The organism is Streptomyces chengmaiensis, from assembly GCF_029846775.1.
GTDB lineage: Bacteria > Actinomycetota > Actinomycetes > Streptomycetales > Streptomycetaceae > Streptomyces > Streptomyces chengmaiensis.
Genome location: NZ_JARWBG010000042.1, coordinates 1 through 57,671 on the forward strand (window position 1 = coordinate 1; position 57,671 = coordinate 57,671).

The window sequence follows — 57,671 nt, forward strand, 5'->3', positions numbered from 1 at the left end:
CGCGCACCGCCGCGAGCAGCTCCGCCGGGGCCGGCAGCGGGCCGTCGGCACGCCGCTGGGCGGGGACGCCGGAGCGGGCGGCGTCCCCCCGGGCGGGCCGGGGCGCGGGCAGCCGGTCGCTCCAGCAGCCGGTGAGCAGCGCGCGCAGCAAGGGCCGGGCGCGCGCCATGTCCACCGTCCACTCGGCGACCGAGGCCAGCGTGTCGGCCGACCCCCGGCACGCCGCCTCGGCGCCGCCGCCGCTGCCGCTTTCACTTACGCCGCCGCTGCCGCTGCCGCTGCCCGCAGTGAGCACGCGGTCGACACCGTGCAGAAACACGTCCGCCTCCTTGCGGACGAGCGCGCGGGCAAGCCCCTCCTTGCTGCCGAACTCGTTGTAGAGGGTCTGCCGTGACACTCCCGCGGCGGAGGCGACGTCGACCATGCGGACGGCGGACCAGGGCAGCTCGGACAGCGCCCGGAAGGCGGCGTTCAGCAGGGACTCTCGCGCCGTGGGCATCGTCGCCTCCCCGGGCCGGAGCGGGTCGCCGTCCGCACCCGCCTGTGCGTCGCCGACGGTTCTCGGCTCAGCGTTGACGCGCCGCCACGCGCTGTCAAGACTGCCGTCACCGGTCAGGGGCCGTGTCGATAGAGTGACGGCCATGCCCGACTACCACGATGATCTGCGTTTCGCCCATGTTCTCGCGGATGCCGCCGACGCCGCCACGATGGAGCGGTTCAAGGCGCTGGACCTCAAGGTCGAGACCAAGCCGGACATGACTCCGGTGAGCGAGGCCGACAAGGCGGCGGAGGAGCTGATCCGCGGACAGCTCCAGCGGGCACGGCCGCGCGACGCGATCCTCGGCGAGGAGTACGGCATCGAGGGCACGGGGCCGCGCCGCTGGGTGATCGACCCGATCGACGGCACCAAGAACTACGTCCGGGGCGTCCCGGTGTGGGCGACGCTGATCTCCCTGATGGTGGAGGACGAGGAGGACTACCAGCCCGTGGTGGGCGTGGTCTCCGCCCCCGCGCTGGGCCGCCGCTGGTGGGCGGTGGCCGGGGGCGGGGCGTACACGGGGCGCAGCCTGACGTCGGCGACGCGGATGCACGTGTCGCGGGTGCAGAGCATCTCGGACGCCTCCTTCGCGTACTCCTCGCTCAGCGGCTGGGAGGAGCGGGGCCGGCTGGACGGGTTCCTGGATCTGACCCGCGCCTGCTGGCGCACCCGGGGGTACGGCGACTTCTGGCCGTACATGATGGTCGCTGAGGGGTCGGTGGACATCTGCGCGGAGCCGGAGCTGTCGCTGTGGGACATGGCGGCGAACGCGATCGTCGTACAGGAGGCGGGCGGCGCCTTCACCGGCCTGGACGGCCGCCGCGGCCCGCACAGCGGCAACGCGGCCGCGTCGAACGGGCTGCTCCACGACGAACTGCTGGGCTATCTCAACCAGCGGTCCTGACTTCCGCGTTCCGTCGCGGCCGGCACGCCGCCGCGCGCCGGAGATCGGCGTCGCGCGCCCCCTTGCCGCCGCCCCGCAGGACTGCGACTCTGAGAGTCCCCCCACTTGTGAACTTGTGAATCGGTTCTCGAAGCGATCGAATCGGCCGATCCACCGAGGAGGTGGCTCCATCCATGCTCGTCCGTGACGCCATGAGCACGGTGGTCCTCACCATCGGACCCACACACACTCTCCGCCAGTCAGCCCGCCTGATGGCCGCACGCCGGGTCGGCGCGGCCGTCGTCCTCGACTCGGACGCGGGCGGGCTCGGCATTCTGACCGAGCGCGACATTCTCAACGCGGTGGGCTCCGGCCTGGACCCGGACCTGGAGACAGCAGGCGCCCACACCACGCCCGACGTCGTCTTCGCCGCGCCTTCCTGGACCCTGGAGGAGGCCGCCGAGGCCATGGCGCACGGCGGGTTCCGCCATCTGATCGTGCTGGACGGGGCAGGTCCCGTCGGCATCGTCTCCGTACGCGACATCATCCGCTGCTGGGCCCCGGCCCGCCGCCATCCGGCGCCGCTGGCGGACCAGATCCCGGCCTGACCCCCCGACCCCGGGCACGGCACTGCGCCGCACGGCACGGCAACGGGCCGGACCCCCTGGACAGGGGTCCGGCCCGCGCCCTTCCACGGCAAGCGCCCTCAGCCGCGCAGGGCCTGGACCGCGGCCTCGAGCCGCTTGCCGAAGTCTCCGTCCGCCCGGCGGAAGTTGTCTACCGCGCGCTCGGCGATGTCGTCGCGCGACACCTTGGCGATGAACCCGGACAGGTTCTCGACCAGACGGGTCTTCTCGTCCTCGGACATCAGCCGGTAGAGGTTGCCCGCCTGCACGAAGTCGTCGTCCTCGGCATGCGACGGGGCCGCCTGGTCACCGGTGGCGCCGGTGACGGCGACCGGCTGCCACAGCGGCCTGTCCGTCTGGAACGGGCCGCCGAAGCTGTTCGGCTCGTAGTTCTTCGCCCGGCCGTGGCGGCCGTCGTACATCACGCCGTCCCGGCCGTGGGTCCGCGCCTCGGTGGCGTGCGGGCGGTTCACCGGCAGATGGTCGGCGTTGATTCCGACCCGGTAGCGGTGTGCGTCGCCGTAGGCGAAGAGACGGCCCTGGAGCATCTTGTCCGGCGACGGTCCGATGCCCGGCACGAAGTGGGCGGGCGAGAAGACGGACTGCTCGACCTCGGCGAAGATGTTCTCCGGGTTGCGGTTGAGCTCCAGCTTGCCGATCTCGATCGGCGGGTAGTCCTCGTGCGGCCACACCTTGGTGAGGTCGAACGGGTTGAAGCGGTACTCCGCCGCGTCGGCCGCGGGCATGATCTGCACCTGCACGGTCCAGGTCGGGAACTCACCGCGCTCGATGGCCTCGCGCAGGTCGCGCTGGTGCGAGTCGGGGTCCTTGCCGGCGAGCACGTCGGCCTCGGCCTGGGTGAGGTTCTCGATGCCCTGGTCGGTCTTGAAGTGGTACTTGACCCAGAAGACCTCGCCTGCCTCGTTGTTCCACTGGAAGGTGTGCGAGCCGTAGCCGTTCATGTGGCGGTACGAGGCGGGGATGCCGCGGTCGCCGAACAGCCAGGTCACCTGGTGGGTGCTCTCCGGGCTGAGCCCCCAGAAGTCCCAGACGTTGTCCGCCTCCTGGCTGCCCGTGTACGGGTCGCGCTTCTGGGTGTGGATGAAGTCCGGGAACTTGACGGCGTCCTTGATGAAGAACACCGGGGTGTTGTTGCCGACGAGGTCGTAGTTGCCCTCCTCGGTGTAGAACTTCAGCGCGAAGCCGCGCGGGTCGCGCACCGCGTCCGCGGCGCCCAGATTGCCCGCGACCGTGGAGAAGCGCAGGAAGACCTCGGTCTGCTTGCCGATCTCGGAGAGGAACGCGGCGCGTGTGTAGGGCGTGACGTCCGCGGTCACGGTGAACGTGCCGTATGCGCCGGCGCCGCGCGCGTGCACGATGCGCTCCGGGATGCGCTCGCGGTTGAAGTGCGCGAGCTTCTCCAGCAGCAACTGGTCCTGGACCAGAACAGGACCGCCGACGCCCGCCGTCTCGCTGTTCTGGTTGTCGGCGACCGGCGCGCCGGCCTCCGTGGTGAGCGGTCCCTGCGTCACGTACGCCTCCTGGGTGTCCTGTCCCTCGCTTGTGCTGCACTCGATCCTACAATGGACTTAGTCCAAGTCAAATGAACATCCAAAGTCATATCCGTTCGGGACCTGACCCAGGTCCCGCCGCTGTTAGGCTGGTCCCTATGAGTGACCTGTTGGAACGACTTCGCGGACGCGGCTGGCGCATGACCGCCCAGCGGCGTGTCGTGGCCGAGGTCCTCGACGGCGACCATGTCCATCTGACGGCCGACGAGGTGCACGCGCGGGCCGTGGAGCGACTGCCCGAGATCTCCCGCGCGACGGTCTACAACACGCTCGGTGAGCTGGTCAGCCTGGGCGAGGTCCTGGAGGTTTCCACGGACCGCCGCGCCAAGCGGTACGACCCGAACGCCCACCGCCCCCACCACCACCTCGTGTGCGGCCAGTGCGGCGCGATCCGGGATGTGCACCCCCTGGGCAACCCGCTGGCCGACCTCCCGGACGCGGAGCGCTTCGGCTTCACGGTCTCCGATGTCGAGGTGACCTACCGGGGCACATGCCCGAACTGCGCATCGGCCTGACGCTCCGACGCCGGGCCTCGACTAGGCGCCAAGGCCCCGGCCCCTGAAGCGGATTCAGGGGCCGGGGCCTTCGGCTGCGGACACAAGCGGCGTGCCAGGTGCGCGGGGCTGCGGGCTGCGGGCTGCGGGCTGCGGGCTGCGGGCTGCGAGGGCTGCCTGCCCGGACGCAGACATCGGGCACGCCTGCACACAGATGTCCCGCACGCAGATATACGGACAAGCGAATAAGCAGAAATGACGAAGGCCCGGATCCTTGAGGATCCGGGCCTTCGATTCAGTAGCGGGGACAGGATTTGAACCTGCGACCTCTGGGTTATGAGCCCAGCGAGCTACCGAGCTGCTCCACCCCGCGTCGGTGAACACAACACTACGTGACCACGACGACCAGAGCAAATCCATTCCCGNAACACAACACTACGTGACCACGACGACCAGAGCAAATCCATTCCCGGCGGACCGCCACGGCAGGGGTGTCCGGGGGCACATCCGCCCTGCACCCCTTACGCCGTGAGCTCCTGGAGCAGCGCCTCCCGCAGCCGGGCCGCTCGCTCGGCGACCTCCGCCGGGCCCAGCTCGACGGCGCGGGCGCACCAGCGCTGGCCGTCCTTGAGTTCGCCGCGGCGGGCGGCGAGGAGCGCCAGTCGCAGGGCGGCGCGGCCGTGGCCGGCGCGGGCGGCGCGCGTCCACCACAGGGCGGCCTCGCGTTCGCCGCCCTCGCGGGCGAGCAGCAGCCCGAGGTTGAACGCGCCGCTGCGGCTGCCCGCCTCCGCGGCCTCCCGGTACCAGCGGGCCGCCTCGGAGGCGTCGCCGCGGGCGGCGGCGAGCATGCCGACGCGGACCTGCGCGCGCCGGTGCCCCTGCTCCGCCGCGCGCTCGTACCACTCCTCGCACTCGCTCTTCTCGGCCACCGGCTCACCCAGCGCGGGCGGGCCGGGCGGCGGCTGCCGGGCATCGAGCAGGGCTGCCAGCCGGAAGGCGGCCTCGGCGCTGCCGCTGCCCGCCGCCAGCCGCAGATGGCCCTCGGCGGACTGCTCGTCTCCGTCTCTGAGCTGGGCGATGCCGACCTGCAGCGCGGCCTCGGTGTGCCCGGCGGCCGCGGCCCGCTCGTACCAGCGCAGCGCGGTCCTGTCGTCGTCCCGGCCGACGTACAGGATGCCCAGGTTGAAGGCGGCGTCGACGCTGCCGGCTTCGGCCGCCTTGGAGAACCACGGCTCGGCTCCGACCGCGTCCCCGGCCTGGAGCAGCAGGACGGCCAGGGCGTTGGCGGCCTCGCGGTGCCCCGCGTAGGCGGCCCGCCGGTACCACTGCTCGGCCTGCGACAGCCGGTCCTGGGCGGCGCAGAGCAGGCCCAGGTTGTAGGCGCCGTTGACGTCGCCCGCGTCCATCGCGGCGCGGTACCAGCGCTCGGCGGTCTGCTGCTCGCCGCGGGCGGCGTGCAGGGCCCCGAGGGCGTTGGCGGCGTTGCCGTCCCCGTCCTGGGCGGCGCGCAGCCACCAGACGGCGGCGCTCTCCTCGTCTCCGGCGTCCTTCAGCAGGAAGCCGAGGGCGCACGCGGCGCGGGCCTCGCCGTCCTTGGCCGCGCTGAGGTACCACTGGCCGGCCTCCTTGAGCTCGCCGCGCCGCTCGAGGATCGCCCCGAGGTGCAGCGCCGCCCGCCGGTGCCCGCGCGCGGCGGCCTGCCGGTACCACTGCTCGGCCTCGGCCAGCTCGCTCGGCCGCTCGCCGTCGGCGCTCTCCTCCGCCCGGGGCGCCCGTACCGCCCGGCCCGTCTGATCGGTCCGGTCCGCCCGGGCGGCCGTGCGGTCCGCCCGGTCCTGCCGGCCGCCGGCGTCACCCCGCCGGGCGCGGGGCACGCTTACGGCCCGGCTCTCCGTGCCGTACGGAACGCGGGGCTCGCGGCCGGATGCGCCCGTCTCCCGCCGGGCGGCCCGGCCGGGCTCCCCCGCCGCGTCCGGCGGGGATCCCGCACCGGCGCGCGGGCCTTTGTCCCGGGATGCGGCGGCCTCCGGCCGCGCCCCCTGGGCGGGCAGGCGGGCGCCCGTGGCAGGCTCGCCGCGGAGCAGGCCGGCGTCGCCGCTGCGGCGGATCTCGTCCGCCGCCCGGCGCTCCAGGGCGCGGGCCAGCCGGTAGGCGGCCTCCCGGTGCCCCTGTTCCGCGGCCGCTCGAAGCCAGCGCTCCGCGCCGACGTCGCTGCGGTGCTCCAGCAGGTCGGCGAGGGCGTACGCACCGAGCGCGTGCCCCTGCTCCGCGGACTGCCGCAGCCAGTACTCTGCGGCGGGCTCGTCGCCGCGCTCCCGGTAGTGCCGCCCCAGGGCGTGCGCCGCCGCAGCCGATCCGGCGACCGCCGCAATGCGCCACCAGCCGGCGGCCTCGTCCGGATAGCCGCGCTGGTGCAGCAGTACGCCCAGGTTGTTGGCGGCGGCCCGGTCCCCCTCCGCGGTGGCCGCGCGCAGATGGGGCTCCGCGCCGTCGAGGTCTCCGCGGCGCAGCAGCAGTGCGCCGAGCACGCTCATCGACGCGGCGTCCCCGGCCTCCGCGGCGCGCCGGTGCCGGGCCTCAAACCCCGCCTTCTCCACTGCTTCCGCGGCGTCGATGCTTTCCGTGCCCTCGGTGTCCGGCTCGCCCCCCTCGCACACGGACGACGGGAAGGCGGCCGCTGCGGCCAGTCCCGCGGTCAGCTCGGGGATGTCGGAGACGCCTGAGACGTCCGAGGCTTCAGCAGTTACGGCTGTGACGGCAGCGTCAACGTTGTCATCCATGCGGTCGGGCACGTCGACTGTGATCACCGCGTCCACGGCGTTCACGGCGCTCCCGGCATGCGGCTGTGCAAACCGCTCCGTCTCCAACAGAGTTGCCCTGTCCCCCATAAATTCCATCGTCGCACCACCTGCAACCTGCGTACACCCGGTATACCGCAGCCAGTGAGGTCACTTCAGCGTTTTGTCGACATGCCCACAGAGAGATAAGTCAAACACGTCCGGCTCCAACTCGCCTCCATCGCCACGCAGTTCTCAGCGCGCAGTACACATGCGCGAACACACAGGCACGAAGAGGGCCCGGATCCTGAAGGATCCGGGCCCTCTTCTTCGAGTAGCGGGGACAGGATTTGAACCTGCGACCTCTGGGTTATGAGCCCAGCGAGCTACCGAGCTGCTCCACCCCGCGCCGTTGTGCAGCAACCGTATCACGGCGGTGCGGTTCCCCCTGCCACGACCTGGGCCGCGGCGGGGGGAACCGCCGGCGCGCTACTCCTGCTGCCGTCCCTGGGCCTCCGCGGCCCGGCGCAGCGCGGCCTCCAGATCCGCCTGCGCCTTGCCGTAGGCCTGCCAGTCCGTCGGGTCCTTCTCCAGCGCCGCCTGCGCCTCGTCGTACGCCTTCTGCGCATCCGCGATGGCGGCCTTCAGCGCGGCGTCACCGGTGGCCGGCGGCTGCTCGGGCTGCTCCTCGCCCGGCGGCTGCTCGGTGCTCGGCGGCGTCTCCTCGCTGTCCTCCACGCCGAACACCGCGTTCAGCGCCTCGGACAGGCTCTGCTTGAAGACGATCTTCTCGCCGTAGGATGCGCCCACCATGCGCAGCAGCGGCAGCTTCTGCGTACCGCCTCGCGCATAGACCGGCTCGACATAGAGGAAGCCCTTGCCGAGCGGCACCGTCAGCAGGTTTCCGTACTCGATGTCGGAGTCGGTGCCCCGCAGGTTGCGGACGAACTCCGCGACCTCCGGCAGACCGTTGAGCTCACTCTGCACCTGCTGCGGACCCTTGACGGTCTCGCTGACCTTCAACAGCCTTATCGACCCGTAGGTCTCGCTGTCGGCGTCGGCGTCCACGGCCATGAACGCGCCGAGGTTGGGGCGTCCATTGGGTGTGAACGTGGTGGTCAGCGAGAACTTCTGCGCGTCGTCGCCCGGCATCCGCAGGCTCAGGTAGTACGGCGGGACCGACTCCTTGTCCTTGGTCGTCGGGTCGTCCGGCACCTGCCAGGCGTCACTGCCGCTGTAGAACTGGGCGGGGTCGGTGACGTGGTACCGGGTCAGCAGCTCCCGCTGGACCTTGAACATGTCCTGCGGATAGCGCAGATGGGCCTTCAGGCTCGGCTTGATCTCGCTCTTCGGCTCGACCGTGCCCGGGAACGCCTTCATCCACGTCTTGAGCACCGGGTCCTCGGTGTCCCACTCGTACAGCTTCACCGTGCCGTCGTAGGCGTCGACGGTGGCCTTGACCGAGTTCCGGATGTAGTTGACCTGGTTCTGCTGGGCGACCACCGCGCGCTGGGTGTCGGTCAGCGAGTCGGCCGTGGTGTCCCCCAGCGTCGTACGGGAGGCGTAGGGGTAGCCGTTGGTCGTGGTGTACGCGTCGATGATCCACTGGACCCGGCCGTCGATGACGGCCGGGTAGGCGTCGCCGTCGATGGTCAGCCAGGGCGCGACGGCCTCCACCCGCTCCTTGGGCGTGCGGTTGTACAGGATCCGCGAGCCGTCGCCGATGGCTCCGGAGTAGAGGATCTGCGGCTCGCTGAAGGAGACCGCGTACGCGGCGCGGTTCAGCGGGTTGTCCAGCGCGACGCCGCTGTCGCCCTCGTAGCTGGTGGTGCGCTCGCCGTCCTCCTCGTAGTCCAGCTCCTTCTGGGGGCCGCCCACGATCGAGTACTGCGTGGTCTTCTCGCCGTAGTAGATCCGCTGCTCGTACTCGCCGAACTGACCGCTGGACGGCAGCCCGGACTCGGTGAACAGCGGCGAGCCGGCCGGCTCCTTGCCGGTGCCCGTGCCGTCCGCGGCGATCGCGCCGTAGCCGTGCGTGTAGGTGAAGTGGTCGTTGATCCAGTTCCGCTTGGGGATGCCCGTGATGTCGAGCTCACGCAGACCGACGACCGTGTCCTGCGTCTTGCCGTCTTCCGTCTTGTAGCGGTCGACGTCCAGCGTCGCGGGGAACGTGTAGTAGTTGCGGCGCTGCTGGAGCTGCTGGAAGGCGGGCGAGACCACATTGGGGTCCATCATGCGGTAGCTGGCCGCGGCGTTGGCGTCCTTGCGGAGCTTCGCGCCGTCCTCGGCCTCGGCGTCGCCCTTGCCCCCGTAGTCGGTGATCTTGGCGCCTTCGATGCCGTACGCCTCGCGCGTGGCGGCGATGTTCTTGCGGATGTACTCCGCTTCCTTGGCCTGCTCGTTCGGCTGGACCTGGAACTTCTGCACGATCGCCGGGTAGAGCCCGCCGATGAGGATCGCGGAGAGCACCATCAGGCCGAAGCCGATCACCGGAAGCTGCCAGGTGCGCCGCCACAGCGTGGCGAAGAACAGCAGCGCGCAGATCACGGCGATGCAGAAGAGGATCGTCTTCGCCGGCAGATAGGCGTTGGCGTCCACATAGCGCAGACCGGTCCAGTTGCCCGTCGCCTTGAAGTCGCTGGACTTCACCGCGAGACCGTACCGGTCGAGCCAGTAGGCGACGGCCTTGAGCGAGACGAAGACGCCGAGCAGCACCGACAGATGGCCGGTGGCCGCGGCCGTCGCCCGCGCACCGGGGCTGGTGATGCGCAGCCCCCCGTACAGGTAGTGCGTCAGAGCGGCGGCGAGCAGCGACAGCACGGTGGCCGCGAAGCCGAAGCCCAGCAGGAAGCGGTACCAGGGCAGCTCAAAGGCGTAGAAGGAGACGTCCAGCTGGAACTGCGGGTCCTTCGTGCCGAAGGGCACGCCGTTGATCCACATCATCCAGGTGCGCCACTGGCCGGTGGCGGACGCTCCGGCGATCAGCCCGACCAGGGCGGTGACCCCGATCAGCACCCACTTCTTGTACGGGGCGATGCTCATCCGGTAGCGGTCCAGGCTCTGCTGCTCCAGCGACATCGCGCTCAGCGGCGGGCGCAGCCGGTGGGCGAGCCAGATGTTCAGCCCGACCGCCGCCGCCATCAGCAGCCCGAAGACGGCGAACAGGCCGATCTTGGTCCACAGAGTCGTGGTGAAGACGGAGGAGTACTTGACAGAGCGGTACCACAGCCAGTCGGTCCAGAACCCGGCGAACATGACGAACGCCATGGCCAGCACGGCCAGGACGCCCAGTGTCATGAGCAGGGTGCGGACACGCCGGGAGGGACGGCCCACTCTCATCCGTGGCCCGGTCGGGCCTCCGCCGCGGTCCGGCATCTGGAAAGCCAACGTGCGCACCTCGAAGTTCGCGGTCGTGTGAATCGGGCCCCGCGATCGTAGAGCCCACTGATGCAACTTACTAAGGCTTTACCTAGTTCCCGACCCCGGGCCCGAACCAGGCAGGATATTGACCATGTCCAACGTTTCCTCCTCAGGCCCCCCGATGGCCGCGAGCCCCCTCACCCGCGCCGTGCTCGAGATCGACGAGTACGCATCCGGGCTCGGCTGGGACCAGCCGGCCCGGCTCTTCGCCCTGGTCGACACCGCGCAGCTGCGCGCCCAGGAACCGTCGCTGGCCGCCCAGCTCGGCCTCGACGACGATGCGGAGGCGGCCCCGCTGACCCCGATCGAGCAGGACGAGATCCCGCCCGGCAAGCCGCTGGACGAATTCCTCGCCACCATCGCCTGGCCCGACGCGGTGGCCGGCTGCGCGCTGACCGTGGAGCGGCTGATGCTCCCGCCGTCCGCGGAGACCTCCGTGCCCGAGGGCCTCGACGAGGAGGCCCTCGCCCGCTGGGTCGCCGAGCATCCAGACCGCAAGGAGGTCCGGATGACAGTGGCGGTCCTGCGGGACGGCACCCGCGAGTCCGCGCTCCGTCTGCGCGAGAAGGACACCTCGACGGAGGTCCTCACCGGCGCGGACCTGGTCCCGGGCCTGGCGGAGGCCCTGGCGGCGACCTTCGAGGCGTAGCGCCGAACCGTTCCCGGGGCTCCGCCCCGGACCCCGCGCCTCAAACGCCGGACGGGCTGGAGAACCCGGACGGGCTGGAGAACACAGCCCGTCCGGGGCCCTGCTGGGGCGCCTCCCAGCGGCGGCTGGGGGGAGAAGTCCGGGGGGTCGAGGGCACGGCCGAAGGCCGTGCGGGGTCCGGCGATGCGAAGCCTGCCGCCCGCCGGGACCCGGTGCGGCAGGCCCGAGGCCCGCTCCGAAGGAGTTCCGGGGACTTTCCTCCCGGTCGGGAAGCGGGGCGGGGGCAGGTCCACCCCCGCAGAAACGGTTCGCCGCCCCGTCGCGACGCCGTCAGCCCACCTCGCAGCTCGGCAGCTCCTCGATGTCCCCCTCACGGATCTTCTCCAGGGACTTCGTCGCGTCCGCGATGGTGTCGACCTTGACCAGGGTCAGCCCGTCCGGGGTGTCGGACGCCGCCGACGCGCAGTTGTCGGCGGGGGTCAGGAAGTACTCCGCGCCCGCGTTCCGCGCGCCGACGAGCTTCATCTCGATGCCGCCGATCGGCCCGACCTTCCCGTCGTCGTCGATGGTCCCGGTGCCAGCCACGAACGTGCCGCCGGTCATGGCGCCCGGGGTGAGCTTGTCGATGATCCCGAGGGCGAACATCAGCCCCGCGCTCGGCCCGCCCACGTCGGCGAGATTGATGTCGACGGTGAACGGGAAGGTGTGGTCGGTCCCGGCGTGGATCCCGACGATCGCCCGGTCGTCCTCCCGGGCCTTCACCGTGGGGACCGTGACCTTCCGGGTGACCGTGGGTTCGCGGCCCGCCTTCTCCGCGGCCGCCGCCTCGTCGGCCGGGACGATCGTGAAGACGACGTCTTCGCCCGGCTGGTGCTTCACGACGAGGTTCGCGACATCGCCGGGCTCCTTCACCGCCGTGCCGTCCACCTCGCGGATCACATCACCGGCGTGCAGCCGCTTCTCCGCGGGAGAGTCCTTGAGGACGGAGGAGACCACCACGCGCGAGGCCACCGGAATGTTCAGCTGCTCCAGCGCCGCCACCTTGGCGCTCTCCTGCGACTGGGTGAACTCCTCGGCGTTCTCCTGCGTGGACTCTTCCTCCGTCTGCCCGTCGGGGTAGAGCGTGTCGTGCGGCACCACGACGTTGTCGTGGGCCAGCCAGCCGTAGATCGCCTCGACGAGGTTCATGCGGTAGTCGGCGCCGGTGACCCGGACGGTCGTCATGTTGAGATTGCCGCTTGTCGGATAGGTCTCGCGGCCGGAGATCTCGAGCACCTGCTCGCCGTCCGTCGAGCCGAGGGTGTTCACGGTGGGGCCGGGCGACATCTCGGAGTACGGCACAGGCAGAAACACGCCGACACAGAGCAGCGCGATGAAAGCGAGTGTGGAGGCGAGCATCGTCGCTGTGCGGCGTGGCATGGAACGACAGTACGGGACAGACCTGTCGGCGCACCGCCCGGATCAGTCCGTCCGGGCTCCGGAACCGGACTGCGGAGCGGACCATGCGCCGGTTCACGGGCGTGCGCCCCGCGCCCGTGCGCGCCTCGGCCCGCGGCCCGGCTCACACGACGTCGGTCTGTGAGCCTGATTTGTCCATTGCATCGCGGAACCGGGCATACCCGGCGAGCTCCGCCACATCACCGGACGTACGGTCCCGCGCGGCCCAGCTTCCCCATATGCCGGCGCAGACGACGGCGAACAGCGGAATCAACAACCAGGCGAGCACACCCATCGCAACCTCCCTCACCACGCTAGTGAAAGCAACCGAGTGATCAGCAGATTAGTCGTCTGCCAGTTCAACGCTCGTCGCGGGTGTGCGGTTACGCAAATCGGGGCGGATACGGTCGAAAGCTTTCAGCCTCATGTCCCCCGGGACCCCTTGCTCAGCAGGCCCCGACCCACTCCTCCGTGCCGTCCGAGAACGTCTGGTGCTTCCAGATCGGCACTTGGTGCTTGAGGTCGTCGATCAGCTTGCGGCAGGCCTCGAACGCCTCCCCCCGGTGCGGGCAGGACACGGCCACGACGACGGCCAGGTCCCCCACGGCGAGGTCGCCCACCCGGTGGACGGCGGCGAGCGCCCGCACCGGGAACCGGGCGGCGACCTCCTCCGCGATCCGCCGCATCTCGGCTTCGGCCGTGGGATGGCAGGAGTAGCCCAGCTTGTCCACGTCCGCGCCGCCGTCATGGCTGCGCACCGTGCCGACGAAGAGCGCCGTCCCGCCCGCCGCGTCGTCGCCGACGGCCGTGAAGACCTCGTCGACGGAGAGCGGGGTGTCGCGGATCGCGACCAGCCTGATCGGGTCCTGCGCCGCCTGTTCTCCGGGGTGATCGTTCCTGCGTGCCATATGACCATCGTGCCGTACGCCGCCGACAGCGCGGAATACCCGTTTCCACCGGCCGGCCGAGGCCCCGGTTGGAGCCTCCTACAGCGCCGTGCCGGCGTGTCGGGCGCGCCGCGTCACAGCCTGCGGCGCGCCTTGCGGGCCCTGCGCACCAGGGCGGCGGTGCCGAGCAGGGCCACGGTCGCACCGGCGGCGCCCGCCGCGGTGGCGTCCTTGCGGCCGAGCCTGCGGCCCGCGACGGTGTGCCGTCCCGCCGCCTCCTCCAGCAGCGCGGCCAGGACCTCCTCGTTCGTCCACTGCGGACGCCAGCCCGCGTCGTGCAGCCGGCTGACGCTGACGACCCAGGGATGCATGGTGTACGCGAGATCCCCGGCGGGGGACGGGGTGAGCCCGATCCGGTGCAGCCGGGTGGCGGCCCCCAGGGCGACGGCGGACGGCAGCTCCATGCGGCGGATGCCGCTGAGCTCCTCCACCTCCTCCTGCTCCAGCCAGCCGTCGCAGCCGACCGCGAGTTCCCCTTCCACCTTCTCCAGAGCGGCGTACTCGAGCGCGCTGACCAGGTCCTCGATATGGCAGAACTGCCAGGTGGGACGGGAGCCGGCCACCACCAGGAGGCGCGGCGACTCAAAGTAGCGGGTCAGTGCCGTGTCCGTGCCGCCCACCAGGACGGCGGGGCGGACCACGGTGACGTTCAGCCCCGGGTGGGCGCGCGGCGCACGCCGGGCGAGCCGCTCGATCTCCAGGAGATCGCCGACGCCGGTGGCCTCGGCGGTGGCGCGCAGCTCCGCGTCCTCGGAGAGCGGGATGTCGTTGTCGGGCAGCGCCCCGTAGACCATCGCCGACGTGCACAGGACGACCCGGTGCACTCCGGCGGCCGCCGCGGCGGTCAGCACGGTCTGCGTGCCGCGTACGTTGTACGCGGTACGGGCGGCCGGATCGGTCTCCAGGTCCAGGTCGAGGGCCAGGTGGACCACGACGTCGGCCCCGCGCAGCTTCTCGGCGATGGCCGGGTCACGGACGTCGAGGATGTGCCACTGCGCCTCCGTGACCTCGCCGCGACGCTCGTCGATGGCGATGACCTGCTTGATCTCGTCACAGTCGGCAAGCCGCCGCACCAGCAGGTCACCGACGCCGGACGAGGCGCCGGTGACCGCGACGACGGGGCCGCGGCCTGCGGGACTGCGGCCGTCGGCCGGGGTTGAGCGGTTTCGCGCTGCGCGAACCTGCGGATCTGGGGAACTCACCAGGCGTCTCCAGCGGTTGTCTTCAGTACCGAAGTACCGACGCGCACGGCGCGTGCGTACCGGGTGCGTCCATCCTGCCGCAGGCCGGCAGTCGGTGGAGCACCGAGCCCGGATGCGGCCCGGATGTCTACGCTGGGTGGTGTTGTCGGGCATTCGCCGCCGGCAGGAAGTCGGCGGCCCTACGAGCCGAGGAAACCCGTGAGTGACACCCCATTCGGATTCGGCCTTCCGCCGGAGGAGCCGGAGAACGGCGACGAGGGCAAGAAGAAGGACCCCGCCGGAGGTGGGCAGGGTTCCGGCGGCCAGAGCGGCGGTCCGGGCAACCCCTTCGGCTTCGGCATGCCGGGCGGCGCGGGCGGTGACAATCCGTTCGCCGCGATGTTCGGCTCCATGGGCCCCCAGGATCTGGGCGCCGCCTTCCAGCAGCTCGGCCAGATGCTGAGCTACGAGGGCGGACCCGTGAACTGGGACATGGCCAAGCAGATCGCCCGCCAGACGGTCTCCCAGGGCACGCCGGACGGCACGAAGGACGTCAGCGTCGGCCCCGCCGACCGGGCGGCCGTCGAGGAGGCGCTGCGCCTTGCGGACGTGTGGCTGGACGGTGTGACGTCCCTGCCCTCCGGGGCGAGCACGGCCGTGGCGTGGAGCCGCGCGGAGTGGGTCGAGGCAACACTCCCCGCCTGGCAGCAGCTGGTCGACCCGGTCGCCGAGCGGGTCGGCGTCGCCATGGGCGATGTGCTGCCGGAGGAGATGAAGGCCATGGCCGGCCCGCTGATCGGCATGATGCGGTCGATGGGCGGCGCGATGTTCGGGCAGCAGATCGGCCAGGCGGTCGGCGTCCTGGCGGGCGAGGTGGTCGGCTCGACCGACGTCGGACTCCCCCTGGGCCCGGCCGGCCAGGCCGCGCTGCTGCCGCTGAACGTGGACGCGCTGGGCAAGGACCTGGGTGTGCCGCGGGAGGAGGTGCGGCTGTATCTCGCCCTGCGCGAGGCCGCCCACCAGCGCCTCTTCGCCCATGTGCCCTGGCTGCGGTCGCATCTGTTCGGCGCCGTCGAGGGCTATGCGCGCGGGATCAAGGTCGACACCGGCAAGCTGGAGGACGTGGTCGGCCAGTTCGACCCGACGCACCCGGAGCAGCTGCAGGAGGCGCTGCAGCAGGGCATGTTCCAGCCGGAGGACACCCCGGAGCAGAAGGCCGCCCTGGCCCGCCTGGAGACCGCGCTGGCCCTGGTGGAAGGCTGGGTGGACGCGGTGGTGCACGAGGCCGCCGCATCCCGGCTGACCGCGGCGAACGCCCTGCGCGAGACACTGCGCCGCCGCCGTGCCAGCGGGGGGCCCGCGGAGCAGACCTTCGCCACGCTGATCGGTCTGACGCTGCGGCCGCGCCGTCTGCGGGACGCATCGAGGCTGTGGGCCTCGCTCACCGACGCGCGCGGGGTCGACGGCCGGGACGGGCTGTGGGAGCACCCGGACATGCTGCCCACGGCGACGGACCTGGACGACCCGGACGGCTTTGTGCACCGCGAGCAGATCGACTTCTCCGAGCTGGACAAGATGCTCGGCGAGGCGGCGAGCGGGCCCCGCCCGAAGGACGAGGACCGGCGCGAGGAGAACCGGGGCGAGAAGAATCCGGGCGAGGAGAACCGGGGCGAGGACGAGACCGACAAGTGAGCCTGCACGATGACGCCGTCCTCGTACTGAAGGCGTATGAGGACCAGCAGGAGCTGCGCCGGCTGTATCTGGACCATCTCGCGGAGCACCCGGACGGCATGTGGAAGGCCTGCGGGGCGGGCCACATCACGGCGAGCGCCCTGGTCGTCGACCCTGCGCGGGAACGGGTGCTGCTGACGCTCCACGGGAAGATCAGGAAATGGCTGCAGATGGGCGGCCACTGCGAGCCGGACGACGCGACCCTCGCGGCGGCAGCGCTGCGGGAGGGCGTGGAGGAGTCCGGCATCGAGGGGCTCGCTCTGCTGCCGGGCGGGCCGGTCCGACTCGACCGCCATCAGACGCCGTGCGCCTGGCATCTGGACGTCCAGTACGCGGCGCTGGCTCCGGCAGGGGCGGTGGAGGCCATCAGCGACGAGTCGCTGGATCTGCGCTGGTTCGGCTATGCCGAGGTGGCGGACGTGGCCGACGAGTCGGTGGTGCGTCTGATGCAGCGCACCCGCGAACGACTCCGGCCAGAAGACGACGAGAGGCGTGGGTAAGGGGCGGTCGCCCGGGCGGCCGGCCCTTACCCATGCGCCCCTGGCTCAGCGGGTCCGGCAGAGTCCGGTGCAGCTCGGCAGCCCCCGAAGGAGCGCGGAGCCGTATCGATATGCGGCTGTGCCGCGTGGGCGCGGCCGACCGCGACGGACCGCACACCCTCGACGGCCCATCGCGGCACTTCCATGCGGAACGCTCAGCCCCAGACGTTGTTCTGGTTCTGCGCATGGGCGCCGTGCTGGCCCACGCCGTACTGGGCGCGCAGCCCCTGCCCGATCGCGGCGTTCTGCGGGGGCATCACCTCGCTGGGCTGCACGAGGGCGAAGCCCTGGCCCAGGAAGCTGAGCTCCCAGCCCTCCCCCGTGTTGCCGCGCCGCCGCAGCACACCGGAGGAGTGCGTCTGGGCCTGCATCTGCACCCGCAGCCCGGAGGACCAGGCGACGATGGCGTCCGCGTCGACGCTGACGTACTTCTCGGGCGTGACCTGCATCATCAGCGGCTGGCCCGAGGTCATCAGCGCGACCTTGCCGCGCCCGGAGACATTGAGCTGGTACTTGCCGGACCCGGAGATTCCGTACTGGCTGTCCACCGCGATGACCTCGGTGTTCAGCGTGGAGTCAAGCGCCAGCACATAGGCGCTGTCGACGGTCAGCCCCTCGTGGTCGACGTCCACGACATGGATGTGCTGCGCGAGGTTGGCGAAGTAGACGGTGCCCTGCCCGGAGCAGCGCATCAGATCCAGGCCCTCGCCGGTGTGGGCGCGGGCGCGGCGCTGGCTGCTCGACTGGTACTCGCCGTCGAAGTCGACGAGCCCCTGGTAGGCCACCATCGATCCCTTGCGGGCGAGGATGTCGTCATGGCCGGTGAGCGCAACCCGCAGCAGCTGCGGGTTCTGCACGGTGTACCGCTCCTGGGACTGCTGCTCGGCATGGTTGAAAAGCGGACTCTGCATGGTGTGTGGCTCCCCCTCAGTGCCGGATCCGCAGGCGGTCGGTGCTGTCCTCGCTGGGCTGTACGACGACGATGCCCTGGCCCGAGAAGGCCATCTGGTAGGCCTCTCCGCTGCCCCGCCCGATGAGCGAGGACGCCTTGAAGCTGCGCTTGCCCTTCACCTTCAGGTTCGGGGACCAGGCGACGAGCGCGTCGGGGTCGACATACGTCTCGTCGTCGCCGCGGCCGCAGTCGACCACGATGGGAGTGCCCCGGGAGGTCAGGGCGACCCAGCCGGTGCCGCCGATCTGCACGTTCCACAGGCCCTGTCCGGCGAACTTGGCCAGACCCTTGACCTTTTCGACGCCCCACTGGAGGTGTGCGTCGAAGGCGAGCACATTGGAGCCGTTGACGGAGATGGAGTCGTTGGCGAGGTTGACGACGACGATGTCCGCGCCGTAGTCGGCGAGGTAGAGGAGCCCGTCCCCCGAGCACTTCATGATCGGCGCGCCTTCGCCCGTCACCCACTGGGCGGCGATCTGGCGGACGGCGGGCGGGTTGGGCTCGTACTGGACGAAGCCCTCGTAGGACACCATCGACCCGGTGCGGGCGTACAGGTCCTGGCCGGAAGCCATGGCGACCTTGAGCATGGTGCTGCCGTGGTTCTCCATACGGGCCGTGACGGGGGCGGGGGCGAAGCCCGCGAGCTGCTGGTTCATATCTTCGGGCTCCCTCAGACCTCGTACGGCTGAACGACGATGAAGTTCCCGGGAGCGCCCCGGAACTGGAGGTTGACGGTCTCCCCGCTGTGCCCGGGGTAGGCGTTGCGGCGCAGTCTGACCTGACTGGAGAGGATCACCTGGGAGGCCGCGGACCAGGCGACGACGGCGTTGGCGTCGGCGAAGGTCGTCGGTGTGACGGGCAGCACCACCGGGACGCCCTGGGTCTTCACGACGACCGTGCCCGTCCCCTGGAACATCATGGTGAACAGCGCACCGCCCGGGATGCCGTGGCCCTCGATCCGGCGGACCTCATGGTGCAGCGACTCGTCAAAGGCGAGGACGTTCTCCGCGGAGACGCAGATGCCGTCGCCCTGGAGCTCGATGGGGTGCAGTTGCGCGCCGTTCTCGGCGAGGAAGACCTGGCCGCGGCCGGTGCAGCGCATCAGCTGCATCTCCTGGCCGGTGGCGTTGCCCACGATGCGGCCGGTGAAGCCCGCGCCCTTGTAGCTGAAGTCGACCTTGCCCTGGTACATCACCATGCTGCCCTGGCGAGCGAGGACGGGCATGCCGCCCATGGTGAGGTCGACCCGCATGAGCTGCTGGTTCTGCGGGGTCCAGCGCTGCCCCGTGGGCTTCTCCCGGTACGGCTGGAGAGCCGCCTCCAGACCCGCGCCGGCCTGCGGGACGGCCGGCGTCTGCGGGGTCCCGGGAACGGGCGGCCCGCCGTACGGGGCAGGAGGCTGCTGGCCGTACGGCGCCGGAGCCGGGACCGGCTGGCCCTGGCCCGGAATCTGGCCGTAGGGGGCGGGCGCGGGTGCGGTCGGCGGGGCCATCGGGGCGGCCATCGGGGCCGCGACCGTCGGTGCGGAGTGCGTCTGCGGGGCGGCGGGCGGGGCGGGAGGCTGTGCGGCCGGCGCACCGAAAGCCGGTGCCGGCTGGGGCGCTTGAGGTGCCGGGGGCGCCTGGTACGGCTGCGGAGCAGGGGGCGGCGGTGCGGCCGTCTGGGGTTGCGGCGTCTGGGGTTGTGCCGTGTGCGGCTGGGGCGCAGACGGCGGGGCGAACGGCGGCGGGGCGGCGGGCTCCGCGGGCGGGGCGAAGGCGGGCGGCGCACCGGTCTGCGGCTGCGCGGCCGTCGGCTCCTCCTCGGCGACCTCGCCGCCGAAGTTCTTCAGCAGAGCCTCCAGGCCGCCGTCGAAGCCCTGCCCGACGGCGGCGAACCGCCACACGTCCTTCAGGTAGAAGTCGCCCAGCATCACCGCGCGTTCGGTGGAGAACTCCGAGCCGTCGAACGCGTACCGAGCGATCTCCTCGCCGCCCGCGACGACGCGGAGATACCCGGGGCCGATCTGGGACATCTGCCCCGCCCCGTCGATCGTCGCGGTGAACGACAGCCTCTGGACCGAAGCCGGAACGCGGTCCAGCGTGACCCGGAACGACTCCGTGTCACCGGCCTGCGGGCCCAGCAGCTGAATGGACTCCTCAGGCGATTTCGGCTGGTTGAAGAAGATGAAGTAACGGTCGTCGGAGAGCCGCTCGTCCGCGTCGAGACCGAAGCAGCTGATGTCGAAGGTCAGCCCGGGAGCGGCGATCTGCACACCCACGTACAGATCCGTTCCCGACGTGAGATCACTGATCTTGGCCTTGTGGCCGCGTTGGAATTCCCTGGCCATGCGTAACGACCGTCCCCCATCCCAGAATGTGAATGCGTCGCGACAGGCTAACGGCTGTGGACGACATCGAGCCAAGCCGGTACACATTCGGTACAGGACTGTTGACGATCACTCTCCGCGTGCGGACGGCACATGCGGCAACCGCTCCGCGGCGACGACTCCCTCCAGGTAGCCGCGGGCGCGCTCGGTACGCGGATAGGCCTCCAGCAGCCGCCAGAAACGCGGGCCGTGCCCGGGCACCAGCAGATGCGCCAGCTCATGGACGAGCACATAGTCGATGACGTACTCGGGCATCCCCTGGAGCCGGTGCGACAGCCTGATGCTGCCTTCCGCGGGGGTGCAGGAACCCCAGCGGGTGTTCTGGTTTGTCACCCACCGCACGGACGCGGGCCGGGCGCGGCCGTCGAAGTACTGCTCCGACAACCGTTCCGCACGCTCGGCCAGTTCGGCGTCGCCCAGGATGTTCTTGCTCTCCTGGGCTGCCAGCTTGTCCAGCATCACACCGACCCAGCGCTGCTCTTCGGCCTCGGACATCCGCGCCGGGATGAGCACGATGGTGCGGTCGCCCTCGCGATAGGCGGAGACCGTTCTGCTGCGCCGGGTACTCCTGCGGACCTCGACCGCACTCGTCCCCGATCCGCGGGACGGGCGGTTCGTCGGACTGCGCTGCTGGCTCTCGGCGCTGTGCAGGGGGTCGGCGGGCACGCCTTGACGTTACCCGCTGCCAGCGGCGGAAGTCCCGTCTACGGAACGGTTCGCGCTTGATCCACTCCATGTGCGCACCATTTGAACGACTAATACCCCTCGCCTGTGGATAACTTTTCACACGCCCTGCCGCGGACGGGCATTCTGCCGACACACGCCGCAGCGGCGGGAAGCAAGACGATCAAGACGGGGGACGGATATATGCATCCGTTGGTCAAGCCTGCATTGCGACGGGCGTGGCGGGAGCGGCAGTCCGTGCAGTTCGGGGTCACACCCGCACATGCCGTGACGCTCGGTCCGGTGGACACCGCGACCGGCGCGTTTCTGGAACTGCTCGACGGGACACGGGGGCTGCCGCTGCTGCGGGAGGAGGCACGGGCGATGGGCCTGCCCGACGGGCAGGCGGACGCCCTGCTGGTCCGGCTGGCCGCCGCCGGCCTGCTCGACGACACCATGGCCGGGGGCCGGCGCGGGGCGGCAGGGCGGCGTCTGGAGGAGGGCGCGCTGGAGCGGCTGCGGCCCGATCTGGCGTCGCTCACCGTGGTCCACCCCGAGCCGGGCGCGGGGATACGGCGGCTGACCGCCCGCCGGGCCATGCGCGTTCAGGTGCGGGGTGCGGGCAGGGTCGGCGCCACGGTGGCGTCGGTGCTGTCGGCCGCCGGGGTGGGGCGGGTCGAGGTGCTGGACGGCGGCTGCGCCGAGCCGTCGGACGTCGCACCCGGAGGGCTGCCCGAGGAGGCGGTGGGCCAGCGCCGGGACGTCTCGGCGCGTCGGCTCGTGGGGCGCTGCGCGCCCGGCCGTCGTCCCCGCACCGCAGGCCCTGGCGCTTCGGGGGATTGTCCGGGCGCCGCCGCGGGCGAACCGGGCCTCGGACTGATCGTCGTCGCGCCCCGCGACGGACTGGCGGCCTACGTCCCGGAGCCCGCCACGGCGGAGCCGTGGGTGGCCGCCGGCACGCCGCATCTGTACGCGGGGGTGGTGGAGGCCACGGGCGTGGTGGGCCCGCTGGTGCTGCCGGGCGGGACCGCCTGCGCCGGGTGTCTGGAACTCGGCAGGGGGCAGGGCGACCCAGGACGACCGAGGCTGCTGGCGCAGTGGCGTTCGGGACGCCGCAGGGTTGCGCAGTCCTGCGATGTGGCGCTGGCCACGGCGGTCGCGGGCCTGGCCGCCGCTCATGCCCTGGCATTTCTTGACGGGGAGTCACCGGCCAGCATCGGCACGCGGTGGGAGACATCGTTGCCGCTGCTGCAATGGCGAGCCGAGCGGATCGCTCCTCGACTCGACTGCGGCTGCAGTGCCGGAGGCGACAGTGAGGGAGCACACCTCGGGCGGGAGGCCGCAGCACGACACAATGTCCGGGTAACCGCCGTCAACGGAGCAACCCCGTAGGGCATATGCGGCACGGGCTGTCTGGGATTTGGAGGGGCGCATGTCTGATCTTCCCCGGAAGGCGGTCACCCGGACCGCCAAGCTGGCCGCGCTGCCCCTGGGTTTCGCCGGGCGGGCGACCTGGGGGCTGGGCAGGCGGATCGGAGGCAAGTCGGCGGAGATCGTCGCACGTGAGCTGCAACAGCGCACGGCCGAGCAGCTGTTCAAGGTCCTCGGCGAACTGAAGGGGGGCGCGATGAAGTTCGGCCAGGCCATGTCGGTGTTCGAGTCGGCCCTCCCGGAGGAGCTGGCGGGCCCTTACCGTGCCGCGCTGACGAAGCTTCAGGACGCCGCGCCCCCGATGCCGACACGCACCGTGCACACGGTGCTCGAGGAGCGGCTCGGCGAACGGTGGCGGGAGCTGTTCCTCAGTTTCGAGGACAAGCCCGCGGCAGCCGCGTCCATAGGCCAGGTCCACCGCGCCGTCTGGCACGACGGGCGGGAGGTCGCGGTGAAGGTGCAGTATCCCGGAGCGGGTGAGGCCCTGCTGTCAGATCTGAGCCAGCTCGGCCGCTTCGCCCGGCTGCTGGGACCGCTGATCCCGGGCATGGACATCAAGCCGCTGATCGCCGAGCTCCGTGACCGGGTGACCGAGGAACTCGACTATGAACTGGAGGCACAGGCTCAGCGGGAGCATGCCGCGACCTTCGCCGACGATCCGGACGTCCTGGTCCCCGATGTGGTGCACCAGTCCGACCAGGTGCTGGTCACGGAGTGGATCGACGGCATACCGCTGGCCGAGGTGATCGCCGACGGAGCCCCGGACCAGCGGGACCGTGCGGGCCAGCTCCTCGCCCGCTTCCTCTTCTCGGGCCCGGCCCGCACGCGCCTGCTGCACGCGGACCCCCACCCCGGGAACTTCCGCCTTCTGCCCCCGGAGGACGGCGGCGAGGGATGGCGGCTGGGAGTGCTCGACTTCGGCACCGTCGACCGGCTGCCCGGGGGCCTGCCCCAGACGATCGGCGACTGCCTGCGCATGACCCTGGAGGGCAAGGCGGAGGAGGTCTATGCCCTGCTGTGCGAGGAGGGTTTCGTCAAGGAGTCCATCGACCTCGACCCGGATGCGGTTCTGGACTATCTGCTGCCGATCATCGAGCCCGCGCAGGTGGAGGAGTTCACCTTCACCCGCGCCTGGATGCGCTCCCAGGCAGCCCGGATAGCCGATGTCCGCTCCCCCGCGCATCAGCTCGGCAAGCAGCTCAATCTGCCCCCGTCGTACCTGCTGATACACCGGGTGACCCTGAGCACGATCGGGGTGCTCTGCCAGCTGAACGCGACGGTCCGCCTCAGGGACGAACTGGAGTCCTGGGTCCCGGGATTCCTCCCGTCCGCGGCGGCCGGGGCCCCTGCCGCTCCGGCGGCCGAGGCCCAGGCCTGACAGCGTGGCGGCGGGGCTCCGGCGGCTCACCACCATGCAGAGTCGAGACGTCCTTCGATGGATCTGATGTTGGCGCGGGCGCAGTCGTCGCAGAAATAGCGGCGGACGCCGTTCTCCACGGAACAGGTCCAGGTCAAAGGCGCGGCAGCGGCGCGCTTGCCGCAGCGGGAGCAGATGACGGGCTCGGAGTCGGGTCTTGCGGCCTCTGGTCTTGCGGAGTCGGGGGGCTGGTGCTGGTCCACCACGTGACGATAACTCTGCGGACGACCGGGTGCAGGGACAACGCACCGCGGGGGCCGGTCCGTTCGACCGGCCCCCGCTAGGGTTCCTCAGACGTACAGCCGCCGGCGGTCAGTTCATGATCGCCAGGGCCAGCGCACGGCGGGCGCGCATGGAGACACGCTCGGCGCGGCGCTGCATCCGGCGCGCGGCGGCCAGGCGTACGGCCAGGCGGTCGCGGTCGGCCTCCCGCAGGCGGTCGTGCATATGCGCACGGGCCAGGGCTTCTGGGATGAGTTGCATTTCGCGGGTCCTGTTCTGGCGCGAGGTGTTCGCACCGATGGTGTTGAAGTTCTGGGTCGCGGAGCGCGCGGGCTCGCTGGTGGAAGAGGTCATGAGGGCCTGCTTCTGGGGGTTGTGCGTGAGGGGGCGATCGATCGTTCCGGTGGCGTTCATGCCGTGACCGGGTTCTTGCGCGGGCGGCCACGCGGCCGCTTGCGGGCGACGACCACACCCTGGACGAAGAGCTCTCCGCCCCAGACGCCCCACGGCTCACGCCGCTCCTTGGCGCCTGCGAGGCAGGCCTCCATCAGCGGGCAGGTGCGGCAGAGGGACTTGGCGTACTCGACGTCTGCCGGAGACTCGGCGAAGAAGACCTCCGGGTCGTAGGAGCGGCAGGGCACGGACTCGCCGAGGTTCTCGATGGCGTCGTCGAGAGCGGTGAGCGTGGTGAGCGGGGACAAGGTGGAGTCCTCCGTGGGGACGGGCGGGGGGACGGTCTTGGCGGTCGGTACGGACGGGGCGTGCGCTTCGAGTTGCACGGTGGTGTCGTTCCTCGTCTGGTCGGCCCGGCCGGTCGGCCGGGGGGAGGCTGGTACCGGGTGTTTCTTGTCCCGAGGCCCCTTCAACTCCGCTCTCCCCGTTCGGGGAAAACAGAAGGGCCGCGGATCCCGGGTGGGGTTCCGCGGCCCTGAAGGCGCCGGCCTGAGTCTCAGTCAGGCTGGATCACTCCAGGGTTCGAGCCCACGGAAGGCCCACTTCGTGTGGTGCTGCGTCTGGTCCATCTCGGCACTGGCCGCCGCAAAGGCATAGGCCCGGGCCTGCGCCGCTGCTGCTCCTGCTTCCAGTGCCTTGGTCGGTCGCTCATTGCGCTCCCGGACGGGGAGGCCGCCCAGGCCGGACACGGGAGGCACGGCGCAGCCGCCGGACATACGGGTGCCGGAGAACGAGAAGGAGAGGCCGAGCAAGCACGCGGAGACGACCGAGCGATCGGTCATTTTGGCGGTGCTGACGGTGCTGGTCTTGATGCTGATCACTTCAATCGCCTCCTCTCGGCGTCTCGGGGACCGGCCGGGGCCGGTCGCGCGTATTCGGATAAGTACAACACGGAGGCAGCGCTTCAGAGAAGTCGCTGTTTCCGTGGTTAAGAACCTATGGGGACGGCTGGGGCGTGCGCAAACTATTTTTTCGACGAGTTTGCATCAGCCCTCCCCGTCGCCTCCCCCAACGTCCTGGCCTGCGCAGATGGCAAGCACATCGGCGCCGAAGCGTTCCAGCTTGCGGCCGCCGACTCCGGAGATGGCGGCGAGCTCCCCCTCGCTGCCCGGAGTGGCCTCGGCGATCGCCATCAGCGTCTTGTCGGTGAAGACGCAGTAGGCGGGCTGGCCCAGCTCCCTGGCCTGGTCCGAGCGCCACTCGCGAAGCCGCTCGTACAGCGCCTCGTCCATGTCGGAGGGGCAGTCCTCGCAGCGCATCAGCTTCATCTCACCCGCGTCGGTGAGCGTCTTGCCGCAGACGCGGCACAGCACCGGGCCCCGGCGCCTGCGACGGCCGCCGCTGCCGCGCTCGACGCCTCCCGCGCCCCCGGCGCTCCGTGCGCCGAAGGCCGTGGAGCCGGGCCGCAGCCCGTTCATGAACCGGGTGGGGCGACGGCTCGCGCGTCCGCCCGGCGAGCGGGACAGCGCCCAGGACAGGGACAGATGCAGCCGGGCGCGGGTGACGCCGACGTACATCAGCCGCCGCTCCTCCTCCACCTGTTCGTCCGTCTTGGCGTAGGTGATCGGCATCATGCCCTCGGTGAGGCCGACAAGGAACACCGCGTCCCACTCCAGGCCCTTCGCAGAGTGGAGTGAGGCGAGGGTGACGCCCTGGACCGTGGGCGCGTGCTGGGCGGCGGCACGCTCGTCCAGCTCGGCCACCAGATCCGCGAGTGACGCCTCCGGCCTGGCCCGGGCGAAGTCCTCGGCGAGGCGGACGAGCGCGGCCAGCGATTCCCAGCGGTCGCGCACGGCCCCGGAACCCGCGGGCGGCTCGGCGGTCCAGCCCTTGGCAGAGAGCACCGCACGGACCTGGGCGGGCAGGTCCTCCGCATCGTCGAGCAAGGAGTCGTTGCTCCCTGCACGGGCGGCCCCCCGCAGGGCGACGCCGGCCTCGCGCACCTCCTGCCGTTCGAAGAAGCGCTCGGCCCCGCGCAGCTGGTAGGGCACGCCCGCGTCGGCGAGGGCCTGCTCATAGACCTCCGACTGCGCGTTGACCCGGTACAGCACGGCGATCTCTCCGGCCGGGACGCCCGCCTCGATCAGCTCGCGGATGCGGCGGGCGGTGCCCTCGGCCTCGGCGGGCTCGTCCGCGTACTCGCTGTAGACGGGCTCCGGGCCGGGGTCGCGCTGGGAGATCAGCTCCAGACGGTGCTCTGCGGCGCGGCCGCGGGCCTGGTCGAGCAGCCCGTTGGCGAGATGGACCACCTGAGGTGTGGAGCGGTAGTCACGGACCAGTTTGACGACCGTGGCGTCGGGATGACGGGTGCGGAAGTTCAGCAGATGGTCGGGGGTGGCCCCGGTGAAGGAGTAGATCGTCTGGCTGGCGTCGCCGACGACGCAGAGGCTGTCGCGATCGCCGAGCCACAGCTCGAGCAGTCGCTGCTGGAGGGGGCTGACGTCCTGGTACTCGTCCACCACGAAGTGCTGGTACTGGCGGCGGACCTGGTCGGCGATGTCGTGCCGGTCCTGGAGGACGCCCACGGTGAGCAGCAGCACATCCTCGAAGTCGATCACCGAGCGGTCGCGCTTCAGCTGTTCGTAGGCGCCGTAGAGCTGGCTGATTTCCGCCGTGTCGCGCGGGGCGTCGCGGTGGGACTTGGCGACTGCGGCGGGATAGTCGGCGGGCACGGTCTGGGTGACCTTCGCCCATTCGATCTCGCCGGTGACGTCCCGCAGCTCGTTGCGGTCCAGCCGGACTCGGCAGCGGGCGGCGGACTCGGCGACAAGCTGGATCTTGCGCTCCAGCAGCCGGGGCAGCTCGCCTCCGACCGCTTTCGGCCAGAAGTACTGGAGCTGGCGCAGTGCGGCCGAGTGGAAGGTGCGGGCCTGGACGCCCCCCGCGCCGAGCAGCCGCAGCCGGCCCCGCATCTCGCCCGCGGCCCGATTGGTGAAGGTGACGGCGAGGACGCTGGCGGGCGGGAGTATCCCGGCGCGCACCCCGTAGGCGATGCGGTGGGTGATGGCGCGCGTCTTGCCCGTGCCGGCGCCTGCCAGCACGCACACCGGGCCGTGCAGCGCCGTCGCGACCTCGCGCTGCTCGGGGTCGAGCCCCTCGAGCACCGCGTCGGCCGACTCGGGGACCTGCGGGAAATGGGAGAGGTGCGTTGCTGCTGTCACCCCGCCATGCTGCCAGGTCCGCATCGGGCGGGTGGGACGGTCGTCCACAGCCGTGGGGACGCAGTCGTACGAATACGGGAATGGCGGCCGGGTCCCGTACGTTCTACGCGGGGAAACGAGCCCCCGGAATACCCCCGTGGGGTGTTGGCCGAGCCGGGTCCTACGTCCCGGACCGTGACGAGAGCGAGAGACGATGCTGGGGACCGTGACGATGTACAGCACCACGTGGTGCGGCTACTGCCGCCGGCTGAAGAGCCAGATGGACCGCGAGGGCATCGCGTACACCGAGATCAACATCGAGCAGGACCCGGCGTCGGCGGCCTTCGTCGAGAAGGCCAACGGAGGCAATCAGACCGTGCCGACGGTTCTGGTAGTTCCCCCCAACGGCGGCGACGACATCGTGATGACGAATCCGAGCCTTGCCCAGGTGAAGCAGGCGCTCGCGGTCTGAGCCGCGCCCTACATAGAGGACGCCCCCGCTACGGCGGGGGCTCTCTCGTGTCCGGGCGCAACCGCCAGCCGGTACGCCCCCTCGCTGGCCGTCAGGCATAAGTCTCACAAGGACAGGGCGCGCGACGGCACGGCGATCTGGCTGCACGCGGCGGGAGCGAGACGCCCTGACCACCTGTTTATGCAACAACGCGCATAGTCGCGTGCATGCATAGACACGATGTGTCACCCCCTCTACCGTCGTGGTCGGTCGGCCCCAACAGGGCCAGAGCGAGGGGGTTTGGCATGTCTGAACGTGCGGCGCTCACCCGTCTCACCGGCACGGGCACTGGGGAATGCGGAGAGAAGGACTGCCCGAATGTCTACCGTGACGAGAGGGACGGCGGAATCGTCGTTCAGGGCGATCAGTGCGCCGCGTTCCAGCCTCCGGCCGGTGAGGCGCTGGTGAAGATTCCCGAGGACGTTCTGAGGGAGGCCGTCCGTGCTCTTGGATGGTGACGCGTGGAATGACTGCTTCGACTCCATGGAGCGCGAGGCGTGGCGACTGGAGACGCTGCCCGTCTACACCATGCCCCAGGAAGCGGAGAAGTTGAAGCGCTTTCTCGCCGGGGAAAAGTCGCCGGACGATTACACCTCGGGCTGGATGGGCGAGGTTCGGCAGTGGGCCTCGGAAGGCAAGAGCGTCGGCAGGGTGCACATCGTGACCCGCCCGCTCTCGGACTACGTTCGGTTCGAGTTCGAGTATTACTACCGGCACCATGTAAAGGTGGGTGAGGATATCCGCATCCTCGATCTCACCGGCCGGGAGAACCCAGGTCTGCCGGATCAGGATTTCTGGATGTTCGACGAGTCCAAGGTGGTCCTGATGAACTATCGGCCGGACGGAACGCAGATCAATCGGGAACTGTACGAGGGTGATCCTGAGCCGTATCGGCAGTGGAAGCGGATCGCCATTGCTGAATCCGTCCCGTTCCTGGAGTACGTGAGCGGGTGACGATCGATCCTGAACAGTTGGGGCAGCCGAAACGGGAACTGGCGGCCCTGCTGAAAGAACTGCGCAAGCGAGCCGGCCTCACTGGGGACCGGCTCGCTCGGCGTTGCAACATGTCCCAATCGAAGATCAGTCGGATCGAGAATGGGAAAGTCCAGCCGAGCCTGCTCGACCTGGAGAGAATCCTTCGAGCTGTTATCGCTCCGCCCGAGGTCATCGAGGATGTCATTGCCCTCGCGAGGCTGGCCAATACCGAGTGGCAAGACCTGCGCTCGCTGCGCCGGAGGGGCCTGGAGAAGAAGCAGACCGAACTTGCCGCGCTGGAATCCTCGTCTACGGAGTTCCGTTTCTTTCTGTTGTCGATGATTACCGGGCTCCTGTCCACGCCTGAGTACATTCGAGCCAGCCTTGCCCACTCTCCAGCCGATGTCACAAAGACGATCGTGAGGAAGCTGGAGCGGCAGGAGGTTCTTTACGACACGACGAAGCGGTTCACTTTCATTCTCACTGAGCAGGCTGTGCGGTGGCCGCTCCTGCCACCGGCTGCGATGGCGTTGCAGATTGACCGGCTGGCTTCGCTGACCCACATGGCGAATGTAAAGCTCGGCGTCATCCCGATAGCGGGATACAAGCCGATGGCTCCGATGGACACGTTTACCGTCTATGACAACACCCTGGCCACCGTTGAGAACACCACCGGTGTCGTGATCCTGAGAGATCCCAGAGACATCGAAATGCATCTCGATTTGTTCTCCACACTGGAGGGCTATGCGCTTTTCGATGAGGAAGCCAGAGCCCTATTGGTGTCATGGTCAGCTGCCTGCCGTTCATGATGTTTAATCCATGACGGGAAAGAACTACACAGCCGCCGCTTTCCAGGTCAATCATTTCCCCCATGACAGCGACCGAGCGAAACGAGAAGTGGGTCCGCGACGGTCTTGGCCCGTTGCTGGAGTACCGGCGGACGTTCGGCACTGACGGTGGTCTGTGCTCATGACCGGGCGCATGACTCTCCGGGTGTCATACGACGGCGGCCGGACGTACGGCCCGGTCCGCATGGTGACGGTGAACCCGCGCAACGCAGTGATCTTGGGTTCGCCGACCAAGTACCCGCCGTGCGGGTGCCCTCGGTGCACGGGCGCCTGTCGCCACCGAGGTCGGCGTCCGCAGCGCTCGCCGCTGTCCCTTTGCTTCCTGCCGGAATCCCGGTGGGAGTCCCCGAAGAGAGAGGTAAGTCCGATGGTGGAGGAGAACACCACTTCGGTCGCCCCCGAGGGGGGTGGCCTGCTCGTCGCGAAGCGGAAGATCGTAGCCGCGCGCACCCGCGCCGAGCAGGAGTCGGACGTCAGCAGTGGCCGTTCCGACGGCAACGACTGACGGGAGCGCCCACGTTGCTTGATGCAGCCTCGTGGGCGGGGCGTCTGGGCGGGGACACGTTCCTCTCCCAGACGTACCACCGCTCATACGCCCACTTCCCCGGGGCCGCCGACATGGCGGGCTTGTTCTCCTGGGACGACCTGAACCGGATCACCGCTACGCAGCGGCTGGAACCGTCCCGGCTACGCCTGTCGGTCGACGGCGAGATGGTTCCACTGCACCGCTACGCGATCCCGACCACGAACCGCCGTGCGGTCACCTGGTCCCGTATCCAGCCGTCCGACTTCCACGCCCAGCTCAGGGGCGGGGCGTCGCTGGTCCTCGATGCGGTGGAGAAGATCCACCCCACGGTGGGCGTGGCCGCTGAGGGGCTTGAGCGCTTCCTCGGGACTTCAGTGCAGGCCAACGTGTACGCGTCGTGGACCGAGCGGGAGGGATTCGGCCTCCACTGGGACGACCATGACGTTGTCGTGGTCTAGTTGCACGGCTCGAAGCGGTGGCCCTTGTACGGGATGACCCGTGAGGCCCCCACGTTCCGGGACGTGGAGTCGCCGGAGGAGCCGGAGGGCCAGCCGGTGGCGGACCTCGTTCTGTCCCCGGGTGATGTGCTCTATCTGCCGCGCGGCTGGTGGCACTCGGTCACCGCTGACCAGGGGACTGAACGGCCCGGGAACTCACGAAGGTGATGGATGAACTCGCCTCTGAATGAGGAAGTACAGGCCTTGATGGAGGCCGCCCACGACCGGGTGGCCAAGGCTCTGGGGTTGACGTGCACGGGTCCGCTGGCGTGGGGCTTCCTCGGTGTCACCCTCGGACGCCGGGCCGGAGACCGATGGCTACGGGTCAGCCGGACGGCGAAGCGCAATGTGGGCAGGAAGCAGGGGGAGGGCATCGTCGGGGCCTCCCTGCTCGTGCCCGACGCTGTCCCGCGCCCGCGCCTGTACGAGGTGCACGATTGGACTGACGGCGAGTGGGCCTTCGAGGCAGAAGTCCTCGACCACGTCACGCAACCCATCGTGTCCCCGGACCGAGCCGACATCGACCACGACCCTGGGTTGCCTGACGAGTGGTGGGCGGACCTTCGCCGATCCCTTGCCGTGCTCACTGAAGCGGAGGGGGTGAAGGTCACCGTGCGCGACGGCTGGATCGAACGGGCCTTCCCCCAGTTCCTCGGCGTCCCGGCCCCCGCCAAGGTGGAGCGGGTGACCGGACACGGTGACCTCCACTGGGGCAATCTCACCGCCACGCCCCTGTGCCTGTTGGACTGGGAGCGGTGGGGCTTGGTGCCCTTCGGCTATGACGCCGGGCTCCTCCATGCCAACAGCCTGCTCGTGCCCGACGTAGCCGCCCGCATCCGCAAGGAGTTTGCGCCGATCCTCGACACCCCCGCCGGCCGAATCGGGGAACTCGCGGCCCTGGCCGAGATGCTGCAAGCCGTAGCCCGTGGCTGGTACCCCGACCTTGCACCCCGCCTGGTTGCCCGCGCGGAAGCCCTCACCGGAGTGCGCCCGCCCGTCCCGGTGCACTCCGAGGTGAGTGCCTGACTGCGCCCCTGTCTCAGGCCTCTCACCGATGTGCCGGCACGAGGTAGCCCCGGAGATGCGCCTTGACCCAAGGCCCGTCTTCGAGGACGGTTCGACGCTGACCAACCCCTCGCTGGCCCAGGTCAAGCAGAAGATCGGCGTCTGAGCGGCGCCGATCCCGGGTCAGAGGCCGTCAGGGGTCAGGTGAGCTCTCCCGGCTTGGGGAGCGGCTTGCCGTACCAGAGCTCGAGCAGGCGGGCCGCGATCGAGATGCCGTAGGGGGGCAGGACCTCCCCGGACTCGAACGCGGCCCGCAGCTCTTCCCGCGAGAACCAGCGCGCCTCGTGGATCTCCTCGCCGTCGACGTCGATCTCGGCGGAGGTGGCGCGGGCCATGAAGCCGAGCATCAGGCTGGAGGGGAAGGGCCAGGGCTGGCTGGCGATGTACTCGACGTCCCCGACCGTGACGCCCGCCTCCTCGAACACCTCTCGGCGCACTGACTGCTCGATGGACTCCCCGGGCTCGACGAAACCGGCCAGGGTGGAGAAGCGGCCCTCGGGCCAGTGGACCTGCCGCCCCAGGAGCGCGCGGTCCTCGTCGTCGGTGACGAGCATGATGACGGCCGGGTCGGTGCGGGGGTAGTGCTCGGCGCCGCAGGCCGGGCAGCGTCGGATGTGCCCGGCCGCGGCGATGACGGTGCGTTCGCCGCAGCGGGAGCAGAAGCGGTGCATCCGCTGCCAGTTCTCCAGGGCGACGGCGTGGACGAGGAGTCCGGCGTCGCGCGGGGAGAGCAGCAGCCCGGCCTCACGCAGGCCCGCGGGGCGCGCGGACTGGTCCATACGGCCCGGAAGGGCGTCCTTCTGGAGGGCGAAGTAGCGCACCCCGTCGGCGTCGGTGCCCAGGAAGTAGCGGTGGGTCTCGGTGACGGGGGCCTCGAACGAGGGGGTCATGACCAGTTCGGTGCGGCCGTCGGGGGTGTCGTCGATCAGCGCCTGTCCGCCGGAGACCACGAAGACCCGGGTCGTGGGGTGGCTCCACGCCGCCGCCAGCCAGGCCTCGTCGAGGCGGTGGTGCGCCTCGCGGTCGATGCCGCTGGGGGCGGTGAGGCTGATCGGGGCGGCGAGGTCCGCCGCGCGGCTCGCGGTGGCGTAGCTGTCGGTGCTCACGGTACTTCCAACTCCCCCTGGTGGTTTGGGTGTCAGCTCAGCGAAGGGCGTTCGGCAGGTCAGCCCACAGATGGGCGGCGCTCTCCGCTCCTTTGAGAAGCAGGTCCAGTTCGACCTTTTCGTTGGGGGCGTGCCAGCCGTCGGAGGGGACGGAGACGCCGAGGAAGAGGACGGGCGCGCCGAGGACGTCCTGCAGGTCGGCGGCCGGCCCGGAGCCGCCCTCGCGGGTGAAGCGGACCTTCTGGCCGTCGAAGGCACGGGACATGGCGCGGGCTGCCGACTGCAGGGCGGGGTGGTCGAGCGGGGTCAGGCAGGGGCGGGTCGGGGCGCCGAACTCGATCTCGTGGCGGATGCCCCGGGGAAGCTGCGCGGCGACCCAGTCGCGCACCGCCAGTTCGATCTTCTCGGGGTCCTGGCCCGCCACAAGGCGGAAGGACAGCTTGATCCGGGCGGAGGCCGGCACGATCGTCTTCCCGCCGGGGCCCTGATAGCCGCCGCCGATGCCGTTGACCTCGGCGGTGGGGCGGGCCCAGACGCGCTCCAGGGTGGAGTAGCCGGCTTCGCCGAGCGTGCCGTGGGACTTGGCGGTGCGCAGCCAGGACGCCTCGTCGAAGGGGAGCTCGGCGAAGAGCTCTCGTTCGGCGTCGGTGAGCGGGGTGACGCCGTCGTAGAAGCCGGGAACGGCGACGCGCTCCTCGGCGTCGTGCAGGGCTGCGACGAGGCGGGCGGCGGCGGTGGCCGGGTTGGGGACCGCGCCGCCGAAGGAGCCGGAGTGGATGTCCTGGTCGGGGCCGTACAGGGCGATCTCGCAGTCGGCGACGCCGCGCATGCCGGTGCACACGGTGGGGGTCGTCTCGGACCACATGCCGGTGTCCGAGACGATCACCGCGTCGGCGGTGAGGCGGGCGGCGTTGGCTTCGACGAGGGTGCGGAAGTTCGGGGAGCCGGACTCCTCCTCGCCCTCGATCAGCAGCTTGAGGTTGACGGCCGGCGCGGTGCGGCCGGTGGCGGCGAGATGGGCGCGGAGCCCCAGGGTGTGGAAGAAGACCTGCCCCTTGTCGTCGGCCGCGCCGCGGCCGTACATCCGCCCGTCGGCGGTCTGCGGCTCGAAGGGGTCGGTGCGCCAGCCGTCCTCGCGGGCGGCGGGCTGTACGTCGTGGTGGCCGTAGACGAGGACCGTCGGCGCGTCCGGGTCGTCGGACGGCCAGGAGGCGAAGACGGCGGGAGCGGCGGGCGCGGCAGGGGCGGCGTCCCCGGAGCCGTCCGGGGTCCAGACCTCGGTGATCGGGAAGCCGGTCTCCTTGAGCTTCTCCGCGAGCCAGTCGGCGCTGCGCCGTACGTCCGCCGCGTGCTCGGGCTGTGCCGACACGGACGGGATGCGCAGCCAGTCGGCGAGGTCGTCGAGGAAGGCTGTGCGGTGCTGCCGGACGTACTGTCGGACGGCGCTGTCCGGGGTAGGGCTCATGCTCTTGAGCCTAACGGGCCCGGGGGGCCGTCTCGTCCGCCGTCTCGCCCAGCAGGATGCGCTCCAGCTCGGCCCGGCCGGGCAGGGCGTCGGGGCGGACCACCTCGCCGCTGCGGACGTAGACGAAGGCGGCGGTCACGGCCTGCAGGGGGATGCCGTGCTGCTCGGCCCAGGCGAGGCGGTAGACGGCGAGCTGGAGCGGGTCGGCGGTGTGGCGGCGGTTGGTCTTCCAGTCGACGATCTCGTACTGCGGTGCGCCGGGTCCGGCGGCCGCGTCGGCCGCGGGGGGCGCATCGGTGCGGTAGACGGCGTCTATCCGTCCGCGCACGACCCGGCCCGCGAGCGTGATCTGGAAGGGGGCCTCGACGCGGTAGGGGGTGCGGTGGGCGTACGGGGTGCGTTCGAAGGCCTCCTTGAGGGCGGCGAGGTCGCGCTCGTCGGCGATCTCCGGGTCGTCCTCGTCGCCGCCGGGCAGTTCGTCGGGGCCGAGCATCGGCAGCGGCAGCGCCTCGAAGCGTGACTCGACCCAGGCGTGGAAGCGGGTGCCGCGGCGGGCCGCGGGCTGCGGGGGCCGGGGCATGGGGCGGGCCAGCTCCTCGGCGAAGCCGTCGGGATCGGCGGCGAGACGCAGCAGCTGGGAGGCGGACAGGGAGGGCGGTACGAGGACGTCGTGCACGGCGGCGCGACTGCGGCGCAGTTCCCCGGCGAGTGCGTCGAGGTCGCGGTCCCAGGAGGCGATGGTGCGGGCGTCCTCGGGGGTGAGGTTCGGAAGAGAAGTGTCGGTGGGAGGGGCGTGGCGGGGTGCCGGCAGGGCGACGGGCGCATGGTCCTCACCGGTCCCGCGACCGTCCTCCGGGGCCTCGGGGTCCCATGGAGCGCCGGCTTCCCATGGTTCGGGGCCGGACGGTTCGGGGTCCCATGGTTCGGGGCCGGACGGCTCGGGGTCCCATGGACCGGGGCCGGACGGCTCGGGGTCCCATGGACCGGGGTCCCGGAGGCCGGGCACCTCTGCCTCGCCGTCCCAGTCGTCCACGTGGCCCCAGTCGCCCCAGTCCGGTTCCGGTGCGTCGTCGGGTACGGGGTCGTCATCGGGTACGGGGCCGTCATCGGGCGCGGCCGCCCGCTCCGCGCAGCGTCCGGAGCCGGATGCGGCGCCGGGAGCCGGCTCGGAGCCTGGCTCCTGCGCGGATGTCCGGGCGAGGTGCGCCAGGACGGTGTCGGCGGCCTCGCGGCGGCGGGCGAAGGAGCCGGGGTCGAGCGGCAGGGGCCAGGGCTGCTCGGCGGCGGCGTCCCGCAGGGCCGGGTTCTCCGCGTCCTCGGCCGGTTCGTCCGCCCAGGCCTCGATCTCTCCATGGCCTTGCGCACAGTGCTCGTACAGCTCCCGGAGAAACGGCGAGGGGCCGCGCCGCCGCTTCTGGGTGGGCCCCCACCAGTGGCCTGAGCCCAGCAGCAGGGAGCGGGGCCGGGTGAAGGCGACATATCCGAGGCGCAGTTCCTCGGTGTGCTGGTGGTCCTTCAGCGCCTCCTTGAACGCCTTGATCCCCTTCGGGTCCCAGGACGGCACCACGGGTAGGGTGGCCGCGTCTCCGCGCAGCGGGTGCGGCAGGACCTTGGCCTGGGCGGTCCACGCCTCGCGCGGCTGCTCGCTGGGGAACTGCTTGGCGACCAGCCCGGGAACGGCGACGACGTCCCACTCGAGCCCCTTGGACTTGTGGGCGGTGAGCACCTTGACCGTGTTCTCGCCGCCCGGCAGGGCGTTGTCCAGACCCTTCTCGTACTGGGCGGCGGTGCGCAGAAAGCCGAGGAAGGCCAGGAGCGTGGCCTCTCCGTCGAGGGCGGCGAAGCCCGCGGCGATGTCGAGGAAGCCGGAGAGGGTCTCGCGGCGGCGGGCGGCGAGGGCGTGCGGGGAGGCCGAGAGCTCGACCTCCAGACCGGTGGCGGCGAGGACGCGGTGCAGGACGTCCATCAGGGGGTCGGCGAGGCCCCGGCGCAGCTCGCGCAGTTCGGCGGCGAAGCGGGCGAAGCGGACGCGTGCCTCGGCGGAGAAGGGCAGGCGGTCGTCGTCCTCGTCGGGCGCGGCCGTGGCCAGGAAGGTGTCGAGGGCGTCGGCGAGGGAGATCACTTCGGCGGGGTCGGCGCCTTCGACGGCGGCGGCGAGCCGCTCGTCCGCGTCGGCGTCGTCGGCTGCGCGTTCGCGGTGGACGAGCAGCCGGGCGCGGCGGCCGAGCAGGGCGAGGTCGCGGGGGCCGATCCGCCAGCGGGGGCCGGTGAGCAGCCGGACGAGCGAGGCGTTGGCCCCGGGGTCCTGGAGGACCTCGCACATGGCGACCAGGTCGGCGATTTCGGGCAGATGCAGCAGCCCGGACAGGCCGACGACTTCGACGGGGACGTCGCGGGCCACGAGGGCGCCCTGGATGCGGGGGAAGTCGGCAGCGGTGCGGCACAGGATGGCGATCTCGCCCGGTTCCCGGCCCGTGCGCACGAGGTGGGCGATCTGGTCGGCGAGCCATTCGAGCTCTTCGGCGTGGGTGGGCAGCAGGGCGCAGCGGACGGATCCGTCGCGTTCGGCGCCGGGGGCGGGGCGGAGCGCCTCGACGCCTTCGTGCAGGGCGCGCAGGGGTGCCGCCAGGCCGTTGGCGAGCTGGAGGAGGCGGCCGCCGCTGCGGCGGTTCTCGCTGAGGGCGTAGCGGGTGGCGGGGCGGCCGTCGGCGTGGGGGAAGTGGGCGGGGAAGTCGTCCAGATTGGCCACCGAGGCGCCGCGCCAGCCGTAGATGGCCTGGCAGGGGTCGCCGACGGCGGTGACGGCGTGGCCGGTGCCCTGGCCGAACAGGCCGGACAGCAGCAGCCGCTGTGCGACGGAGGTGTCCTGGTACTCGTCGAGGAGGACGATGCGGAACTCGTCGCGCAGCATCGACCCGACCTCTGGCCGGGTGAGGGCGAGCTCCGCGGAGAGGGCGATCTGGTCGGCGAAATCGAGCAGGTCGCGGGCGTGCTTGGCCTCGCGGTAGCGGACGGTCAGCTCCAGCAGCTCGCGGCGGGCGGCGGCTGCCTCCGGGACCTTGCGCAGATCGGCGTTGGTCAGCCTGGAGTCCTCGAGCGTGCGCAGCAGCTCGCTGTCGTGGGCCAGGAGCTGCTCGGGGCGTACGAGGTGTTCGGCGAGTTCCGCGTCAAGGGCGAGCACGTCGGCGACGAGGAGGGAGAAGGAGCGGGTGAGGGAGGGGTACGGCCCGGGGGCCTCGCGCAGCACGCGGGCGGCGAGCTGGTAGCGGGTGGCGTCGGCGAGCAGCCGTGCGGTCGGTTCGAGGCCGATGCGGAGGCCGTGGTCGGTCAGCAGCTGTCCGGCGAAGGCGTGGTAGGTGGAGATGCGGGGCTCGCCCTGCGGGGCGTCCGGGTGGCCGCCGGGCGTGCCGGGTGCTTCATGGGTGTCGGGGTCGGTCACCCCGGCGCGGACGAGAGCGGTGCGGACCCGTTCGGCGAGCTCGCCGGCGGCCTTGTTGGTGAAGGTGAGGCCGAGGACCTGCTCGGGGGCGACCTGTCCGGTGCCGACGAGCCAGACCACCCGCGCCGCCATGACCGTCGTCTTACCCGAGCCGGCTCCGGCCACGATGACCTGCGGGGCGGGCGGCGCGGTGATGCAGGCCGTCTGCTCCGGGGTGAAGGGGATGCCGAGGAGCTCCTTGAGCTGCTCGGGGTCGGTGATGCGTGCGGTCACCTGCAAGAGGCTAGTAGGGGCCGCTGACAGCGCCTGAAGCCGGCGCTGTCAGCGGCCCCGAAGCCTGGCGGGGGGTGTGCGTCAGCCGCCCAGCTTGGCCGGGTCAAGGACCTGGTCGGCGGGCGGCGCCTCGACGGTGAGGGACGCGTTGAAGTCGGCGAACTGAACCGACTCGGGCTCCTTGCCGCCTTCGGAGGTGAACTTGAGCAGGTAGGGCTCACCGTCCTTGGCCACGTAGTAGGTGAACGTCTCCGCTCCGGCCTTCTTGGTGAGCACGGCGGCCTTCTTGCCGTCGACGTCGGCGTCCTCACCCTTGGCGAGGCCGGTCTTGGAGCGGTCCGCGAGCTCCAGGTGGGTGTCCACGTCGCACATGGCGGCCAGGTCGTCCGGGTCGCTCTCGTCCTCGGGGATCTTGATCCAGCGGCCCTTGAACAGCTCGGCTATGCCGGCGGCCTCCTCGGCGGAGGTGCCGTCCTCCTCGCCCATCTCCTGGTAGTACTTCTCGTCGCCCTTCACATAGGCCGCTTTGCCCACCACTCGTATGTCCGCGCTGCTGCCGCCGGAGTGCAGGGTGCCGCCGCAGTCGCCCTTCTGGGTGATGGCCACGTCGAACTGCATCAGTTCGCCGTCCGCCTTCTTGGAGCCCTTCACCTTCAGGGAGTCCACGGCCTTGGTCGTGTCGAGTGCCTTGTCGGCGATCTGGTCGGCGGTGAGCCCGGCGAACGGGTCCGGCTTCTCCGTCGCCTTCGGCGACGGAGACGCTGCGGGCGTCGACGCGGCGGCGTCGGCCTTCTTGTTCTCGCCGTCCTTGTTGCCGCCGCAGGCGGCCAGGCCCATGGCCGCTGTCACACACAGCGTCGCCGTGACCAGAAACTTCCGGTTGTTCACCGTTCGCGCTCCCCATTTAGGTGCTGCTTATGCCGCACCATCGGACTCGCGTTCCAGCCATATGGATGCACTGCCGAATCGTGATTCGCGTCACTCGACGACATGGCGGCCCTCGGGGCGGGCGCTGCAGGAGGAGCGGAAGGCGCAGTTCTCGCACTGCGAACCGGCGGTGGGGGTGAAGCGCTCGTCGAGGACGCGGCCCGCGGCGCCGGCGAGGAGCTCGCCGACCCAGGCGTCGGCGGGGGGCGCCTGGGACTGCACGCGCGGGAGGGCTTCGCCGCCCTCCTTCTGGGGGGCGGGCCGGCGGAGCTGGACCAGTTCCGCGCCCGCCGCTTCGGGGCGGCGGCCGTCGAACGCATCGTCCACCGCGCCCTCGCGGACCGCCCGCTGGTAGACGGCGAGCTGCGGGTGGGCCGCGACCTCGTCCTTGGTCGGAGCCTGTTTGCCGGTCTTGAAATCGACCACGTACGCATGGCCGTGCCCGTCGGTCTCCACGCGGTCCATGGAGCCGCGGATCCGCACCTCGTACGGGCCTGCCTCCAGGGTCACGTCGAAGGGGTGCTCGGTCGCGGCGGGTGTGCGGCCACCGCGGTCCATGACGTGCCAGCGCAGAAAGCGTTCGAGGGCGGCGCGCGCGTGTTCCTTCTCCTGCCGCGACTTCCAGGGGGCGTCGAAGGCGAGGGCGTCCCAGACCGTGTCCAGCCGTTCCATCAGGACGGCGAGGTCGGCGGGGGTGCGGCCGGAGGCGACCTCGTCGGCGAGGACGTGCACGACGTTGCCGAAGCCCTGGGCGGCGGTGGCGGGGGCGTCGGCCTTCACCTCGCGGCCGAGGAACCACTGCAGGGCGCAGGCGCCGTCGGCGAGCTTCTCCAGGGAGCTTGGGGACAACACGATCGGGTGACTGCGGTCGCGGAGGGGAACGGCGCTGCGGGTGGGTTCGTCCAGCCCCCACCAGCGGAACGGGTGTGCGGCGGGCACCAGTGGCTGGCCCTCGTCGTCGGAGAGCGCGGCGAGGCGGGCGAGGCGGCGGGCGGCGGCCTCACGCAGGGCCGAAGAGGCCTCCGGGTCGACGGTGGCGGCGCGGAGTTCGGCGACGAGCGGGGCGACGGCGAGAGGGCGGCGGGGGCGGCCGGCGACGTCCTTCGGCTCCACGCCGAGTTCGGCGAGGAAGCGGGAAGGGGTGTCTCCGTCGTCGGCGGGGGCCTTGACGGCGGTGACGACGAGCCGGTCGCGGGCGCGGGTGGCGGCGACGTAGAAGAGGCGGCGCTCCTCGGCGAGGAGAGCGCCCGGGGTGAGGGGTTCGGCGAGGCCGTCGCGGCCGATGCGGTCGGCCTCCAGGAGGGAGCCGCGGCGGCGGAGGTCGGGCCACAGTCCCTCCTGCACGCCCGCGACGACGACAAGCCGCCACTCGAGGCCCTTGGAGCGGTGGGCGGTCATCAGGCGTACGGCGTCGGGGCGTACGGCGCGCTTGGCGAGCGTGTCGGCGGCGATGTCCTGGGCGTCGAGCTCTTCGAGGAAGTTGAGGACGCCGCGGCCGCCGGTGCGGTCCTCGGCGCGGGCGGCGGCGTCGAAGAGGGCGCAGACGGCGTCGAGGTCGCGGTCGGCGTTGCGGCCGGCCGCGCCGCCTCGCAGGGCGGCGCGGTGCAGGCGCTGCGGCCAGGACGTGCCGTTCCACAGCAGCCAGAGGGCCTCCTCGGCGGTGCCGCCGCCGTGGAGGAGCTCCTTCGCCTTGTGCAGAAGCGCGCCGAGGATCTGCGCGCCGCGGGCGTACGCGGGGTCGTGCACGACGAGCCGCTCGGGTTCGGCGAGCGCGCGGGCGAGGAGCCGGTCGGAAGGCGGCGGCAGCTTGTTGCCCGCGGCCCGCTCCTCGTCACGCAGGGCGCGGGCGAGGCGGCGGAGGTCGGCGGTGTCCATGCCGCCGAGGGGCGAGGTGAGGAGGGTGAGAGCGGTCTCGGGGTCGAGGGGGTCGTTCCCCCACCCCGCCCTTTCCCGGAACCGGGGCTCCGCCCCGGACTCCGGCGCGCCCGCCTCGCGGCGCGCCCCGGCCGGCTCCCCGGCGAAGCCGTCGGCGTCGCCGGACGGAACACCCCCGGCGCCGCCGGGACCGGACTCGGGCGGCCCCGGCACGCTGCCCTCGGCGTAGGCGGGCGCTCCGTCCGAGCTGCCGCTCCCCGCGCCCACCGCCGCGTCGAACGGCTCCACGCCCCCCGGCAAGCGCCCGCCAGGACCCGCCGCAGAGGCCGACGGCTCGGCCGGGCCCGCCGGATGACCAACGGACGAAGACCCGCGAGCAGCCGCGCCCACCGCCGCGTCGAACGGCTCGACGCCCCCCGGCAAGCGCCCGCCAGAACCCGCCGCAGAGGCCGACGGCTCGGCCGGATCACCGGAAGGCGGTGAAGGCTGTGAAGGCTGTTCGGGGCCCGTTCCGGGCGTGGGAAGCGTGGCTGATACGCGGAGGGCCGTCAGGAGGGAGGCGACGGCCGGTTCATGGCGGAGGGGGATGTCCGCGCCGTCCGTTTCGACGGGGACGCCCGCGGCGGTCAGGGCGCGGCGGGCCGCCGGGATGGTGCGGCCGCCGGCGCGGACGAGGACGGCCATCTGGTTCCAGGGGACGCCGTCTTCCAGGTGGGCCCGGCGCAGGATGTCCGCGATGTTGTCGAGTTCCGCGGAGGCCGTGGGGTAGGTGTACGCCTCCACCCGGCCGCCTTCCCCCACGGCGGCGAGCTCCCGGTGGGCCCGTGCCTTGTCCGCGGGCAGCCGGGGCAGCGGCATACGGCGGGTCAGCAGCCGGGTGGCGGCCAGGAGGTCTGCGCCGCTGCGGCGGGAGCGGGTCAGCACCGCCACCGGGGCGGGCCGGCCGTCGGTGCGGCGGAAGGCGTCCGGGAAGTCGAGGATGCCGTTCACGTCCGCGCCCCGGAAGGCGTAGATCGACTGGTCCGGGTCGCCGAAGGCGACGAGTGTGCGGCCGCGGCCCGCCAGCGCCCGGAGCAGCCGCACCTGGGCGGGGTCGGTGTCCTGGTACTCGTCCACGAAGACCGCGTCGTAGCCGAACGCCTCGTCCGGGAACTCCACCCGCTCGGCCAGCAGGACCGCACGGTGTACCAGCTCGGCGTAGTCGAGAACGCCCTGCAGGTCCAGCACGTCGAGGTACTCGGCGAGGAACGCCGCGGCCGCCCCCCAGTCGGGGCGGCCGGTGCGGTCCGCGAACCGGGCCAGGGCGCCGGGCCCGAGGCCCAGCTCCCGGCTGCGCGCCAGCACCGCCCGCACCTCGTCGGCGAAGCCGCGCGTCGTCAGAGCCGCGCGCAGTTCGTCCGGCCAGCGTATGCGGGCCGCGCCGGCCCGCTCGAAGTCGAGCTGACCGGCCAGCAGCTCCCGTACGGCGACGTCCTGTTCGGGTCCGGACAGCAGTCGCAGCGGCTCGGCGAACAGCTCGGCGTCCTGATGCGCCCGCACCAGCGCGTAGCAGAAGGAGTGGAAGGTCGTCGCCGGCGGCCCCTGCACTCCCCCCAGCCGTACCGCCATCCGGTCCCGCAGCTCCGCCGCGGCCTTGCGGCTGAAGGTGAGCACCAGGATCCTCTCCGGGTCGACCCCGCGCGCCACCCGGGCGGCGACCGCCTCGACCAAGGTGGTGGTCTTTCCGGTCCCGGGGCCCGCGAGCACCAGCAGCGGGCCCTCGCCGTGGTCAACCACCTCCCGCTGGGCTGCGTCCAGGAGAGGGGGCTCGGGCCGGGCCGGCGGGGTGCGCACCAGCCGGTATGCGCCAGGGGTCCGCCGCCGCGCCTGTCGCTGGTGCGGTGCGTATGGCGTACGCCCGGTGGTGGAGGAGGAGCTCACGTGGATCGCCGGTCCTGGTGGGTGTGCTGATGCGGAGAGTGCGGTTCGCGCCGCGGGGAGAGCCGCACGGACTCAGAGACGCTACGTCAGCCCGCGGGGGACGCGCAGTCGGCCGTGCCCGCGTCCGGGCCCGCACGCGCTTCCCTGCTCCGTACGGAACGGCGTGCGCCCGCACCGTCGGCCCGTGGCGGAAGCTGTCATATGTGAGTTCCGCCGCCGTCCCACCGCGCCCGTTTCATATCGATCCGAGGCGTATGCCCCTCCGCTGCGGCCGTCGCCTCCCTCAGCGGGGTCCCCTCCGCGCGGTAGTGCCGGAGCGCGCGCAGCTCATGACCGGGCAGCAGCACCCCGTCCGCGCGGACCACACGCCACCACGGCACCCCGCCCCCGTAGAGGGCCATCACCCGGCCCACCTGGCGTGGACCGCCTTCGTCGAGCCACTCGGCCACGTCTCCGTACGTCATCACACGGCCGGGCGGGATCCGTTCCGCGACCTCCAGCACCCGCTCCGCGTACTCAGGCAGCGCATCCATCCGGCCCATCCTGCCGCACGCCACCGACAATGGCCCCATGAGCGGATCTTCGGGATGCACCCTGATGCCCCCGTTGCCGTCCGCTCGTGCCACCATCGTGCCGGGGGTCCCCCACGCCTCCGGGGCGTAGGGGGAGGTGACCGGTGATACGAGACCAAGAAGAGACAGAGACGGCGAAGGAGCAGGGCGTGCAGCCTCGCATGGCGGCCGGCGCGCCCGAGCCCGAGCCGTATCCGGACGATCCCGGGTCCAGGCGCGCGGCGCACGGCCCGGCCGGCGGCGTGCCCGGACATGCGCAGGGAGCCCAGGGAGCCGACGGCGAAGCCGGGGCCGGCGCTGGCGGAGCCGACGGGATGGGGGAAACGGCCACGGGAGGAGCCGCCGACGGCGAGCCCGCAGGCGGGCGTCCCGGGCCGGTCCGCGACCCGTCCGGGCCGGACGGCCCGCCATCGGAAGGCCCCGACCCGGACGACCCGCCGTCGGACGACCAGTCTTCGGACGACCCCGACCCGGACGACCCGCCATCGGACGACCCGCCGTCGGACCGCCCCTCCCACTCGAAGGGACCGAAGAACCGGAAGGGATCGGAGGAGCCTCGCGAACCCGAGGTGATCCAGGCCGACAGCGTCTCCCGGGACGAGCCGCTGCTCGCCGCGCGCGTGCACCGGCCGTCCGATCTGATGCGGCTGCTGATCGGCATCCTGGCGATCGCCGTCATCCTCGCCGTCGCAGCCTTCGCCCAGGGCACGACCACCGGCCTGGAACAGGACATCGACAAGGGCACGCAAGGAGCCCCCGCCCTCCTCGTCAAGATCGCCGGACTGGCCTCCAGCATCGCCGTGCTGCTCGTCCCCGTCGCCTTCGCCATCGAGCGGCTGGTCAAACGCGACGGGCTGCGGATCGCCGACGGCGTGCTGGCCGCCGTCCTCGCACACGGCGTCACCCTCGCCACCGACCTGTGGGTGGCCGAGGCCGCGCCCGACTCGCTCCAGGACGCCCTGACGCAGCAGCAGGCGGGCGGGGATCTGACCGACCCCGTACACGGCTATCTCGCCCCGGTCATCGCCTATATGACGGCCGTCGGCATGGCCCGAAGACCGCGCTGGCGCGTCGCCCTGTGGGTGGTCCTGCTGATGGACGCCTTCGCGATGCTCGTCGCCGGCTACACCACACCCTTCTCGATCATCCTGACCGTGCTGCTCGGCTGGACTGTCGCCTACGGCACCCTGTACGCCGTCGGCTCGCCCAATGTGCGCCCCACCGGGCAGAACCTCCTCGCGGGCCTTCGCCATGTGGGCTTCCACCCGGTCAGCGCCCGGCGCGCCGAGGAGCCCCCCGTCGAGGCCGAGGCGAACGGCGAGGGCGGCGACCGCGGCCGCCGCTACCTGGTCACCCTGGAGGACGGCCCCCCGCTCGATGTCACGGTCGTGGACCGCGAGCAGCAGGCACACGGCTTCTTCTACCGCCTGTGGCGGCGGCTGACGCTGCGCTCCATCACCACCCGCCGCTCCATCCAGACCCTGCGCCAGGCCCTGGAGCAGGAGGCCCTCCTGGCCTACGCGGCGATCGCGGCCGGCGCCAACGCCCCCAAACTGATCGCCACCTCCGAGCTGGGCCCGGACGCCGTGATGCTGGTGTACGAGCATCTGGGCGGTCGGTACCTGGACGCGCTGACCGACGAGGAGATCACCGACGAGGTGGTGCGGGGCGCCTGGCAGCAGGTGAGAGCGCTGCAGTCGCGGCGGATCGCGCACCGCAGGCTGACCGGCGACGCCGTGCTGGTGGATCGTTCCGGCAAGGTCATCCTCACGGACCTGCGGGGCGGCGAGATCGCGGCCGGCGATGTGGTGCTGCGCATGGACGTGGCACAGCTGCTGACCACGCTCGGCCTGAGGGTGGGCGCGGAGCGCGCCGTCGCGGGCGCGGTCGAGGTGCTCGGCCCTGACGCGGTCGCCGGCTGCCTGCCGCTGCTCCAGCCGATCGCGCTGAGCCGTTCGACGCGGGCGACGCTGCGCCGGCTGGCCCGCGAACGGGCGCAGCGGGAGCGCGAAGCGGTGCTCAAGGCGGCCGAGGCCTCCCACAGGGCGCGTACGGCGGCGGGCGCGGGGGCCGCCGCCGGGGACCGCAAGGCCCAGCGCAAGACCGAACGCGCCGAGAAGCTGGCCGACAAGAAGGCCATCGACGAGGCGCTGGACGAGGTTCGCGAGGAGGATCTGCTCACCCAGATCCGCCACGAGGTACTGCTGATCAGACCCCAGGCGCCGGTGGAGCCGGTGCGGCTGGAGCGGATCAAGCCGCGGACGCTGGTCAGTCTGATCGCCGGCGCGGTCGCCGCCTACTTCCTGCTCTCGCAGATCGCCGGGATCGACTTCGGCACGATCTTCTCGCAGGCGCACTGGGGCTGGGTCGCCGCTGCGGCCGTGTTCTCGGCCCTGAGCTACTTCGCCGCCGCCATGGCCCTGCTGGGCTTTGTGCCGGAGCGGGTGGGCTTCATGCGGACCGTGCTGGCCCAGGTCGCCGGGTCCTTTGTGAAGATCGTCGCTCCGGCGGCGGTCGGCGGCGTGGCGCTCAACACCCGCTTCCTGCAGCGCTCCGGGGTAAGGCCGGGCCTGGCCGTGGCGAGCGTCGGCGCGTCCCAGCTCTTCGGACTGGGCGCGCACATCCTGCTCCTGCTGTCCTTCGGCTATCTGACCGGCACGGAGGAGACGGCGTCGCTGACGCCGTCGAGGACGGTCATCGCCGGGCTGCTGACGGTCGCGGTGCTGGTGCTGGTGGTCACGGCGATCCCGTTCCTGCGGAAGTTCGTGGTCACCCGGCTGCGCTCGCTGTTCGCGGGCGTGGTGCCGCGCATGCTGGACGTGCTCCAGCGGCCGTTGAAGCTGCTCACCGGCATCGGCGGAATGCTGCTGCTGACCGGTGTGTTCGTGATGTGCCTGGACGCGTCGATCCGGGCGTTCGGGGACGGCGCCCAGCCGGTGAGCTATGCCGCGGTCGCCGTGGTGTTCCTGGCGGGCAACGCGCTCGGCTCGGCGGCGCCGACGCCCGGCGGCGTGGGAGCGGTCGAGGGCGCGCTTCTGGGCGGTCTGCTCCTGGTGGGCCTGCCCAAGGACGTGGCGGCCCCCGCGGTCCTGCTGTACCGGACGCTGACGCTGTGGCTTCCGGTGCTGCCCGGCTGGTTCGCCTTCAGCCAGCTCACGCGCAAGGGACTGCTGTAGCCCCGTCGGCGGCGCGGCCGGGGCACTGCCGGCGGCGCGACGGACGCGGTCGGGCGCGCTCCGGACGCTGCCGGGGCGCCGGGCGGCGCGACCACCCGCATGGACCGCCGCGGGGGCGGCCGGGGTCGGGCGGGCGCAGGATGGCGGCATGCCGACCTCTTCCTCCGCCGGGCGGGCCGCCGCGCTCGCCGTCGCCGTGTCCGTGCTGCTGGCCGCGGGCTGCTCGGGCGACGGAGGCGGGGGGAACGACCACGACCGCGCGCAGGATCTGGCCTCCCAGGAGCTCGAGTGGGAAGCCTGCGGGCCTCCCTCGGAAGAGCAGGGGAACGGCCCCGCCCCCTCCCCGCTGCCGGGCGGCGCCGAGTGGGAGTGCTCCGCGATGGACGTCCCGCTGGACTACGACGACTCCGGCGGCGACACCGTCTCCCTGGCCCTCATCCGCGCCCGGGCACGCGACCCCGACCGCCGCATCGGCTCACTGATCTTCAACTTCGGCGGGCCCGGCGGCTCCGGGGTGGCCACGCTGCCCGGCTTCGCCGAGGACTTCGAGACCCTGCGCGCCCGGTACGACCTGGTCAGCTTTGATCCGCGGGGCGTCGGGGACAGCGCGGGGGTGGAGTGCCTGGACGACGAGCAGTTGCAGGCGTACTTCGCCGAGGACGCGACCCCCGAGGACGCGGCCGAGGAGAAGGAGTTCGTCGACGGCATCGAGGAGTTCTCCGACGGCTGCGAGGAGCGGTCCGGCAAGGAGCTGCCGTATGTCGGCACGGTCAACGCCGCCCGCGACATGGATCTGATGCGCCAGGTCCTCGGCGACGACAAGCTGTACTACTTCGGCATCTCGTACGGCACCGAACTGGGCGGCGTCTACGCCCATCTCTATCCGAGGAACGTCGGCCGAGCGGTCTTCGACGCCGCCGTGGACCCGACCAAGAACATGGAGCAGGGCGCGCTCGGCCAGGCCCGGGGCTTCCAGCTGGCTCTGGACAACTTCGCCCAGGACTGCGTCAACCGGGGCGACGACTGCCTGCTGCCCGGAGCGACCGCGAACGAGGTCGTCGACGGGATCATCGCGCTGCTCGACCGGCTGCGGGAGGACCCGATCTCCGGAATCGGGCTGCGGCGGCTCAACGAGACCCAGGCCATCAACGGAATCGCCCAGACCCTGTACTCAAAGGAGTTCTGGCCGCTGCTGGAGCAGGGGCTCGACGAGGCCGACGCCGGCTCCGGAGCGCTGCTGCTGGCGTTCTCCGACTCGCTGAACGGCCGCAACGAGAACGGCACCTACAGCAACATCCAGGCCGCCAACACGGCCATCAACTGCGTCGACTCCAGCGCCCGCTACACCCTGGGGCAGACGAAGTCCAAACTGCCCGAGTTCCGCGAGGCGTCCCGGGTGTTCGGGGACACCATGGGCTGGGCGCTGATGTCGTGCAGCGAGTGGCCGGTGCCGGGTCTCGCGCCCACGCCGGACGTGTCGGCCCCGGGCGCGCCCCCGATCCTGGTGATCGGCACCACCGGCGACCCGGCGACGCCGTACGAGGGCGCGCGGGCCATGGCCGAGGCGCTCGGGGACGGCGTGGGCGTGGAGCTGACCTACGAGGGCGAAGGGCATGGCGCGTACAACACCGGCGACACATGTGTGATGCGGGTCGTGGACGCGTATCTCCTGGAGGGCGCGGTCCCCGAGGACGGCGCCGTCTGCGGCGGATCGCTGTGACAGGGCCACGTCCCGCCGCCCGGCCCGCCCCGAGACGGCCCCGCCCGCGCCGAGACGGCCCGGGACGGTCCGGGCGTGTCCCAGGACGGTCCGGGCGTGTCCCAGGACGGTCCGGCGTGGCCGGGGACGGTCCGGCTGTGTCCCGAGGCTGCCCGCCGCGCCCCGCGTCTGCCCGGCACACCCCAGGACGGTCCGGCGTGGCCGGGGACGGTCCGGCGTGTCCCGAGACTGCCCAGCCCGCGCCGAGACGGCCCGCCGCGCCCCATGACGCCCCGCGCGGCCCGGGACGACCGCCGCGGCCCGCGCGGAACGGCGAAGGCCCCGGACCGGATGGTTCCGGTCCGGGGCCCGAGGCCGTGTTCCGCGGCCTTCCGCGGCGTTCCGCGGCGGCGGATCAGTAGACCGGCTTCTCCGGCTCGACCTGGTTGACCCACCCGATCACGCCTCCGCCGACATGGACGGCGTCCGCGAAGCCGGCGGACTTGAGGACGGCGAGGACTTCCGCACTGCGGACACCCGTCTTGCAATGCAAGACGATCTTCTTGTCCTGCGGCAGATCGCCCAGCGCCGAGCCCATCAGGAACTCGTTCTTCGGGATCAGCTTCGCGCCCGGGATGGAGACGATCTCGTACTCGTTCGGCTCACGGACGTCGATGAGCTCGATGTTCTCCCGGTCGTCGAGCCACTCCTTGAGCTGCTTGGGAGTGATCGTCGAACCGGCGGCCGCCTCCTGGGCCTCCTCCGAGACGACTCCGCAGAAGGCCTCGTAGTCGATGAGCTCCGTGACGGTCGGGTTCTCGCCGCAGACCACGCAGTTCGGGTCCTTGCGCACCTTGACCTGGCGGTACTGCATCTCCAGGGCGTCGTAGATCATCAGTCGGCCGACCAGCGGCTCGCCGATGCCTGCGAGCAGCTTGATGGCCTCGTTGACCTGGATGGATCCGATGGAGGCGCAGAGCACGCCCAGCACGCCGCCCTCGGCGCAGCTCGGCACCATGCCCGGCGGCGGGGGCTCCGGGTACAGGCAGCGGTAGCAGGGGCCGTGCTCGGACCAGAAGACGGAGGCCTGGCCGTCGAAGCGGTAGATGGAGCCCCAGACGTACGGCTTGTTCAGCAGCACGCACGCGTCGTTGACGAGATAGCGGGTGGCGAAGTTGTCGGTGCCGTCGACGATCAGGTCGTACTGGCGGAAGATGTCCATCACGTTCTCGGCCTCGAGCCGCTCTTCGTGAAGGACGACGTCCACATACGGGTTGATGCCCTTGACCGTGTCGCGGGCGGACTCCGCCTTGGAGCGGCCGACGTCGGACTGGCTGTGGATGATCTGGCGCTGCAGGTTCGACTCGTCGACCTCGTCGAACTCCACGATGCCGAGGGTGCCGACACCGGCCGCCGCCAGGTACATCAGAGCGGGCGAACCCAGGCCGCCCGCGCCCACGCAGAGCACCTTGGCGTTCTTCAGCCGCTTCTGCCCGTCCATCCCTACGTCCGGGATGATCAGGTGGCGGGAGTACCGGCGGACCTCGTCGACGGTGAGCTCAGCAGCTGGCTCGACCAGGGGTGGCAGCGACACGGGGACTCCGTAGATCGGTAAGTCAGTACGGTTTGGTCTTCCCGTAACACTGCCACGGCCCTCCTCATTCCGAGACACCGAGTCCGATCTGCGAGACGATTTCGTCCCAGTAGCCGGGCAGCGTGTCGAATGCCGTGTTTGCCGTGTACTCCGGAATCCGTTGTGAATGCCCCGTCTGCACTGAGTGTCCCGCACGAGCCGCGCGTTCCGTGCGGTCGGTGAAGAAGACCGTGCTCGCGCCCTGCCAGCGCGCGATCCGCGCGGCCTCCTCCAGATGGGTGCGCGGGACGCCCTGGACGACATGAGCGAACCGTTCCGCCGGATAGTCGGCCGTCCACTCCGCCACCTGTGACCAGCGGTACTCCGTCCAGTGGCCGCAGAACGTGATCAGTTGGTCGGCGGCCTCCGCGTACCCGGGGTACGGATGGACGCCCTGCCCCAGCACCAGATGCCCGCCGTCGGAGAGCACCTCCAGCATGGCCGTCGTACGGCATACGCGTGACAGCGCGGCGCGGTCCGCCGGGCACCGGTCCAGCAGGAAGCCGTCGACCCGGTACCACTCGAGGAAGTGACAAGCGTCACCGATGAGATCCGCGTGGGGCCGCTCCCCGCCGCACAGATCGAGATGGCCCAGGACGCACACGCCCGCGTTGCGCAGACGTCCGACCGCTTCCAGGCAGTGCGGGTCCGGCCGCTCGCCCGGGCCTCCGGAGACCTTGCGGTCGACCCGCCCTCCGGAGACATTGAGGACCACCCAGTCCAGCGAGGCGCCGGACCGGCTCAGTCCTCCCCACTCGGCAGGGGCGAGCAGCGGGTGGGCGAGCCCCGGGACGCCCAGGGCGAGCCTGCCCCACCCCTCCTCCCCCGGCTGTTTTCGGCAGCCCGGCCGGGGCCTCCCGGCCGCCGTGACGTCGGAGTCGGTCAGATGCGGCATGCCGCCTCCATCCAGATGTCGGCGAGGGACTCCTCGAGGTTGATGCGCGGCCGCCAGCCGAGCCGGTCGCGCGCGGTGCGCACATCGGCTTGCTGCCAGGGGCCGCAGCCGTCCGGGTACGGCATGGGGGAGACGGCCATGTGTTCCATCCCGCTCTCCCCCCGCTGGGCTCCGATGGCGGGCCGGCCCGGCGGCACGTCCAGTTCGTGGAGGGTGCCCGTGTAGCCCGCGACGCGCGCCAGGACGGCGGCCGCGTCGCGCAGCCGCACCGCGCGCCCCGTGCCGATGTTGACCACGCCCTGCGCGGCGGAGAGGGAGGCCGCGTGCACGGCCCGGGCCACGTCGCGTACGTCGACGAAGTCTCGCTGCACCCCGAGGCCGCTGAGTTTGAGCTCGCCGTCCCCGGACTGCATGGTCCGGCGCATGGCCTCGGCGAGTCTGCCGAGCGGGGAGCCGGCCGGGGTGCCGGGCCCGACCGGGGAGAAGATCCGGAGCACGACGGCGTCGAGTCCGGAGCCGAGGACCAGTTCGGTGGCGGCGAGCTTGCTGACGCCGTACGGGCCGCCCGGGCGCGGAATGGCGTCCTCCGCTGTGGAGGAGCCCTGCTGGGAGGGCCCGTACTCGGAGGCGCAGCCGATCTGCACGAGCCGTGCGCCGCAGCCGCTGCGGCGCAGCGCCTCGCAGACGGTGGCGACGGAGACGGTGTTGTGCCGGGTCAGCTCCCGTGCCCCGCCTCGGGTGGCGCCCGCGCAGTTGATGACGACGCCCGGGTGGACGGCGCTCAGGAAGCGGGTGAGGGCGCCGGGGCTGCCGCCGGCCAGGTCGAAGCGCACATCGGCGTCGTCACCCCGCCCCAGCGCGGTGAGATGGACGGCGGGGTCGGCGAGCAGGCGTTCGGCGACGAACCGGCCGAGGAATCCGTTGGCGCCGAGCAGAAGCACCCTCATCGCACCGCTCCTCGAGGACGTCCGGAGGTTGCCGTCAGGGGTGGTTGGGGGGTCATGTCCTTCTCTCCTTCGTGGTGGTGCTGTGGGAGCCGGGGGATGCGCATGGCGGGTCAGCCGGACGGAACGGCGGTGTGGGCCGAGGCCCGGGAGAGCGCCACGGCGGCGTGGGCGAGCAGGGCGAGGGCGGCGGCGCCGCAGGCGAGTTGGGGCAGGGCGGCGGAACCCCAGGCCGCGACCGCCGACTCGACGGGCGCCGCCAGGAAGCCGCAGCCGGGCAACCGGGCGGCCAGGAGCAGCGTGGGGACGGCGAGTTCGAGGCCGCAGGCGGCGGCGAGTCCGGTGCGGGAGGGGCCTGCCGAGCCGTGCACGGCGAGCAGTCGGGCCAGGAAGAGCAGGGCGCCCAGGGCGACGGCGGGGCCGAGGTGTTCGTACGGGAACGCGAGCCGTGCGACGGCGAGCAGCGCTGCCAGGCAGAGCAGGTAGAGCGCCGTCGTCGAGAACAGCAGCGGGCGGGCGGCCGTCGAGAAGTCGTCCAGCCCCCGGCTGGCCGCCAGCCGTCTGCGGACCCTCACGGCGAAGAGGCGGGCGCACCAGGCCGCAGGGGCCACGGCGAGCGCGAGGCCGACGAGCGGCTGCGGGGTGGGCGCCCACGGTCCGGCGGGGCCGCCGCCGATCAGCTCGTCCGGAAGCCGGTGCCCGTAGGCCGCGTAGGCCAGCAGCCAGAGTGTGCAGAGGCGCGTGGCGGCTCCGGTACGCCGTCCCGGCACGGACAGCGGGCCGCTCCGCAGGCAGAGGAGCAGCGCGGCGGCGACGGCGGCGGTTCCGGCTGCGGCGGCGACGATGCGGGCCGAGCCCTCGGCGGTCTGCCAACCGGCGACGGCCAGCGCGCACACCGCGCCGGGTGTCAAGGTGAGGGCGGCGTATCCCACCCGGCCGAGCGATGGTGCGCCGCGGGGCCGTGCACCGGGGCGTCCGGCGCACGCTTCGGCGTCCCGGGGGCACCCTTCGGCGTCCCGGGCGGGCGGGTCGAAGCCGGGCGCCGCCGGTCCGCGTCCCGAGCCGCGGGCGGCCGAGGCGGTCTCCGCGCCGCGCGGCACGCGCGCGTACAGCTCCTCGGCCAGTGAGAAGACGTCGCGGTGGCGGAAGCGGGCGGCCGTTCTGTCGGTGACGCCGTGTACTTCCAGGCCCGCGGCGATCTCCAGTGGGTCGACGGCCCGTTCGCACAGCTCCCGGTGGCGGTGCAGCAGCGCCTTGACCGGGTCGGCGGGTCCGCGGCGCGGGGCGATGCGCGGCCGCCGGGTGGCCGGTCTGTCCTGCCGCTCGCTCATGGGCAGGCCTCCTTCGCCGGGGAGTCCGCCGGGGGCAGCGCGGAGTCGACGAGCGGGTAAGCGAGTGCGTGCGCGCCGATGTGGGCCGCCGGACCGGTCGGCTCAGAGGCGTGGGCGGTCGGCTCAGAGGCGTGGGCGGTCCGCGCCGGGCGCGGGCGGCTGGGGCCGCGGACGTCCGCGTGCCCGGGGGGCCAGCCGCCCGGCACATGGACTTCGACGGGGTTGGCGAACGGCAGCGGCTCGCCGTCCTCGTCGACCACGTCGCGCCGCACCGGCGAGTGGGAGATCAGCTCCAGATAGATCTCACGGAACGCCGCCACATTCTGTTCGACGGTGAACAGTTCCATCGCACGTGCGCGGGCGGCAGCGCCCAGCCGCCGACTGCGCTCCGGGTCTCGCAGCAGGGCCAGACAGGCGTCGGCGAGCGCGCGCGGGTTGCGCGGCGGCACGACGAGGCCGGTGCCGCCGATGACTTCGACGACCGCGCCCACATCCGTTGACACGGTCGCGCGTGCGCAGAACATGGCCTCGATCAGGCTGATCGGAAAGCCTTCGACGACGCTGGAGAGGACCGTGATCCCGCCCGAGGCGTAGGCGTCGGCGAGTTCCGGAGCCTCCGGGCCGCCGATCTCCTCGAAGGAGACCGGGTTGTCCCCGACCGCGTGTGCGTCGGCGGCCTCGTCGGGGAAGAGCTGGGCGGCCAGCGCCTGGCAGTGGGCGAGATAGGGCCCGGAGTGGCGTCCCTGCCCTGGGGCGGCGAAGATGCGCAGCCGTGTGCGGGGCTCCTCCCTGCGGATCTCCGCGAAGGCGTGGAGCAGCGCGATGAGGTCCTTCGCGGGCTCGATCCGGCCGACCCAGACGAGGGTCTGCGCCTCCGCCTCGGCCGCCGCGTCCCCGCCGCTCACACCGTCGTCCCCGCCGCTCACGCCGTCATCCGCACCGCTCACGCCGTCGTCCCAACAGCCGTGTCCGGCATGCCCGCTGTAGCCGCCGTACGCGCGTGCCCTGCCGCCGCCGCACGGCCTGCTTCCGCGCTCCGGCTCGCTCTCGCCGACCGCCGCGAAACGGTCCGCCTCCATGCCGGGGTAGACCGTGCGCAGCTTGGCGCGGTCGGCGCCGCACTTCTCCTGCCAGCGGCGCGCATGGGTGTTGCCGGGGGTGACCAACGAGGCCCGGCGGTAGATCTCGGCCGCCAGCCGGCGGTGGAAGCCGGCGAGCAGGGCGCGGACCGGAGCGCTCAGTGCGCCGCCCGACGCCAGGTAATGCGCGCGGAGTTGTACGCCGTACTCCGTGACCAGCAGCGGAACTCCGAAGAAGCGTTTGGCCACAAGGCCGGGCAGGGCCGCGGCACCGCCCGATGCGGCATGGCAGAGGTCGACGGCGCCCAGTCCGTCCTCCTCGTCGTCGTACCAGTCCAGCGAGAGCGGACGCAGAGCGCGCTCCAACTGGTCGGCGAAGAGCAGGTAGTCGGCGACGCCCGCGGAGCGTACGGCGCGGCGCGCACCGGGGGCGCGACAGGCGGACTCCAGTACGCGCACGGTGTGTTCGGAGCGCAGGGCGGCGGGCAGTCCGCCGTGCTCGCGGGCGAGGCCGGCGAGTGCGTACAGCCCTTCGGCGAATCCGCCGTCACGGCTGTCAGCTCCGTCGCGCCCGTCCTCGTGGTCTCCTCCCGGCCTGCCCGCCGCTGTCGTCCCGCCTGCCTCCTCAGTGCAGACGGCGGCGGCCAGAGGCTCGAAGCACTCCAGGAATCGCCGCCGTTCGCGCCGGCCGTACGCGCGCTCCCGCGCCCCCTGTCCGCGCCCGTCTCCGCCGGGCCGGAAGCCAGGCGTCCAGAGCGGCGCGGTACGCACCCGACCCACCTGGGGCGGGAGTGGGACCCAGCCGCCCGCCTCCTGCCGAGCGCTGCGACTCAGCGCGTAGACGTCAAAATCATGCTGGTCAAGCCCGTGTACAAGCCGGTCGCACCAGAGCCTGGACTCACCCGTCGCATACGGATAACCACTCTCCGTAAGCAGTCCGATCCGCACGAGCGCACCCCCGATCTCCCTTGTGGACGGCCGCCGTTGGTCGGCGACTCGCAGCGGGACGACGGTAAGCGGATAGGCAGGCGACGCGACGGACGGTTGTCCGTCGCGCCACCGGAAGGGGTGAATGCTCGTAACTTTCGCGCCCCGGTTGCGTTCCGTTGCGCTACAGGCCTTTTCGACTACACACCGTGAGATATGCAGGGGTGTGCGACCGGCGCCACGCTCACCGACTCATCCGGCGGACTCGTCCGCCCCGTGCATCGTCGTCATTCGCCGGGGTGCACCCAGGGATTGACACGGCATGTGATGCCGTTGATCTCCAAGGTCTTGGTCTGCTGCTGCATCACAGGGGCGAGCGCGCCGGGCGTCGTGCAGTTCACATGGTTGTGGCCGAGGCGGTGCCCGATCTCATGGTTGATCAGCATCTGCCGGTAGGCGAGCATCCGGTCCGGCCCGTAGGTCTCCGCGCCCTGCGCCCAGCGGTAGGCGTTGATCATCACGCGGTCGGTTGCCGCCGAGTCGCAGGAGACGTTGTCGACGGTCGTGTCCAGGCCCGATTTGGCGCACCAGACGGCCGTGGTGCCCGGGCTGGCGAGGGTGATGACGAAGTCCGGCTTCCCGGAGGAGACCCGTTCGAAGGTCATGGCGCCGCCGTGCGCCCAGCTGCGGTCGTCGTTCAGGGTTTCCCGGACCGCGCGGGCGAACACCGCCGCATCGAGGTCGAGGCCCTCCTCGACGTCCACCCGGTAGGTGACCTTGCGGCCCTTGCCGGGCGCCTTGTCGATACCGGGCACCGCCGCGAACTCGCCCGACAGCTTCAGCTCCGGGTCGATCGGGAACTGCTCGGCCATCAGCTGCTCGTAGCCGGGCGGAGAGGGGGAGGCGACGGCCTGCCCGCTCTCGGACGGCGTCGGCCGGCCTTCGGAGCGGCCCGGCCGCTCCTCGGCGTCCCGGCCCTGGTCGGCGGTGCGCGCGTCCGTCCTGTCCGGCCCCTCCGTTCCGACCTGGCCGGCGACGACGACGGCGAGCACGGTGGTCACCGCGGCGGCCGCGATCCCGGTGAAGGTGCGGCCCCTGCCGCCGCCTCTGCCGCTGCCTGCGGCCCTGCCGTCTCCGTCCTCGGCCCCTTCGACGCCGTACTCGGACCCTGAAGCGTCCCGGTCGGCATCGCGATCGGCGTCCCGACCGGGGCCGCGCAGCGCGGACGCCTCACCGCGGTCGTCGTCGAACGGCGCGTCGAACGCCTCGACGAACTCGCGGCGCGGCCCCGGTATGAACGCGTCGCCCCCGCCGCGCGGGGGCGACGCGACGGCGGTCCCCGCCCGCTCGGCCCCGGGTCCGTACGGGGGCGGGGCGCCCCATCCGCCGCCGGCCTCGTACTGCTGGGGGTGTCCGCCTCGGGCGAGGCCGCCGCCGAGGAAGGGCGCGGAGCCGCCGGGCGCCGGACCGGTTTGGGATCCGGGCCGTCCTTCGTACACGCCGGGGTGTCCGGGCGGGGGCGCGGGAGCGTGATGGTCGTGCACGGCCGGGCCGGTCCGCCTGCGCCGCCCGCTCCCCCGGCCCGCCGCCCCGTCGGCCTCGCGCCGCTCGCCGGCTATGCCGGGTGTCCTGCTGCCGTCTGCTGTGTCGGAGCCCTTGGGTGCGGGGCCTTTGCGACTATGCCGTCCCACGCCCCGGATCAGCCTCCACCACAGTCGTCGATCAGTTCCCGGACGGCCTGGGCGACCGTCTCCGGATACTCCATCATCGCCACGTGTCCCGCCTCCGGAAGGGTCAGCAGCCGCGAGTCGCGGAAGGCCGCGGCCGCCTTCCGCGCCATACGGTACGAGACAAGCCGGTCCCGTGTTCCGTAGACGAGCAGGGTCGGCGCGAGAACCCGCTCCGCCTGCCGCCACAGCCCGTGCTGACCGCCCAGCGTGTAGGCGTCCACGATGCCGCGTGCGGAGCGGGCCATCACCTCCCAGAAGTACGGGAGCTGCAGCCGCCGCTCCATCTCCTGCACGGCGTGGCGCAGCCCCTCCTCGGTGACCCTGGCCGGATCTCCGTAGCACAGCGCCAGCACGCTCAGGGTGCGCTGCTCCGCCGTCCACCCCTGGGTCAGCCTGCGGAAGACGCCCACCGCGCCGGGCACGGCGAGCAGCGCCGTCGGCACGGCCGAGCGCTGCACCCGCAGCTCGGGCAGGGCGGGTGAGACGAGGGTCAGGCTGCGGACCAGGTCGGGCCGTACGGCGGCGATGCGGGTGCACACCGCCCCGCCCAGGGAGTTGCCGAGCAGATGCGCGGGCCCCCGGCCGCCCTCGTCGAGGAGGCGGATGACGGCGCGGGCGTGCCCAGTGACCGAGTAGTCGCCGTCCTCCGGCGGCGGGGAGGCGCCAAAGCCGGGGAGGTCGACCGCCTCGCCGTCCACGTCCTCCTCGAGCCGGGCCATCAGCTCCGACCAGTTCAGCGAGGAGCCGCCGAGCCCGTGGACGTACAGCGCGGGCGGCAGCCCGGCGCCCGCCGGCGGTCTGGATCTGACGCTGAGCCTC

The 57,671-nt window shown here is 71.8% G+C and carries 45 protein-coding genes, 2 tRNA genes and 3 pseudogenes (1 of these 50 running past the window's edge); 18 read left to right on the plus strand and 32 right to left on the minus strand.

From position 1 onward, the window contains the following. Positions 1–499: TetR/AcrR family transcriptional regulator (locus QCN29_RS27380; protein ID WP_279931491.1), on the minus strand; the 499-nt coding region annotated here is incomplete at its 3' end. A 142-nt stretch (positions 500–641) separates the two neighbouring features. Here QCN29_RS27380 and hisN point away from each other — a divergent pair. Beyond that, positions 642–1,442 carry a histidinol-phosphatase gene (gene hisN, locus QCN29_RS27385; protein WP_279931493.1) on the plus strand — a complete coding sequence of 267 codons (801 nt, stop codon included), beginning with the start codon at positions 642–644 and terminating at the stop codon, positions 1,440–1,442. A 173-nt stretch (positions 1,443–1,615) separates the two neighbouring features. After that, the gene (locus QCN29_RS27390) at positions 1,616–2,029 is read left to right on the plus strand and encodes a CBS domain-containing protein (RefSeq protein WP_240134869.1); all 414 of its coding nucleotides are present in this window, start codon (positions 1,616–1,618) and stop codon (positions 2,027–2,029) included. A 98-nt stretch (positions 2,030–2,127) separates the two neighbouring features. On the opposite strand, the gene QCN29_RS27395 is transcribed toward QCN29_RS27390, so the two are convergent. Next, positions 2,128–3,579: a catalase gene (locus QCN29_RS27395; protein WP_279931494.1), complete on the minus strand. Its 1,452-nt coding sequence runs from the start codon at positions 3,577–3,579 to the stop codon at positions 2,128–2,130. Between the two features lie 137 nt (positions 3,580–3,716). Here QCN29_RS27395 and QCN29_RS27400 point away from each other — a divergent pair, with 137 nt between their 5' ends. Continuing rightward, positions 3,717–4,133: a Fur family transcriptional regulator gene (locus QCN29_RS27400; protein ID WP_240134862.1), complete on the plus strand. Its 417-nt coding sequence runs from the start codon at positions 3,717–3,719 to the stop codon at positions 4,131–4,133. 278 nt (positions 4,134–4,411) lie between these two features. Here QCN29_RS27400 and QCN29_RS27405 read toward each other — a convergent pair. The 4 genes from QCN29_RS27405 to QCN29_RS27420 all read right to left on the minus strand — a co-directional run bounded on the left by QCN29_RS27405 (position 4,412) and on the right by QCN29_RS27420 (position 10,264). Further along, positions 4,412–4,485, minus strand: a tRNA-Met gene (locus tag QCN29_RS27405). A 148-nt stretch (positions 4,486–4,633) separates the two neighbouring features. Then, positions 4,634–7,009 carry a sel1 repeat family protein gene (locus QCN29_RS27410; protein WP_279931496.1) on the minus strand — a complete coding sequence of 792 codons (2,376 nt, stop codon included), beginning with the start codon at positions 7,007–7,009 and terminating at the stop codon, positions 4,634–4,636. Between the two features lie 215 nt (positions 7,010–7,224). Then, positions 7,225–7,298: transfer RNA gene (locus QCN29_RS27415), tRNA-Met, on the minus strand. 80 nt (positions 7,299–7,378) lie between these two features. Continuing rightward, positions 7,379–10,264 (minus strand): UPF0182 family membrane protein, encoded by a 2,886-nt coding sequence (locus QCN29_RS27420; protein WP_279931562.1) that lies wholly within the window; start codon positions 10,262–10,264, stop codon positions 7,379–7,381. A gap of 136 nt (positions 10,265–10,400) precedes the next feature. On the opposite strand from QCN29_RS27420, the gene QCN29_RS27425 reads away from it, so the two are divergent. Continuing rightward, the gene (locus QCN29_RS27425) at positions 10,401–10,958 is read left to right on the plus strand and encodes a PPA1309 family protein (protein WP_279931497.1); all 558 of its coding nucleotides are present in this window, start codon (positions 10,401–10,403) and stop codon (positions 10,956–10,958) included. Positions 10,959–11,288: 330 nt separating this feature from the next. Here the strand turns inward: QCN29_RS27425 and QCN29_RS27430 are convergent, their stop codons facing one another. The 4 genes from QCN29_RS27430 to QCN29_RS27445 all read right to left on the minus strand — a co-directional run bounded on the left by QCN29_RS27430 (position 11,289) and on the right by QCN29_RS27445 (position 14,544). After that, positions 11,289–12,377, minus strand: a complete 1,089-nt coding sequence (locus QCN29_RS27430) for a YlbL family protein (RefSeq protein ID WP_279931499.1) — start codon at positions 12,375–12,377, stop codon at positions 11,289–11,291. Positions 12,378–12,519: 142 nt separating this feature from the next. Next, positions 12,520–12,690 (minus strand): hypothetical protein, encoded by a 171-nt coding sequence (locus QCN29_RS27435; protein ID WP_240134856.1) that lies wholly within the window; start codon positions 12,688–12,690, stop codon positions 12,520–12,522. A 151-nt stretch (positions 12,691–12,841) separates the two neighbouring features. Further along, positions 12,842–13,303 carry a molybdenum cofactor biosynthesis protein MoaE gene (locus QCN29_RS27440; RefSeq protein ID WP_240134854.1) on the minus strand — a complete coding sequence of 154 codons (462 nt, stop codon included), beginning with the start codon at positions 13,301–13,303 and terminating at the stop codon, positions 12,842–12,844. 113 nt (positions 13,304–13,416) lie between these two features. Beyond that, a complete protein-coding gene (locus tag QCN29_RS27445) occupies positions 13,417–14,544 on the minus strand; it encodes an SDR family oxidoreductase (protein ID WP_279931501.1) in 1,128 nt (375 codons plus the stop codon). 198 nt (positions 14,545–14,742) lie between these two features. Here QCN29_RS27445 and QCN29_RS27450 point away from each other — a divergent pair, with 198 nt between their 5' ends. Beyond that, complete coding sequence (locus tag QCN29_RS27450) at positions 14,743–16,215, plus strand: zinc-dependent metalloprotease (protein WP_279931502.1); 1,473 nt, start codon at positions 14,743–14,745, stop codon at positions 16,213–16,215. Continuing rightward, a complete protein-coding gene (locus QCN29_RS27455) occupies positions 16,212–16,754 on the plus strand; it encodes an NUDIX hydrolase (protein ID WP_279931503.1) in 543 nt (180 codons plus the stop codon). Before QCN29_RS27450 ends, QCN29_RS27455 begins: the two co-directional genes overlap by 4 nt. A 194-nt stretch (positions 16,755–16,948) precedes the next feature. Here the strand turns inward: QCN29_RS27455 and QCN29_RS27460 are convergent, their stop codons facing one another. From QCN29_RS27460 to QCN29_RS27475, 4 genes are all read right to left on the minus strand, one after another. After that, positions 16,949–17,704 carry an AIM24 family protein gene (locus tag QCN29_RS27460; protein WP_279931504.1) on the minus strand — a complete coding sequence of 252 codons (756 nt, stop codon included), beginning with the start codon at positions 17,702–17,704 and terminating at the stop codon, positions 16,949–16,951. Between the two features lie 16 nt (positions 17,705–17,720). Then, on the minus strand, positions 17,721–18,401 hold the full coding sequence (locus tag QCN29_RS27465; RefSeq protein WP_279931505.1) for an AIM24 family protein: 681 nt from the start codon (positions 18,399–18,401) through the stop codon (positions 17,721–17,723). 14 nt (positions 18,402–18,415) lie between these two features. Continuing rightward, the gene (locus tag QCN29_RS27470; protein ID WP_279931506.1) at positions 18,416–20,074 is read right to left on the minus strand and encodes a TerD family protein; all 1,659 of its coding nucleotides are present in this window, start codon (positions 20,072–20,074) and stop codon (positions 18,416–18,418) included. Positions 20,075–20,182: 108 nt separating this feature from the next. Further along, positions 20,183–20,779, minus strand: coding sequence for a M48 metallopeptidase family protein (locus QCN29_RS27475; protein ID WP_279931508.1), 597 nt, complete (start codon positions 20,777–20,779; stop codon positions 20,183–20,185). A 201-nt stretch (positions 20,780–20,980) separates the two neighbouring features. Between QCN29_RS27475 and QCN29_RS27480 the strand changes: the two are divergent. Beyond that, positions 20,981–22,142, plus strand: a pseudogene (locus QCN29_RS27480) (ThiF family adenylyltransferase). Between the two features lie 66 nt (positions 22,143–22,208). Further along, positions 22,209–23,585: an ABC1 kinase family protein gene (locus tag QCN29_RS27485; RefSeq protein ID WP_279931510.1), complete on the plus strand. Its 1,377-nt coding sequence runs from the start codon at positions 22,209–22,211 to the stop codon at positions 23,583–23,585. Between the two features lie 26 nt (positions 23,586–23,611). Here the strand turns inward: QCN29_RS27485 and QCN29_RS27490 are convergent, their stop codons facing one another. The 5 genes from QCN29_RS27490 to QCN29_RS27510 form a co-directional block, all read right to left on the minus strand. Beyond that, complete coding sequence (locus QCN29_RS27490) at positions 23,612–23,827, minus strand: hypothetical protein (RefSeq protein ID WP_279931567.1); 216 nt, start codon at positions 23,825–23,827, stop codon at positions 23,612–23,614. 109 nt (positions 23,828–23,936) lie between these two features. Next, positions 23,937–24,260, minus strand: a complete 324-nt coding sequence (locus tag QCN29_RS27495; RefSeq protein ID WP_240134839.1) for a hypothetical protein — start codon at positions 24,258–24,260, stop codon at positions 23,937–23,939. Continuing rightward, entirely contained in the window at positions 24,257–24,625 is a 369-nt protein-coding gene (locus tag QCN29_RS27500; RefSeq protein ID WP_279931513.1) for a WhiB family transcriptional regulator, read from the minus strand. The genes QCN29_RS27495 and QCN29_RS27500 overlap by 4 nt, the downstream gene beginning before the upstream one ends. Positions 24,626–24,799: 174 nt before the next feature. Next, on the minus strand, positions 24,800–25,120 hold the full coding sequence (locus QCN29_RS27505; protein WP_240134836.1) for a hypothetical protein: 321 nt from the start codon (positions 25,118–25,120) through the stop codon (positions 24,800–24,802). Positions 25,121–25,285: 165 nt separating this feature from the next. After that, positions 25,286–27,403: an ATP-dependent DNA helicase UvrD2 gene (locus tag QCN29_RS27510; RefSeq protein WP_279931565.1), complete on the minus strand. Its 2,118-nt coding sequence runs from the start codon at positions 27,401–27,403 to the stop codon at positions 25,286–25,288. Positions 27,404–27,653: 250 nt separating this feature from the next. Between QCN29_RS27510 and QCN29_RS27515 the strand changes: the two genes are divergently transcribed. The 8 genes and pseudogenes from QCN29_RS27515 to QCN29_RS37200 form a co-directional block, all read left to right on the plus strand. After that, positions 27,654–27,911, plus strand: coding sequence for a mycoredoxin (locus tag QCN29_RS27515; protein ID WP_240134833.1), 258 nt, complete (start codon positions 27,654–27,656; stop codon positions 27,909–27,911). A 284-nt stretch (positions 27,912–28,195) separates the two neighbouring features. Continuing rightward, positions 28,196–28,408, plus strand: a complete 213-nt coding sequence (locus tag QCN29_RS27520; protein WP_279931515.1) for a hypothetical protein — start codon at positions 28,196–28,198, stop codon at positions 28,406–28,408. After that, positions 28,392–28,904 (plus strand): DUF6879 family protein, encoded by a 513-nt coding sequence (locus QCN29_RS27525; protein WP_279931517.1) that lies wholly within the window; start codon positions 28,392–28,394, stop codon positions 28,902–28,904. The genes QCN29_RS27520 and QCN29_RS27525 overlap by 17 nt, the downstream gene beginning before the upstream one ends. After that, the gene (locus QCN29_RS27530; protein ID WP_279931518.1) at positions 28,901–29,734 is read left to right on the plus strand and encodes a helix-turn-helix domain-containing protein; all 834 of its coding nucleotides are present in this window, start codon (positions 28,901–28,903) and stop codon (positions 29,732–29,734) included. Before QCN29_RS27525 ends, QCN29_RS27530 begins: the two co-directional genes overlap by 4 nt. Before the next feature lie 406 nt (positions 29,735–30,140). Beyond that, positions 30,141–30,278, plus strand: coding sequence for a hypothetical protein (locus QCN29_RS27535; protein ID WP_169748831.1), 138 nt, complete (start codon positions 30,141–30,143; stop codon positions 30,276–30,278). A 14-nt stretch (positions 30,279–30,292) separates the two neighbouring features. Next, a pseudogene (locus QCN29_RS27540) lies at positions 30,293–30,940 on the plus strand (JmjC domain-containing protein); the annotation flags it as partial. 27 nt (positions 30,941–30,967) lie between these two features. Further along, a complete protein-coding gene (locus QCN29_RS27545) occupies positions 30,968–31,822 on the plus strand; it encodes a hypothetical protein (protein WP_279931521.1) in 855 nt (284 codons plus the stop codon). 67 nt (positions 31,823–31,889) lie between these two features. Further along, positions 31,890–31,967 (plus strand): annotated as a pseudogene (locus tag QCN29_RS37200) (NrdH-redoxin); the annotation flags it as partial. Positions 31,968–32,001: 34 nt separating this feature from the next. On the opposite strand, the gene nudC reads toward QCN29_RS37200, so the two are convergent. The 6 genes from nudC to QCN29_RS27575 all read right to left on the minus strand — a co-directional run bounded on the left by nudC (position 32,002) and on the right by QCN29_RS27575 (position 43,399). Next, positions 32,002–32,967 carry an NAD(+) diphosphatase gene (nudC, locus tag QCN29_RS27550; protein WP_279931523.1) on the minus strand — a complete coding sequence of 322 codons (966 nt, stop codon included), beginning with the start codon at positions 32,965–32,967 and terminating at the stop codon, positions 32,002–32,004. Positions 32,968–33,004: 37 nt separating this feature from the next. Next, positions 33,005–34,432 (minus strand): dipeptidase, encoded by a 1,428-nt coding sequence (locus tag QCN29_RS27555; RefSeq protein ID WP_279931525.1) that lies wholly within the window; start codon positions 34,430–34,432, stop codon positions 33,005–33,007. A gap of 10 nt (positions 34,433–34,442) precedes the next feature. After that, positions 34,443–38,144, minus strand: coding sequence for a UvrD-helicase domain-containing protein (locus QCN29_RS27560; protein WP_279931537.1), 3,702 nt, complete (start codon positions 38,142–38,144; stop codon positions 34,443–34,445). 81 nt (positions 38,145–38,225) lie between these two features. Next, complete coding sequence (locus QCN29_RS27565) at positions 38,226–39,032, minus strand: hypothetical protein (RefSeq protein ID WP_279931539.1); 807 nt, start codon at positions 39,030–39,032, stop codon at positions 38,226–38,228. A gap of 90 nt (positions 39,033–39,122) precedes the next feature. Further along, positions 39,123–42,866, minus strand: a complete 3,744-nt coding sequence (locus QCN29_RS27570) for a UvrD-helicase domain-containing protein (protein WP_279931541.1) — start codon at positions 42,864–42,866, stop codon at positions 39,123–39,125. Between the two features lie 197 nt (positions 42,867–43,063). Next, entirely contained in the window at positions 43,064–43,399 is a 336-nt protein-coding gene (locus tag QCN29_RS27575) for an MGMT family protein (RefSeq protein WP_279931542.1), read from the minus strand. A gap of 353 nt (positions 43,400–43,752) precedes the next feature. On the opposite strand from QCN29_RS27575, the gene QCN29_RS27580 reads away from it, so the two are divergent. Together QCN29_RS27580 and QCN29_RS27585 are read left to right on the plus strand one after the other, a co-directional pair. Beyond that, positions 43,753–46,614, plus strand: a complete 2,862-nt coding sequence (locus QCN29_RS27580) for a lysylphosphatidylglycerol synthase transmembrane domain-containing protein (RefSeq protein ID WP_279931566.1) — start codon at positions 43,753–43,755, stop codon at positions 46,612–46,614. Positions 46,615–46,762: 148 nt separating this feature from the next. After that, complete coding sequence (locus tag QCN29_RS27585; protein ID WP_279931543.1) at positions 46,763–48,334, plus strand: alpha/beta hydrolase; 1,572 nt, start codon at positions 46,763–46,765, stop codon at positions 48,332–48,334. Between the two features lie 394 nt (positions 48,335–48,728). Here the strand turns inward: QCN29_RS27585 and moeZ are convergent, their stop codons facing one another. The 7 genes from moeZ to QCN29_RS27620 form a co-directional block, all read right to left on the minus strand. Next, a complete protein-coding gene (gene moeZ, locus QCN29_RS27590; protein ID WP_279931544.1) occupies positions 48,729–49,907 on the minus strand; it encodes an adenylyltransferase/sulfurtransferase MoeZ in 1,179 nt (392 codons plus the stop codon). 64 nt (positions 49,908–49,971) lie between these two features. Then, the gene (locus QCN29_RS27595) at positions 49,972–50,841 is read right to left on the minus strand and encodes a spherulation-specific family 4 protein (protein ID WP_279931546.1); all 870 of its coding nucleotides are present in this window, start codon (positions 50,839–50,841) and stop codon (positions 49,972–49,974) included. Beyond that, complete coding sequence (locus QCN29_RS27600; protein ID WP_279931548.1) at positions 50,829–51,788, minus strand: NAD-dependent epimerase/dehydratase family protein; 960 nt, start codon at positions 51,786–51,788, stop codon at positions 50,829–50,831. Before QCN29_RS27600 ends, QCN29_RS27595 begins: the two co-directional genes overlap by 13 nt. 110 nt (positions 51,789–51,898) lie before the next feature. Beyond that, positions 51,899–53,116 carry a hypothetical protein gene (locus QCN29_RS27605; RefSeq protein ID WP_279931549.1) on the minus strand — a complete coding sequence of 406 codons (1,218 nt, stop codon included), beginning with the start codon at positions 53,114–53,116 and terminating at the stop codon, positions 51,899–51,901. After that, positions 53,113–55,143 (minus strand): DUF3492 domain-containing protein, encoded by a 2,031-nt coding sequence (locus QCN29_RS27610; RefSeq protein WP_279931551.1) that lies wholly within the window; start codon positions 55,141–55,143, stop codon positions 53,113–53,115. The genes QCN29_RS27605 and QCN29_RS27610 overlap by 4 nt, the downstream gene beginning before the upstream one ends. 266 nt (positions 55,144–55,409) lie before the next feature. Beyond that, positions 55,410–56,813, minus strand: a complete 1,404-nt coding sequence (locus tag QCN29_RS27615; RefSeq protein ID WP_279931553.1) for a DUF3152 domain-containing protein — start codon at positions 56,811–56,813, stop codon at positions 55,410–55,412. A gap of 8 nt (positions 56,814–56,821) precedes the next feature. Beyond that, positions 56,822–57,671: the 3' portion of an alpha/beta fold hydrolase gene (locus tag QCN29_RS27620; RefSeq protein ID WP_279931555.1), read on the minus strand. It continues 116 nt past the right edge of the window; 850 of the gene's 966 nt are visible here — the last part of the coding sequence; its start codon lies off the right edge, out of view — the gene reads right to left on this strand; the stop codon is at positions 56,822–56,824.

Bases quoted from the DNA above. Each gene is read 5' to 3' on its own strand.
- QCN29_RS27535 (WP_169748831.1), top strand. From the start codon at position 30,141: ATGGTGGAGGAGAACACCACTTCGGTCGCCCCCGAGGGGGGTGGCCTG.
- QCN29_RS27460 (WP_279931504.1), bottom strand. From the start codon at position 17,704: ATGCAGAGTCCGCTTTTCAACCATGCCGAGCAGCAGTCCCAGGAGCGG.
- QCN29_RS27555 (WP_279931525.1), bottom strand. From the start codon at position 34,432: ATGAGCCCTACCCCGGACAGCGCCGTCCGACAGTACGTCCGGCAGCAC.
- QCN29_RS27410 (WP_279931496.1), bottom strand. From the start codon at position 7,009: ATGGAATTTATGGGGGACAGGGCAACTCTGTTGGAGACGGAGCGGTTT.
- QCN29_RS27600 (WP_279931548.1), bottom strand. From the start codon at position 51,788: ATGAGGGTGCTTCTGCTCGGCGCCAACGGATTCCTCGGCCGGTTCGTC.
- QCN29_RS27495 (WP_240134839.1), bottom strand. From the start codon at position 24,260: ATGAACGCCACCGGAACGATCGATCGCCCCCTCACGCACAACCCCCAG.
- QCN29_RS27430 (WP_279931499.1), bottom strand. From the start codon at position 12,377: ATGCCACGCCGCACAGCGACGATGCTCGCCTCCACACTCGCTTTCATC.
- QCN29_RS27400 (WP_240134862.1), top strand. From the start codon at position 3,717: ATGAGTGACCTGTTGGAACGACTTCGCGGACGCGGCTGGCGCATGACC.
- QCN29_RS27470 (WP_279931506.1), bottom strand. From the start codon at position 20,074: ATGGCCAGGGAATTCCAACGCGGCCACAAGGCCAAGATCAGTGATCTC.
- QCN29_RS27595 (WP_279931546.1), bottom strand. From the start codon at position 50,841: ATGCCGCATCTGACCGACTCCGACGTCACGGCGGCCGGGAGGCCCCGG.
- QCN29_RS27390 (WP_240134869.1), top strand. From the start codon at position 1,616: ATGCTCGTCCGTGACGCCATGAGCACGGTGGTCCTCACCATCGGACCC.
- QCN29_RS27465 (WP_279931505.1), bottom strand. From the start codon at position 18,401: ATGAACCAGCAGCTCGCGGGCTTCGCCCCCGCCCCCGTCACGGCCCGT.
- QCN29_RS27425 (WP_279931497.1), top strand. From the start codon at position 10,401: ATGTCCAACGTTTCCTCCTCAGGCCCCCCGATGGCCGCGAGCCCCCTC.
- QCN29_RS27485 (WP_279931510.1), top strand. From the start codon at position 22,209: ATGTCTGATCTTCCCCGGAAGGCGGTCACCCGGACCGCCAAGCTGGCC.
- QCN29_RS27515 (WP_240134833.1), top strand. From the start codon at position 27,654: ATGCTGGGGACCGTGACGATGTACAGCACCACGTGGTGCGGCTACTGC.
- QCN29_RS27420 (WP_279931562.1), bottom strand. From the start codon at position 10,264: ATGCCGGACCGCGGCGGAGGCCCGACCGGGCCACGGATGAGAGTGGGC.
- QCN29_RS27575 (WP_279931542.1), bottom strand. From the start codon at position 43,399: ATGGATGCGCTGCCTGAGTACGCGGAGCGGGTGCTGGAGGTCGCGGAA.
- QCN29_RS27580 (WP_279931566.1), top strand. From the start codon at position 43,753: ATGGGGGAAACGGCCACGGGAGGAGCCGCCGACGGCGAGCCCGCAGGC.
- QCN29_RS27440 (WP_240134854.1), bottom strand. From the start codon at position 13,303: ATGGCACGCAGGAACGATCACCCCGGAGAACAGGCGGCGCAGGACCCG.
- QCN29_RS27545 (WP_279931521.1), top strand. From the start codon at position 30,968: ATGAACTCGCCTCTGAATGAGGAAGTACAGGCCTTGATGGAGGCCGCC.
- QCN29_RS27605 (WP_279931549.1), bottom strand. From the start codon at position 53,116: ATGAGCGAGCGGCAGGACAGACCGGCCACCCGGCGGCCGCGCATCGCC.
- QCN29_RS27585 (WP_279931543.1), top strand. From the start codon at position 46,763: ATGCCGACCTCTTCCTCCGCCGGGCGGGCCGCCGCGCTCGCCGTCGCC.
- QCN29_RS27520 (WP_279931515.1), top strand. From the start codon at position 28,196: ATGTCTGAACGTGCGGCGCTCACCCGTCTCACCGGCACGGGCACTGGG.
- QCN29_RS27435 (WP_240134856.1), bottom strand. From the start codon at position 12,690: ATGGGTGTGCTCGCCTGGTTGTTGATTCCGCTGTTCGCCGTCGTCTGC.
- hisN (WP_279931493.1), top strand. From the start codon at position 642: ATGCCCGACTACCACGATGATCTGCGTTTCGCCCATGTTCTCGCGGAT.